Annotated in this window: 43 protein-coding genes and 13 pseudogenes (1 of these 56 running past the window's edge); 17 read left to right on the top strand and 39 right to left on the bottom strand. The window is 42.8% G+C overall.

Translation table 11 applies throughout. From position 1 onward, the window contains the following. The 3 genes and pseudogenes from trmB to TT11_RS16920 all read left to right on the top strand — a co-directional run. Positions 1-304, top strand: partial view of a tRNA (guanosine(46)-N7)-methyltransferase TrmB gene (gene trmB, locus TT11_RS02890; RefSeq protein WP_261869020.1) — the 3' end only. Its footprint begins 536 nt before the window's first position; the window shows 304 of its 840 coding nt (coding positions 537-840); its start codon lies beyond the left edge, outside the window; its stop codon occupies positions 302-304. 1,058 nt (positions 305-1,362) lie between these two features. After that, on the top strand, positions 1,363-2,415 hold the full coding sequence (gene recA, locus TT11_RS02885) for a recombinase RecA (RefSeq protein ID WP_101205782.1): 1,053 nt from the start codon (positions 1,363-1,365) through the stop codon (positions 2,413-2,415). 40 nt (positions 2,416-2,455) lie between these two features. Then, positions 2,456-3,549, top strand: a pseudogene (locus TT11_RS16920) (RecX family transcriptional regulator). Between the two features lie 179 nt (positions 3,550-3,728). Here the strand turns inward: TT11_RS16920 and TT11_RS02865 are convergent. The 6 genes from TT11_RS02865 to TT11_RS02840 all read right to left on the bottom strand — a co-directional run bounded on the left by TT11_RS02865 (position 3,729) and on the right by TT11_RS02840 (position 9,593). Then, the gene (locus TT11_RS02865) at positions 3,729-4,442 is read right to left on the bottom strand and encodes a YidB family protein (protein WP_261869017.1); all 714 of its coding nucleotides are present in this window, start codon (positions 4,440-4,442) and stop codon (positions 3,729-3,731) included. Positions 4,443-4,683: 241 nt separating this feature from the next. Next, on the bottom strand, positions 4,684-5,142 hold the full coding sequence (locus TT11_RS02860; protein ID WP_261869016.1) for a hypothetical protein: 459 nt from the start codon (positions 5,140-5,142) through the stop codon (positions 4,684-4,686). Positions 5,143-5,194: 52 nt separating this feature from the next. Then, positions 5,195-5,476 (bottom strand): succinate dehydrogenase assembly factor 2, encoded by a 282-nt coding sequence (locus tag TT11_RS02855; RefSeq protein WP_261869015.1) that lies wholly within the window; start codon positions 5,474-5,476, stop codon positions 5,195-5,197. Between the two features lie 126 nt (positions 5,477-5,602). Continuing rightward, positions 5,603-6,496, bottom strand: coding sequence for a dihydropteroate synthase (gene folP / locus TT11_RS02850; protein ID WP_261869014.1), 894 nt, complete (start codon positions 6,494-6,496; stop codon positions 5,603-5,605). A gap of 165 nt (positions 6,497-6,661) precedes the next feature. Continuing rightward, positions 6,662-8,557 carry an ATP-dependent zinc metalloprotease FtsH gene (gene ftsH, locus TT11_RS02845; RefSeq protein ID WP_057761422.1) on the bottom strand — a complete coding sequence of 632 codons (1,896 nt, stop codon included), beginning with the start codon at positions 8,555-8,557 and terminating at the stop codon, positions 6,662-6,664. Positions 8,558-8,960: 403 nt separating this feature from the next. Beyond that, positions 8,961-9,593 (bottom strand): RlmE family RNA methyltransferase, encoded by a 633-nt coding sequence (locus TT11_RS02840; protein WP_057761424.1) that lies wholly within the window; start codon positions 9,591-9,593, stop codon positions 8,961-8,963. Between the two features lie 335 nt (positions 9,594-9,928). Between TT11_RS02840 and TT11_RS02835 the strand changes: the two genes are divergently transcribed. The 3 genes from TT11_RS02835 to TT11_RS02825 all read left to right on the top strand — a co-directional run bounded on the left by TT11_RS02835 (position 9,929) and on the right by TT11_RS02825 (position 11,232). After that, positions 9,929-10,240 carry a YhbY family RNA-binding protein gene (locus TT11_RS02835; RefSeq protein ID WP_057761426.1) on the top strand — a complete coding sequence of 104 codons (312 nt, stop codon included), beginning with the start codon at positions 9,929-9,931 and terminating at the stop codon, positions 10,238-10,240. A gap of 219 nt (positions 10,241-10,459) precedes the next feature. After that, positions 10,460-10,639, top strand: coding sequence for a hypothetical protein (locus TT11_RS02830; RefSeq protein ID WP_261869013.1), 180 nt, complete (start codon positions 10,460-10,462; stop codon positions 10,637-10,639). A gap of 278 nt (positions 10,640-10,917) precedes the next feature. Further along, complete coding sequence (locus tag TT11_RS02825) at positions 10,918-11,232, top strand: hypothetical protein (RefSeq protein ID WP_261869012.1); 315 nt, start codon at positions 10,918-10,920, stop codon at positions 11,230-11,232. A 138-nt stretch (positions 11,233-11,370) separates the two neighbouring features. On the opposite strand, the gene TT11_RS02820 is transcribed toward TT11_RS02825, so the two are convergent. Next, positions 11,371-12,099 carry a CHAP domain-containing protein gene (locus TT11_RS02820; RefSeq protein WP_261869011.1) on the bottom strand — a complete coding sequence of 243 codons (729 nt, stop codon included), beginning with the start codon at positions 12,097-12,099 and terminating at the stop codon, positions 11,371-11,373. 249 nt (positions 12,100-12,348) lie between these two features. Between TT11_RS02820 and TT11_RS02815 the strand changes: the two genes are divergently transcribed. Then, the gene (locus tag TT11_RS02815) at positions 12,349-12,864 is read left to right on the top strand and encodes a hypothetical protein (protein WP_261869010.1); all 516 of its coding nucleotides are present in this window, start codon (positions 12,349-12,351) and stop codon (positions 12,862-12,864) included. A 296-nt stretch (positions 12,865-13,160) separates the two neighbouring features. Here TT11_RS02815 and lpxC read toward each other — a convergent pair whose 3' ends face one another. The 14 genes and pseudogenes from lpxC to TT11_RS02745 form a co-directional block, all read right to left on the bottom strand. Further along, a complete protein-coding gene (gene lpxC / locus TT11_RS02810) occupies positions 13,161-14,078 on the bottom strand; it encodes a UDP-3-O-acyl-N-acetylglucosamine deacetylase (protein WP_261869009.1) in 918 nt (305 codons plus the stop codon). A gap of 325 nt (positions 14,079-14,403) precedes the next feature. Beyond that, a pseudogene (gene ftsZ, locus TT11_RS02805) lies at positions 14,404-15,610 on the bottom strand (cell division protein FtsZ). A gap of 281 nt (positions 15,611-15,891) precedes the next feature. Continuing rightward, complete coding sequence (ftsA, locus tag TT11_RS02800; RefSeq protein ID WP_261869008.1) at positions 15,892-17,172, bottom strand: cell division protein FtsA; 1,281 nt, start codon at positions 17,170-17,172, stop codon at positions 15,892-15,894. 164 nt (positions 17,173-17,336) lie between these two features. Beyond that, complete coding sequence (locus tag TT11_RS02795) at positions 17,337-18,125, bottom strand: cell division protein FtsQ/DivIB (protein WP_261869007.1); 789 nt, start codon at positions 18,123-18,125, stop codon at positions 17,337-17,339. Between the two features lie 377 nt (positions 18,126-18,502). Further along, positions 18,503-19,495 (bottom strand): D-alanine--D-alanine ligase, encoded by a 993-nt coding sequence (locus tag TT11_RS02790; RefSeq protein ID WP_238069884.1) that lies wholly within the window; start codon positions 19,493-19,495, stop codon positions 18,503-18,505. Positions 19,496-19,518: 23 nt separating this feature from the next. Further along, positions 19,519-20,957 (bottom strand): annotated as a pseudogene (gene murC / locus TT11_RS02785) (UDP-N-acetylmuramate--L-alanine ligase). Positions 20,958-21,022: 65 nt separating this feature from the next. Then, positions 21,023-22,106: pseudogene (gene murG, locus TT11_RS02775) on the bottom strand (undecaprenyldiphospho-muramoylpentapeptide beta-N-acetylglucosaminyltransferase). Positions 22,107-22,402: 296 nt separating this feature from the next. Beyond that, positions 22,403-23,375 (bottom strand): annotated as a pseudogene (gene gshB, locus TT11_RS02770) (glutathione synthase). A gap of 65 nt (positions 23,376-23,440) precedes the next feature. Further along, positions 23,441-24,158 (bottom strand): annotated as a pseudogene (gene pyrE, locus TT11_RS02765) (orotate phosphoribosyltransferase). Between the two features lie 63 nt (positions 24,159-24,221). After that, entirely contained in the window at positions 24,222-25,259 is a 1,038-nt protein-coding gene (locus TT11_RS02760) for a hypothetical protein (RefSeq protein WP_261869004.1), read from the bottom strand. A gap of 80 nt (positions 25,260-25,339) precedes the next feature. Continuing rightward, the gene (locus TT11_RS02755) at positions 25,340-26,035 is read right to left on the bottom strand and encodes an NAD-dependent epimerase/dehydratase family protein (RefSeq protein WP_370587761.1); all 696 of its coding nucleotides are present in this window, start codon (positions 26,033-26,035) and stop codon (positions 25,340-25,342) included. After that, complete coding sequence (locus TT11_RS16915) at positions 26,025-26,180, bottom strand: hypothetical protein (RefSeq protein WP_370587760.1); 156 nt, start codon at positions 26,178-26,180, stop codon at positions 26,025-26,027. The genes TT11_RS02755 and TT11_RS16915 overlap by 11 nt, the downstream gene beginning before the upstream one ends. 125 nt (positions 26,181-26,305) lie before the next feature. Further along, a complete protein-coding gene (locus TT11_RS02750; protein WP_261869003.1) occupies positions 26,306-26,716 on the bottom strand; it encodes a hypothetical protein in 411 nt (136 codons plus the stop codon). After that, the gene (locus TT11_RS02745) at positions 26,706-28,469 is read right to left on the bottom strand and encodes a DUF4105 domain-containing protein (RefSeq protein ID WP_261869002.1); all 1,764 of its coding nucleotides are present in this window, start codon (positions 28,467-28,469) and stop codon (positions 26,706-26,708) included. The genes TT11_RS02750 and TT11_RS02745 overlap by 11 nt, the downstream gene beginning before the upstream one ends. A 151-nt stretch (positions 28,470-28,620) precedes the next feature. Between TT11_RS02745 and ampD the strand changes: the two are divergent. The 3 genes and pseudogenes from ampD (at position 28,621) to TT11_RS02730 (ending at position 31,664) form a co-directional block, all read left to right on the top strand. Next, positions 28,621-29,248, top strand: a pseudogene (gene ampD, locus TT11_RS02740) (1,6-anhydro-N-acetylmuramyl-L-alanine amidase AmpD). Positions 29,249-29,360: 112 nt separating this feature from the next. Continuing rightward, complete coding sequence (gene murJ, locus TT11_RS02735; RefSeq protein ID WP_261869001.1) at positions 29,361-30,911, top strand: murein biosynthesis integral membrane protein MurJ; 1,551 nt, start codon at positions 29,361-29,363, stop codon at positions 30,909-30,911. 129 nt (positions 30,912-31,040) lie between these two features. Next, positions 31,041-31,664: a hypothetical protein gene (locus tag TT11_RS02730; protein WP_261869000.1), complete on the top strand. Its 624-nt coding sequence runs from the start codon at positions 31,041-31,043 to the stop codon at positions 31,662-31,664. 11 nt (positions 31,665-31,675) lie between these two features. Here the strand turns inward: TT11_RS02730 and TT11_RS02725 are convergent, their stop codons facing one another. Next, positions 31,676-32,296: a GNAT family N-acetyltransferase gene (locus TT11_RS02725; protein ID WP_261868999.1), complete on the bottom strand. Its 621-nt coding sequence runs from the start codon at positions 32,294-32,296 to the stop codon at positions 31,676-31,678. A gap of 217 nt (positions 32,297-32,513) precedes the next feature. Here TT11_RS02725 and ribF point away from each other — a divergent pair, with 217 nt between their 5' ends. After that, a complete protein-coding gene (gene ribF, locus TT11_RS02720; protein WP_261868998.1) occupies positions 32,514-33,581 on the top strand; it encodes a riboflavin biosynthesis protein RibF in 1,068 nt (355 codons plus the stop codon). 79 nt (positions 33,582-33,660) lie between these two features. On the opposite strand, the gene TT11_RS02715 is transcribed toward ribF, so the two are convergent. The 4 genes from TT11_RS02715 to TT11_RS02700 all read right to left on the bottom strand — a co-directional run bounded on the left by TT11_RS02715 (position 33,661) and on the right by TT11_RS02700 (position 38,851). Next, on the bottom strand, positions 33,661-33,900 hold the full coding sequence (locus TT11_RS02715) for a DUF2789 domain-containing protein (protein WP_165597274.1): 240 nt from the start codon (positions 33,898-33,900) through the stop codon (positions 33,661-33,663). 293 nt (positions 33,901-34,193) lie between these two features. Beyond that, positions 34,194-35,177, bottom strand: a complete 984-nt coding sequence (locus tag TT11_RS02710) for a malate dehydrogenase (protein ID WP_101205831.1) — start codon at positions 35,175-35,177, stop codon at positions 34,194-34,196. A gap of 374 nt (positions 35,178-35,551) precedes the next feature. Further along, positions 35,552-36,232 (bottom strand): hypothetical protein, encoded by a 681-nt coding sequence (locus TT11_RS02705; RefSeq protein ID WP_261868997.1) that lies wholly within the window; start codon positions 36,230-36,232, stop codon positions 35,552-35,554. A gap of 486 nt (positions 36,233-36,718) precedes the next feature. After that, the gene (locus TT11_RS02700; RefSeq protein WP_261868996.1) at positions 36,719-38,851 is read right to left on the bottom strand and encodes a lytic transglycosylase domain-containing protein; all 2,133 of its coding nucleotides are present in this window, start codon (positions 38,849-38,851) and stop codon (positions 36,719-36,721) included. Between the two features lie 387 nt (positions 38,852-39,238). Between TT11_RS02700 and miaB the strand changes: the two genes are divergently transcribed. Continuing rightward, positions 39,239-40,693: a tRNA (N6-isopentenyl adenosine(37)-C2)-methylthiotransferase MiaB gene (miaB, locus tag TT11_RS02695; RefSeq protein WP_370587766.1), complete on the top strand. Its 1,455-nt coding sequence runs from the start codon at positions 39,239-39,241 to the stop codon at positions 40,691-40,693. Between the two features lie 134 nt (positions 40,694-40,827). Here the strand turns inward: miaB and TT11_RS02690 are convergent, their stop codons facing one another. The 4 genes and pseudogenes from TT11_RS02690 to TT11_RS02670 form a co-directional block, all read right to left on the bottom strand. Continuing rightward, positions 40,828-42,660 carry a DUF3413 domain-containing protein gene (locus tag TT11_RS02690; RefSeq protein WP_201579183.1) on the bottom strand — a complete coding sequence of 611 codons (1,833 nt, stop codon included), beginning with the start codon at positions 42,658-42,660 and terminating at the stop codon, positions 40,828-40,830. A gap of 347 nt (positions 42,661-43,007) precedes the next feature. Continuing rightward, positions 43,008-43,731: pseudogene (locus tag TT11_RS02680) on the bottom strand (LysE family translocator). Between the two features lie 175 nt (positions 43,732-43,906). Then, positions 43,907-45,186 (bottom strand): annotated as a pseudogene (gene argE, locus TT11_RS02675) (acetylornithine deacetylase). A 48-nt stretch (positions 45,187-45,234) separates the two neighbouring features. Continuing rightward, a pseudogene (locus TT11_RS02670) lies at positions 45,235-45,887 on the bottom strand (UPF0149 family protein). A gap of 379 nt (positions 45,888-46,266) precedes the next feature. Here TT11_RS02670 and TT11_RS02665 point away from each other — a divergent pair. Further along, positions 46,267-46,542 carry a hypothetical protein gene (locus tag TT11_RS02665; protein WP_261862945.1) on the top strand — a complete coding sequence of 92 codons (276 nt, stop codon included), beginning with the start codon at positions 46,267-46,269 and terminating at the stop codon, positions 46,540-46,542. 232 nt (positions 46,543-46,774) lie between these two features. After that, positions 46,775-47,107, top strand: a complete 333-nt coding sequence (locus TT11_RS02660) for a cell division protein ZapA (protein ID WP_261868993.1) — start codon at positions 46,775-46,777, stop codon at positions 47,105-47,107. A gap of 76 nt (positions 47,108-47,183) precedes the next feature. Here TT11_RS02660 and TT11_RS02655 read toward each other — a convergent pair whose 3' ends face one another. The 4 genes and pseudogenes from TT11_RS02655 to TT11_RS02640 all read right to left on the bottom strand — a co-directional run bounded on the left by TT11_RS02655 (position 47,184) and on the right by TT11_RS02640 (position 51,577). Then, entirely contained in the window at positions 47,184-47,378 is a 195-nt protein-coding gene (locus TT11_RS02655; RefSeq protein ID WP_370587759.1) for a hypothetical protein, read from the bottom strand. 420 nt (positions 47,379-47,798) lie between these two features. After that, positions 47,799-49,890: pseudogene (gene glyS, locus TT11_RS02650) on the bottom strand (glycine--tRNA ligase subunit beta). 9 nt (positions 49,891-49,899) lie between these two features. Further along, on the bottom strand, positions 49,900-50,886 hold the full coding sequence (gene glyQ / locus TT11_RS02645; RefSeq protein ID WP_261869101.1) for a glycine--tRNA ligase subunit alpha: 987 nt from the start codon (positions 50,884-50,886) through the stop codon (positions 49,900-49,902). A gap of 478 nt (positions 50,887-51,364) precedes the next feature. Continuing rightward, positions 51,365-51,577 (bottom strand): PspC domain-containing protein, encoded by a 213-nt coding sequence (locus tag TT11_RS02640; protein ID WP_057761485.1) that lies wholly within the window; start codon positions 51,575-51,577, stop codon positions 51,365-51,367. Positions 51,578-52,324: 747 nt separating this feature from the next. Between TT11_RS02640 and nadR the strand changes: the two genes are divergently transcribed. The 3 genes and pseudogenes from nadR (at position 52,325) to TT11_RS02620 (ending at position 54,899) form a co-directional block, all read left to right on the top strand. Continuing rightward, positions 52,325-53,389, top strand: coding sequence for a multifunctional transcriptional regulator/nicotinamide-nucleotide adenylyltransferase/ribosylnicotinamide kinase NadR (nadR, locus tag TT11_RS02635; protein WP_261868992.1), 1,065 nt, complete (start codon positions 52,325-52,327; stop codon positions 53,387-53,389). A gap of 127 nt (positions 53,390-53,516) precedes the next feature. Next, positions 53,517-54,250: pseudogene (gene pnuC / locus TT11_RS16910) on the top strand (nicotinamide riboside transporter PnuC). Between the two features lie 213 nt (positions 54,251-54,463). Next, positions 54,464-54,899: pseudogene (locus TT11_RS02620) on the top strand (DUF962 domain-containing protein). A gap of 174 nt (positions 54,900-55,073) precedes the next feature. On the opposite strand, the gene TT11_RS02615 reads toward TT11_RS02620, so the two are convergent. The 5 genes from TT11_RS02615 to TT11_RS02595 all read right to left on the bottom strand — a co-directional run bounded on the left by TT11_RS02615 (position 55,074) and on the right by TT11_RS02595 (position 57,630). Further along, positions 55,074-55,685, bottom strand: coding sequence for a nitroreductase family protein (locus tag TT11_RS02615; protein WP_261868989.1), 612 nt, complete (start codon positions 55,683-55,685; stop codon positions 55,074-55,076). A 208-nt stretch (positions 55,686-55,893) separates the two neighbouring features. Continuing rightward, positions 55,894-56,274 carry a pirin-like C-terminal cupin domain-containing protein gene (locus TT11_RS02610; RefSeq protein ID WP_261868988.1) on the bottom strand — a complete coding sequence of 127 codons (381 nt, stop codon included), beginning with the start codon at positions 56,272-56,274 and terminating at the stop codon, positions 55,894-55,896. Continuing rightward, a complete protein-coding gene (locus tag TT11_RS02605; protein ID WP_261868987.1) occupies positions 56,219-56,518 on the bottom strand; it encodes a hypothetical protein in 300 nt (99 codons plus the stop codon). The genes TT11_RS02610 and TT11_RS02605 overlap by 56 nt, the downstream gene beginning before the upstream one ends. Continuing rightward, positions 56,505-56,849, bottom strand: a complete 345-nt coding sequence (locus tag TT11_RS02600) for a pirin family protein (protein ID WP_261868986.1) — start codon at positions 56,847-56,849, stop codon at positions 56,505-56,507. The genes TT11_RS02605 and TT11_RS02600 overlap by 14 nt, the downstream gene beginning before the upstream one ends. A 67-nt stretch (positions 56,850-56,916) precedes the next feature. After that, the gene (locus TT11_RS02595) at positions 56,917-57,630 is read right to left on the bottom strand and encodes a pirin family protein (protein ID WP_261868985.1); all 714 of its coding nucleotides are present in this window, start codon (positions 57,628-57,630) and stop codon (positions 56,917-56,919) included. Positions 57,631-57,671 lie beyond the last annotated feature (41 nt).

Raw genomic sequence — 57,671 nt, 5'->3', positions numbered from 1 at the left:
TCAGCTATACTTCCCTGATCCATGGCAAAAGAAGCGTCACTATAAGCGTCGTTTTGTCAGTCCTGAACGTATGACCATCGTTACGCACAGCTTAAAACAAGGTGGCTGGTTCCATACAGCAACTGACTGGGAGCATTATGCATTTTGGATGGTTGAAGTATTGGATGGTTTCGCTGGATTGACCAACAAAGCAGGTACAGGTAATTTCACTGAGCGTCCTGACTTTCGTCCAATGACTAAGTTTGAGCGTCGTGGCCTCGATCGTGGGCATGGCGTCTGGGATTTGATCTATATCAAAGACTGATTAATACAGCTCTACTTTTAAGTGTTTTGACAAAGCGGCTATCTGATGTAGCCGCTTTTTTATGACCTTTTATAGGCTGTAGAAAATATCTCTAAAAATACTAGACATTCTATGCATAACTATGTCTGCTGACATCTTAGGTGTATATCTTGAGTCATACTCCTGACTTTTAATACCTATAGTATGATTATGCATAAAAAAAGATATATTTATAATTTGTGAAACATAGCGCTCATAGCGTTGTTTGTAGACAAAATTGCTCCTATAAAGTGATTAAAAACGAGATATAGAACCCGTTCCCAACACTAATAATCTACGTAAACTTATGTATTATAAGGCTTTACAGAGTTCTCCCCATAAGCTGTGGATAACCCTGTGTATAAGTCACCACTTGACAAGTTTATAGCTAAGCAACTTAAAGGATAAGGTAAAATCGTTCATTTTTTTGTACAATTTATAAATCATTTAAAATCAAATACTTATATTAAATTCACACACATAAAAAATTATTTTAAATAATTTTTAAAATAATTTAATTCTTCATAATGTTTCACAATTAGCGAAAATAAGCCTTTTATTTGTTGTGGACAACTCCTAAATCTATTGACAAGCATAGTCATTATCAGGTTCAAAACAACAACGACCTATCGCATTATTTCCGTAGATTTTAGCTTCATACCATACGACAGATAGTGTCGTCTAGCATCCCTCAACGCTCATTATCGTGCTTTGCTTTTGCTATAATTACCTTATCAAATCAACAGCGTTAAGAAGTTGAGTCGAGTAATTAGCACGCCAAGTCTGACTTAAAAACAACGATAACGACAGTATACTACGGACTTATTTTTACTTCTCTCACTATTTAATTTTACTGTATAGTAGAACGATACATTCGATACTACTATCTATACCAGTTACGTGACAACCTATTTTTCGATAAAACAGCCAGACAATAATTGCCGACTTCATAACAGTCAGTATGCGTTTGTCAAAAGTTTTAACAGTACCCATATTTTATTTATAGCATCAACTTAACTACCGAAAACAAGGAATCCAATATGGACGACAATAAAGCCAAAGCCCTCAAAGCGGCATTAGGTCAAATCGAAAAGCAATTTGGTAAAAACACCATCATGCATCTAGGCGATGACTCGGCCATTATGGATGTCGATGTGGTCTCTACAGGCTCTCTAGGATTAGACATTGCGCTTGGTATTGGTGGTCTACCAAAAGGCCGTATCGTTGAAATTTACGGCCCAGAAAGCTCAGGTAAAACGACGATGACCCTGCAAGCTATTGCAGAATGTCAAAAGCAAGGCGGTACCTGTGCATTTATCGATGCCGAGCATGCGCTTGACCCTGTCTATGCACGCAAGCTTGGGGTAAATACTGATGACTTATTGCTCTCGCAGCCTGACAATGGCGAGCAAGCACTTGAAATCACCGATATGTTGGTACGCTCAGGCGCGATCGACATGATCGTAATTGACTCAGTGGCTGCTTTGACGCCACGAGCTGAGATTGAAGGCGAAATGGGTGACTCGCACATGGGTCTGCAAGCACGTCTGATGAGCCAAGCCCTACGTAAAATCACTGGTAACGCCAAACGCTCTAACTGTATGGTGGTGTTTATTAACCAAATCCGTATGAAAATTGGTGTTATGTTCGGTAGCCCTGAGACCACAACTGGTGGTAACGCGCTGAAATTCTACGCTTCTGTACGTATGGATATCCGCCGCATTGGTGCGGTCAAAAATGGTGATGAAATCATTGGTAACCAGACCCGTGTCAAAGTCATCAAAAATAAAATGGCACCACCTTTCCGCCAAGCTGAGTTCGAAATTACTTACGGTGAAGGTACGAACCATTTAGCCGAAGTCATCGACTTAGGTGTAGAGATTGGAGCGGTTGGTAAAGCAGGATCGTGGTACAGCTATGGCGACGAAAAAATCGGTCAAGGTAAAGCCAACTCTGTGCTTTTCTTAAAAGAGAACCCTGCCATTGCCCAAGAAATCGAAGATAAGATCCGTGACGAAAAGCTTGGTACGAAGAAAAATAGCAAAGCCGACGAAACTGAAGAAGCAGAACAGGCTTCTGAACCTGTACAATAATGGTTTAACGATTAACCATTGTCAGTCACTATGATTTATTATGAAAATTAAAACCTTAGCTGAAATCCTAGCTGAGTCGGGTGCCGACTCAGCTAGTTCTGTTGATAGTAAACCAAAAAAACTGTCCAAAGATTCTCATACGAAAGAGTCTAAAAAACCAGAGAAATCTAGTAAACGGGCTATCCGTTCAAGTAAAGATGATTCAGTCGCGAATGCTACTACTATTGATACAGCGTTCTTTGAAGACTCCTCTCCTAAACCAAAAAAAGAACTCTAAATCTAAAAAAACGTAAAAAGCGTTTTCATCCAGCAGCTAATTTTACCGCTGAGCCTAATGATACCCCTACATATGAACCCCCTGAAGCGCAAACCATCAAAGAGATGCTAGCAGAAGTTAAACTCGACATTTATAATGACGAAATTGACAATAGCTTAGCAACAGATAAGGGTCGTAGCACTGAGCCGCCATCCAAAAACTCAGAACATGAAGCTGAGCTTTTTGCTATCAATGGTAGTGAAGCAGACAGCCAAAACGATAACATACCAGCCGCGCTCAAAGCTACTTACGAACCCCTGAACAAAAACAAGCAGAGATCGATGCGATTAAAGCAGAAAGTCGATTACGTTGGCTCGCATTTTATTATTTATCACGCCGCGAATACGGTAAGGCTGAGCTAAAGCAAAAGCTGATCGACAAAGAACAAGACCCAGAAAAAAATTGACGCACTACTTGATGAGTTTGAAGAAAAAGGTTATCAAAGTGATTACCGCACTACCCTAATGTTGATACGTGAGAACATTCGCAAAGGCCGCGGACGTGGTCGGATCAAACAAGAATTCTATCGTAAGAAGATTGCTATGCCAGGTAACATCGATGAGCTAATCGATATGGCAAATACTGAGTCTGATGAATTTAGTGAGTTTGTAGATGATGATGTAGACAACCTAGTAGACGGTGTAGATTGGCTAAAACTGGCGGTGATAGCACGTACTAAAAAATACGGTAATGACATACCAGGTGAACAAAAGGAAAAAGCCAAGCAGTTACGATTTTTGCAGTATAGAGGGTTTAATACCGATATCTGCTTTGCCGCACTTAACCATACCACAGAGACGCTAGACGAGCGATTTTAAGGGCTTACTATCGCTATCACTGTCCCTGCCAAACGGTATTTACCGACAGTCATGCTCTTGTGATAGACGTAAAAAAGAGCACGTTATATAACGTGCCCTTTGATCAATACTATCCATTATTTTAATCTACATGACTTTTAAGAATTCAGTTAGAAATTTTCAAACTCAAAGCTGTCAAATTATTTAAAATTACCAAGACGGCTAGATAGCTGGCTAATGATTTGATCTATCTCTTCATTGGCTTCAGACTCATTATCTAGATTACCATTAGGCGTTAGCTGATTCATTACCTCAGGTAATAGCTCAGCGAGCCCTTGTCTTACCTCAGTTTCATTAGCACCAGTATGAGCGGCTACTTGCTGAATTTCGTTTTCGTCAAATAAACGGTTAATTTCGTTTGGATCTAAATTATCGTTTGCTTCGTTATTACTCATCCAAGAGCTTGCTTGACCTTCATAGCCCATACCAGTAATTTTTGACAACGCCCCACTCAAACCACCGTTACGTTTGATCCAGCTAAGTACCATAGGCATCAATGCAGCAACGAGCATACCTTTACCACCAAACCCACTATTAGTACGCTGACCCCCTAATACACTACCTAAAATATCACCTAGTCCGCCAGCACCTGAGCTCATACCGCCGCGCTGACTACCGCCCGTGAGACCACCAATGATGTCATCTAAGCCAAAACCATTATCTGCTTGACGGCTATTTTGTTGAGGGCTATAACCACCTGCCTGACTGCCACCGCCCAGTACACTACCTAAAATATCACCTAATCCGCCCGTCTGCCGTGTTTCAGTACGTTGGTTAACTGGATTGCGCTGAGCGTCGTCTGGACTCATTGCACTACGTGCCACTTGGCTCACTAAATTCCCTAATAAGCTCATTATCTATTCCTCTTTTTATCGTATTGTTTAGTACAAAAATACTGCTAAAAATTGTGAAACCTCATATCTGCCTATATGTTCTTTAATAACGGGACAGCAAAATTACGAGTTTTATTTTCTATTTTTAATATAACAGATTTTAATATAACAAACCTATTTGTCCTTTGAGATAGCTATTTTGTTATGACGTGTAGAGATTTTTCATCGTAAAAGGAGAAGTCTAAGACCAGTAGATAACCAGTTATCTAGTATTACCCTTACTGGTATTGGCTAAAATATTTAACTGTCGCCATTGCTCGTGATTTACTTGGTCGCGAAATACAGTAGTCGAAAACGTTCTTTGATGAGGCTCAACGATATCGAACTCGACACTCATCGCCCACTGATAGCGATGTATATCGATTAACTCTGCTTGCCATAACTCATCGCCGCGTCCCGTTCGTATCAGTAATTGCCATTCTTTATCGACACGCTGACTGAGCGATGGCTGACTAATATGTAACAGTATCGGTCTCGATATAATCAGATAACCTGCGACCGCTGCTGAGACTATTAAGATCAGTAGATACTGCCATAAGGCCAAAGACGCAAACCATGCCAATATCATCATAACGCCAGTCAAGCCTACATATAGCAGCGCGCGTAAATAACTGGCAGGCTTAATAGTTGTATCAATACGTAGCGAGGTTGCTGGCGTCATATAAGCGTACCATGGGAAACGTTAGATATTGTGCCGACCCATTCCTTAAGACCTAAACCAAGTCTTTGGTATGGCGCCATGTTTTTATCTTATTGACCAACGCCCAGATATCGTCCTCTTCTGGACGATTTTGATTGGTAAAATAGTCTAGCAAGTCTGGGTCTTCATGAGTGAGCATTTCTGCAAATGTTGCTTGCTCAGTAGCATCTGCTATCAGATATAGCTCCTTGACGTAAGGATCAATATAAAAATCCAATTCTTTTAATCCGCGGCGAGCTTGATAAATGATACGGCGCTGTTCATTGGTTGGTTCTGGCTGAGTGGTACTAGTCATAAATTTACTCTTATTAAATTGGATAGTCTTGTGGGTTTAGATAGTTTAAAAATAGATGTTAAGCATAGCGTATAGAATATTTATAGTCTTGAAACCTCACTATGCATTCGGACATGTAGAATAAAATTAACAACGATATGCTGACAGTTGACTCCATAAGGCCACTGCTTGCTGCATCATCGCCACATTATGCGTACGAATGATACTTGCGCCTTGTTGTAAGGCAAATAGCCCAGCTGCCGTTCCTGCCGAATCACGCTCTACCGCTTGCGTCGTACTCACAGCTTCAGCTCCACTTTTGGTCAATACTTCTGCCAAGAAACGCTTGCGAGAAATGCCAAACATCATCGGCAGCCCTAATGCTTGCAAGCTACTCAGCTGACTTAATAGCGCGCAATGATGTTCATAGTTTTTGGCAAAACCAAAACCTGGATCGATAATGATATTGCTTTGTTTGACGCCGATGCTAACTACTTCGTTAATACGGTCGAGCAGCTCTGTACGCACTTCATCGATCACATTGTCATACTGTGCCAGATTATTCATTGTCGTTGGCTCACCGCGCATATGCATTAGCATAACAGGTATATCAAGCTTAGCTGCTAGCTCTGCCGCACCAGTACGTTTCAGTGCTCGTACATCGTTCCAAATGTCAGCACCTTCATCAAAAGCTGCCTGCATGACTTCAGGGCTGCTAGTATCAATCGATAACCAAATAGCATCACTACAATACTTACGAATGGCTCGAACCACCGGCACAACTCGTTGTATCTCGTCTTTGGTCGCTACAGTTTGCGCATTTGGACGAGTAGATTCACCACCGATATCAATAATAGTAGCGCCTTCATTTATCATCTGCTGACAATGAGCGACAGCTTTATCTACTGCGTTAAACTGTCCACCGTCTGAAAATGAATCTGGCGTTACGTTCAAGATACCCATGATATGCGGCTGCGACAAATCTAAGGTTTTATCACGGCTAGACACTTGATAGTTGGATAAAGGTTGGAATAATGACATGAATAATCCATCGCAAATAAAATTTATAATGCAGCTTTAATTATTATTATCTATGCTTATGATACCAGTAAATCTTATAGGGTTCTAAACCCTTCATAAAATGATGACAATAAAAAAAGCCCTCTATCATAAAGGGCTTTTTATAAGACATGAATACGCTAGCACTTACATCGCTGGTAATGGTGGCGGTGTAGCACCCGTTGTTTTGACATCGTTTTTCGACAAGTTTACTTCGTTATGCTGATAAACTCTTGGTGGACGTGGTTCTTCACCTGCTAGAATATCTTGCAGTTGGTCACGATCAATAGTTTCCCAGTTCATAAGCGCATCAACCATCGCATGCATTTTGTCTTGATTGGCTTCAATCAATTCACGAGCAATATCATACTGCTCTTCTAGCATACGACGCACTTCTTCATCGACCTTCTGCTGCGTGGCTTCTGAGATAGTACGTCCACCACCGCCGAAATATCCTTGCGAGTTGTCGTCATCTTCATACACCATGATACCAAGTGCATCAGACATACCGTACTTCGTGACCATCGCACGTGCCATTTTAGTAGCACGTTCAAAGTCGTTCGAAGCGCCCGTCGACATTTGATTGATAAACACTTCTTCGGCGATACGACCACCAAACAAAATAGCAATGTCGCTCAACATTTTCGACTTGTACATACTGGTCTGATCATGCTCAGGCAACTGCCAAGTGACACCAAGGGCAAAGCCACGCGGCATAATAGTGACTTTATGCACAGGATCTGTACCAGGTAATAGTTCAGCTACCAACGCATGACCTGCTTCATGATACGCAGTCGCACGGCGCTCTTCTTCGCGTATCACCATGGACTTGCGTTCTGGACCCATATATAACTTGTCTTTCGCATCTTCAAAGTCATTCATATCGACGCTGGTCTTGTTACGACGTGCTGCAAATAATGCGGCTTCGTTTACAAGGTTAGCAAGCTGTGCACCACTGAATCCAGGTGTACCACGAGCAAGAGAACTTGCGTCTACACTAATCGTGTTTGGCAATTTCTTCAAATGAACTTTTAAGATTTGCTCACGGCCTTTGATATCTGGCAAGCCTACTTGTACTTGACGGTCAAAACGACCTGGACGTAATAATGCTTTATCAAGCACGTCAGCACGGTTGGTTGCGGCAATAACAATAACGCCTTCATTACCTTCAAAACCATCCATCTCAACCAGTAATTGGTTAAGCGTTTGCTCGCGCTCATCATTACCGCCGCCCATACCGGAACCACGATGACGACCGACTGCATCAATCTCATCAATAAAGATGATACAAGGAGCGCTTTTCTTCGCCTGTTCAAACATATCACGGACACGTGATGCACCAACACCGACGAACATTTCAACAAAATCAGAACCTGAAATTGAGAAAAACGGCACTTTAGCTTCACCAGCAATGGCTCTCGCTAGCAAGGTTTTACCTGTGCCTGGAGGACCTACCATCAAGATACCACGAGGAATCGTTGCACCCAGTTTGGTAAATTTGTCTGGATCACGTAAGAACTCAACCACTTCAACAACTTCTTCTTTGGCTTCTTCACAACCAGCCACATCTTCGAAGTTAACGTTGATTTGATCTTCAGTCAACATCTTCGCTTTTGATTTACCAAAACTCATTGGGCCGCCGCCTTTACCGCCCGCGCCGCCTTGCATGTTACGCATAAAGAATAAGAACAGACCAATAATCAATAGAATTGGGAAGCTGGCTATTAGTAGTTGCATTAGTACGCTTTGGCGCTTTGGTGCAGTTCCTTGAACTTCGACTTGGTTCTCACGTAGCATTGGCATGAGCTGGTCATCTGACACAGCTGGTCTAATGGTCTCAAAAGATGAACCATTTTTCTTTTCGCCGGTGATCTGTTCGCCGTCGATCTCGACACTGGCTACTTGGTTTTCTGACACTGCGGTCACAAACTCAGAGTAGTTAAGGTTATCCGGCTCAGAGGATTGATCAAAGCCGCTAAACACCAGCACCAAAACGCCGATTACCACCAGCCACAATAAGGTATTTTTTACCATGTCGCTCACTAGTTATTCCCATCCCTTACTTATTGGTGTGTTTATTAAACACGTGACGTCTATAAACGTATTGCTCATTTTTAACGAATATCCCGATAATAAAAAAAACTGCTAAATTAAACTTATATGATTTATAGGTAGCATAAAAATTGTTTTTATAAATAATCAGTATGAGATAAACATAGATATACGATCATTGAACTTTTAAAACGCTTATTATCAGACGACTTTGCCTAAAACGTATGCTAAAAACAAAGGTAATATACCATGATATGTGGTGCTAACCCGCATAATTCAAGCAGGTTTCACGATTATTCATTTAACAATTGACGCAGCTTTTATATCGCGATAATAACACTTTATGGTGGTTTACCTTCACGCTTACAAGAGCAGCAACCTATTGATGTTAAAACTATTTAATCGCTATCCAAAACATCTCTTTTGAGCGTGGTCGTGACGCACCTGGCTTTATACTACGAATCTTACTAAAATCCTGCTGCATCTGCTTGCGTAATTCTTGTGTACCCTCGCCTTGAAACACTTTCATAATAAGTGCGCCACCTTCTGGTAAGGTTGCAAGCGCGAAGTCCACTGCCAGCTCGCATAAATACATCATACGTGGCTGATCGATAGCACTGTTTCCAGCGGTATTGGGTGCCATATCAGACAATACCACGTCGACTTGTCTATCACCCACTTCTGCCATAATGGCGTCAAACACTTCAGCTTCACGAAAATCACCCTGAATAAAGGTCACATCAGGCAAGGTATCCATCGCCAAAATATCAGAGGCAATCAAGATACCATCGTCACCTACCAATCGACCAGCGACTTGTGACCAGCTACCAGGCGCACTGCCCAAATCTACGACCGTCATGCCTTTTTTGATCAGGTTGGTTTTTTCATTAATCTCTAATAATTTATAAGCGGCACGGGCACGGTAGCCATCTTTTTGAGCTTTTTGTACATAATGATCGTCAATATGCTCTTTCATCCAAGCACTGCTGCTCTTTGATAGTTTTTTGTTTTCGATACGCGTGGCCAAAATACCTGCTCCTATTGCTTTACTAAATCTAGCTGCTTTAATTGCTCTATCACTTACAAACTGATATTAATCCGTTGCGGATTATTCTAAATACGGTGTTCATCAGATTTTTTTATTCATGGTTGGTTGCAAACTGACCAAATTCTATTGGTTAAATAACTGTTTTATAAGGCAGTAGCGTTTATAATGTACCAAACATTCAGTTTAACATTTTCGTCACGTAAAATCGTGCAAAATCCTGCTGATCTCATGCAAGATGGTCACAGATTATCTATAATGATCAATAACTGTTTTTAACAGTACCATTTTTATTTTTACCAACACTTAGGAATTCTATGCAACTCGATAACGCTACCATCAAACGTCTAAAAGGCATCGGTCACGAGCTAAAGCCTATCGTTATGATCGGCAACAAGGGTATTACTCCAACCATTACTGAAGAAATCGATCGCGCGCTAACAGATCATGAGCTTATCAAAGTGAAATTGCCTGCTGGCACGAAAGAAGAGCGTGACATCGTTGGCGCTGAACTTGCTAAAGCGGCTAATGCGTCTTTGGTTCATTCTATTGGTCGTATGGCATTATTACTACGCAAAAACCCAAATGCCAATCCAAAACTGTCTAACCTAGCACGTCACGCGCAGTAATATGTCATGATAGACTGGCATTAAGTGACTGGGTTTTATGTTCACTTATATCATAGCTAAACGATAATGAAATACAAAGGCCGCGACGCTTCTTGCTCGCGGCTTTTATGTTTTCCGATAGTCTCGGTTATACTTACCATATAGCATTAGTGTCCTTAATCAGTATGATTTCTCTTGTCACTATCACCTCTTTATTATTACCATCGAGATGTACTTATAATGAACCAATCTTTTAACCTCTCTATAGCCACCGAGACGATAGCGAAAGACGCTCAGCAATTAGGCGTGTCTATAGAAGATCTTGAGAATATCTCTATCGAAGTAAGTACAGAGATCATCCAACAGCCAGCTTTGCAACTAATGCTGACCTATCAAGTGACTCTGCCTACCAAATTCTAGCAAACCAACTCAATTGGCGAACATGGCAACAAACTCAAGTAAATTTCACTGATTACCTATGGGAAGAGACGTGCCTTGAATGTTTTATTGCTGGCAGCAAGATTGCAGGCTGTAAGAATGATGACGAAGATATCGTAGCAATTCACCATCCAGAACCTCACAAGATACCACTTCAGCAAACAACTGCTTATATAGAGATTAATGCGAGTCCTGATGGTCGTTATGCATTTTATCAATTTGAGAGCTATCGTAACCCTGCGGCACTACCGCCAGTACCGTTGTATGAAACTGATGGAACCACACGCGCATCTGTTGGTTGGAACAACCATAAGGATTTGACAGCCTTATCAGTAGCAAGCCTATTATCTAGCACTTCAACGGTAGTGCAGACACCTGCTCATTATGAGCGCAGCTTTAGCCTACCTATAACGCAGCTACCGAATCAACAATACGCTATTGCAAACATGAGGATCGAACAAATACATCCTTGTGTCATCTTATGGTTTGGCAAAACTGACTTATACTTTGCCTCGGGCCATGCCTCTCCGCCTGATTTTCACAATCGTGATTATTGGCCAAAATTTGAGCTTTGATTTGGTTATATGAGCTGTACTCACTTAGGCATCCCAGTTTAAAGCACAAAAAAACCCAGTAATGTCATAAAGAGCATTACTGAGTTTGGAGAAAACTTTAGTCTCATTTAACTGATACTTACTTCATTTAACCGATGTTTATTTGTCAGCCATCGCAAGGTAGATACCACGATCTGATGCATCATCAACATACTGCGAATCACGCCATGTCGTATAGCTGTATGTACCGCTATAAGGGCTAATGCTGTTTTGACGGAAGTCAGATACCCAGTCATTGCCATCAAAAATCTGAATATGACCATGTGGACGGCTTGACGTGCGGTTATAGACAACGACATCACCAACTTGTGGTGCCATGTCGTTACTGATCTTGGTAAAGCCGGCTTGGGCTAGTGTGCCACGAGAAGCATACTGATATGCTGAAGGGTTAGGCGTAAATTCATAACCTGCTGACTGTAATGCTTTTCGTACATAACGGGCACAATAACCAGAGCTTCTAGACAAAGCCACTCGTGATGCGCGTGCCGCAGCAATAGCAGGTGCAGAATTACTATCAGGGATACGACTTGCTTGCTGCTGACGCTGCTCGTATGATAAGCGGCTAGTAAGTGAGGCTAGCTGATATTCTTTTTGCTTCGCATGAGCACTTAGATTGTCAATGGCTTGACTGATTTCATCATTGCTATATACATGTGCACCACTGTTAGTGCTATAGATGTTGCGACTAGAACCGTAGTTCGCAGAAGTAGAGATATTTGTGATGGTATGACTCAAGGTATTATTTGGTTGAAAGGTTGTCTCGGCAGCACCACTCGTCTGTGCGATACCCATTCCCAATACTGACAAAATTAATAAAGCTTGTTTCATAAATTTACTACCTATTGTTAATACAAGTCTGCTCGTCATCCGTAACGAAGCATCAATTAATTTAGAGGATATAATCATCGAATAGACGTGATAAAATCCCTATTACAACGGTTCATTCTTTTCAAATAGTGACTAGTGCCAGTAGTACCTCCCACCTAGTCAACTATCTTATAAGCCATCTGCTATATATTGCTTTTGGCATGTCTATTATGAGTATCGAGTTTGTCACCTATTAGATGAGTACTTACGATGTCAAAAAAACAGCCTAATCGGCTTGCCCAGCTTATAGATCATCAAGCATTTGCTGGTAGCGCGCTACCTCAAACCCTTTCTAACAACATGCGACTATATATAGAAGCAACCAACGAGATAAAAGAGCTATTGGTAGACTGTCTACCTGAAGAAATACTCAACACCTGTTGGGTTGTAGGCTTAACACCTGAGCAGTTGATATTAAGTGTTAGCTCAATGACAGCAGCAAATCATATTCGCTATTTACATAGCTCGTATTTGCAAATACTAACAGAGCAGTCAATTACATTTAAACAACTCAAGCAAATTCGCGTCGTTGTGGCTAAAAGCTCTGCCGATAATTATTCATCTAAACAATCATTAACATCATCACTGCACTTGCCAAATTCTCGTAAAGCCAATGAAAATCAGGCGCTTAGCCAGAACACAAAACGGACTATATCACAGGCCGCAGAGCATGTCACCACTGATGAGAATCTCAAAAAAGCCCTTTTGCGTTTGATTAATCATTAAAAATACCGACCGTTAAATGTAAAGTTATGTAAATAAGAGCAGATGATGGCATTGATAAAGATGGATTTTTGTAATGCATTGGACAAAAAAATCTTCATCGGTTACATCCAGATTATGGATATAACCGATGAAGGACTTAAAAATCATCTACAGCTTTTGTATTATATGCCTTAACGGAAAATTCATATATTCATATAGACAATATATTCAAAATATAGAATATTATATAAATGTAATTATGAGCCATCTATGTAATATTGCGTAAATGTTTCGATACTTCCTGTATATTCCTGTATTTATCCTTCAATAACCAAATCGTTAAGTGGTAAATACTCGATAGGACAGGTTACATTGTCATCAAAAGTTACAATTTCAAAGTTATCTTCGTCAGATAGTATTTCACGTACTAATAAATTATTTAGAGCATGACCAGACTTATAGGCGTTAAAACGACCTAAAATTGGGTAGCCAATCAGATGCAAATCTCCCAAAGCATCTAAAATTTTATGACGGACAAACTCATCGTTAAAACGTAAGCCTTCGGCATTAAGTATGTTGGCATCATCAATAACGATAGCATTTTCCATACTGCCGCCAAGTGCTAAGTTATTTTGACGTAACGCTTCTATATCACGTAAAAATCCAAAAGTACGCGCAGTGCTTAATTGTTCGATAAAGTTCTGTGTAGAGAACTGCAACTGTGCATGCTGAAAGTTCTTATCAAACGCAGGATGATCAAAATCAATTTCGAAATTTAATTCATACCCTTCATAAGGACGTAGCTCTGCCCATTTATCTTCTAGTTTTACTCGTACTGGACGTATAATTTTAATAAATTTCTTGGCCGCTTCTTGCTCACGAAATCCTGCATCTAGTAAGAGCGCGACAAAAGGCGCAGCGCTACCATCCATAATCGGTATCTCTGAAGCAGAGACACGAACTAACAGATTGTCTACTCCTAGACCAGCGATGGCACTAAGCAGATGCTCAACCGTGCCCACTCGCGTACCGCCAAATACTAAGTTCGATGACATCATCGTGTCTTGTACTAAAAACGCACTCGCTGGAATTGGTTGACTACCTTCTATATCAGAGCGCTCGAAAACAATACCAGTGTCAATCGGCTGTGGATGAAACTCCAAGTCAACAGGCTGACCACTATGTAGACCAGTACCCGTAACGGCTATTGCTGTTTTTATGGTTCTTTGGTTCATGGTTGTCTTCTCACATATTTTGTTACAATTGACATAGTGTACCATTACCGACCCCTTATTCGCTATATATAAAAAGTGCTAATTTTCTTATCTCCTTGATTGATAACACTTATCGTCAATATTCTATTGCTGATTTTTACTTCTTATGCTCTATTCAATGCTATAAAACAACGAGATTGATATAAGTTTAGACAGTCATATACATATAGATTACATAGAAAATTGTCATAATTTTCCTTATCGAAAATGCTTCACCTTTCCTTAAACACAAAAAAAGCCAGCGTTAAAACGCTGGCTTTTTCTTACTTACAGTAAATTAGAAATACTATTTATTCTGTTGACGCTTTAAATAGTCTTGGATACTGTTTGTTTTAGTCTTAGGCTGCTCTTGAGGTGCGCTTGCGCTAGGACGTGCAACGGTATCTTGATACTGCTGAGCTTGTGACTGCTTCTGACTGTTTAAAGCGCTGGTATGCACGTTAGGATCGACAGGTTGCGTGCTATTAACAGAAGGTACTGGCTGCTCTACTACTTCTGGCTCTTGACCTGCATTTTCGTCTAACGTTAAGCCAGTTGCGATGACGGTCACATGTAAGTCGTCACCCATTTTTTCATCAATCACAGAACCGTAGAAAATATGAGCGTCATCAATATCAGTAATTTCTTCGACTATTGCACTGATTTTACTCATTTCATCTAGTGACAATGACTCTGAAGAAATAACGTTAACGAGTAGGCCTTTTGCATTTTCTAAACGCAAATCATCAAGTAGTGGTGATCTGATGGCTTTTTCAGTCGCTTGACGCGCACGATCATCACCGCTGGCACGACCAATACCCATCATCGCATGACCTTTCGCAGTCATTGCCGTACGGATATCGTTAAAGTCAATGTTGATCATACCTTCGCTAGCGATGGTTTCCGCAATACCTTGAACGGCATGCAGCAATACATCATCCGCTTTTTTTGAAAGCATCTTGCATAGAGATGTTGCCGTATACACTCATCAATTTATCATTTGGAATCGTGATAATTGAGTCAACAAAATTAGTCAGCTGCTCAATACCTGCTTTAGCAGCTTTGATACGCTTACCACCTTCGAATTTGAATGGCGTGGTCACAACAGCAACTGTCAGCACTTCCATTTCTTTCGCAATACGAGCAACAACTGGCGCTGCGCCTGTACCAGTACCGCCGCCCATACCAGCAGTGATGAATACCATATCTGAGTGCTCAAGCAATGCACGAATCGCTTCTTCTTCGCTCTCTGCTGCTTCACGACCCACTTCTGGATTTGCGCCTGCCCCTAGACCACGGTTCGTTTTTGCACCCAGTTGCAGTTTATGCGGTGCAGTAAGACGATCTAGCGCTTGTTTATCTGTATTGGCACAAACGAACGTTACACCTCTGATGCCTTGCTGTACCATATGTTCAACTGCATTACCGCCGCCGCCACCAACACCGAATACAGTGAAGCTTGCTTGGCCATTGTTTTGAAGCTGATTATCATCTGGCATGGTGTATTTTGACATAAAAAAAGATTCTCCAGTTGCAGATAGCGTGTAAGTCGATACATAGTAACGCACTCATGTGGCGCGCTATCGACATACTATATATAAATGTATTTAAATAAAACAGGGTATGGCTAAAATCGATCAGTATAGACAATAATATGTCATTATTACTTAATACTTTATTTTTAAAACTAATTTATTCGCAATATTACTTTATTTTCTTGCTTAACTAACTTAGAGACATTCCATAATGTATGGATGCTCTAGATATGAGGTTAAACGAATCTATAGTATTTTCTTTAAAACATTTGCAAACCGTTGACCCGCACTCCGAAATACGCCTGATACTCGATTGTTTTGAATCGCTTCAGGTTCACTTTTTTTTCGCTACGGCGGAATTGCTCGCTCTGACTATATAACAATGTGCCAAAAGCCGTCTGATAAGCACGGTCATTCACTTGACTATTTAATAGCTTAAACGACTCATCATTATCAAAATGATTATAAGCACTGATAGCAGGATGAGTATTGGTCAGTACGACAGGCATTTTTAGTAGCTTTTTGGCAAAGGGTATCATACCTTTAATCGTACTACCGCCGCCAGTCAACACAATCCCTTTATCGATATAGCCTATCAAACCTGCTTCGTGTAATTGACGCGCTACTTCAGTAAATATCTGAACGTAACGAGCTTCAATAATACGTGCCAAGTTATAGATACCAATATTGATTTCGTCGCCCGATCCTTGAGGTTTGAATAAGAAGAAGGCGCTTGGATCGACACTATTAACATCAGCTGTACCATGAGACTTTTTCAGCTTTTCAGCTTCAATCATGGAAATACCAAAATCAGCTGAAATATCCATTGTCACTTCATGACTGCCCGTTGCTATACAATGTGTAAAAATCAACTTATTCTCTTTATACACACAAATGCTGGTCGTACTAGCACCGATATCTACTAAGCAAACGCCTTGCTGGCGTTCCTCAGTCATCAAACTATACTCAGCACTGGTCACTGCATCGAAAACAATATGATCAATGCCAACGTCACAACTTTGCAATAGTTTTTGGATATTCTGACGGCTGGCAACAGGCATCATCATCATGTGGTACATCACGGTGATATTGTGTGCCATCATCTCGATGACATCATCCACCATAAAATCTTGCTCATCGACATAGATACCTTGCTGACAGCAATGCATCAAATAATAGTCAGATGATAAATCACGCGATTTTGCATTGGCCAATGCTTGTACCATATCTTGGGCACGTACAACTTCATCTTCTACTTTGACCTCTCCAGCACTGTTTTTGCTAGATAGCTCAGGTGTCGCAAGCGTTAACCAAACACTATGCACACGACAATTAGCGGTGTCTTCTGCTTCTTGAATGGCTTGCTTAATAGCACCTTGCAGACGTTCACGGTGCTTTATTTGACCTTGATAAAAATCGCTGTTTTTAACTTGTCCTACACCCAAAATACGAATGTCTTTTGCAGAGACAACATTGCCTATGACGACATATACTGCCGTGGCACTTAGATGGACAACAACCAGATTTTCATTATTTTTCATGGTACCAGACAAATTATCGCTAAATAGAAGAGCAAGTGATGCTCTTCTATTAAATCATTAAAAAAAGCGTTACTAATACGCTATGATGTTGTACATATTTTCTTCAAACTAAATAAACCGTATTAGCTCACATCGGTTATGCATAGATGTAGTACTTACTTAGGCTATTCTGCTTCAGCACTCTGTGTCACGTTCCAAGCGATGGTAAAGCCATTTTTGTATCGTAAATCTACAGACTGCATTTCATCTCGACGCGTACTTAACTGATTGCCAAGCAGTTGGCTTAAATTCAGTAGTTTTTGCGCCGTATTTTCATTGTCTACAATCACACGTAGCCCATTGTCAAAGCGGATTAGCCAAGTCATTCTCGGTGACAGAATGATATCTTCGACCTGCATACCAAGCGGTGCATACCAATCATTGACCTGCTGCATCTGTTGCATAATAACTGGCGCTTGAGACATCTCGCCTTGTAGGGTAGCAAAACGCTCTTGTGTTAAATCTCTACTATCAGCAGGAACAAACACAGCGCCTTTTGCATCGACCAAACGTTCTGTACCAAAATTAGCAACTGCTTGCTTGGGTAATGCGTTGACGACGATGCCACGTTGCCAATCACGAGAGATACTCACTTGGTCTACCCAAGCTAAGCCCATCGTGATGTCGCGCAATGCTTGCAAATCAGAAGTAAAGAAGCTACTTACTTGTTGTTGTTCCATCACATCTTGTAATGAGCGATATTGAGCAGCAGACAAACCTTGATTACTGACATAAATATTTGCTGGCGGCGCATCACGTAGCGCTTTGCCGCCCATCATTAATATTAGCACTAGCAAGCCTAAGACCAGTACCATAAATAGATACTTTACCGTTGCTGGTATTTGGATCTTAGATTTTGGGCGACCGGCTTTATCACTCATCAAGTCAGTTACCTCGTTGACAGTTTGAGCCATAACGACCTTTGTCCCTATATTTGCATAAAACTGATCATGCTATTTATTGATATAAATCTGCGTATTTTTGGCAGAAGCTTATTAAGTCGATATGTTATCAAATTTTATTAAAAATATAGCTTATATACAGCGATTACGTTGATTTAAACGTAACATTTTTCTTAAATTATGAATAAGTTATCAGTTGTATTCACAAAACAACATAAATATCACCGAAATAGACCTATTCTTACAATATTAACGTATTTTATGGTTAAACAATAGCCAAACACCAACTAGTAGCAGCGAATTTACACAAGTTTACATGAAGCTGTGGTATAGCAGCTCTAGTGACACAAAGAGTCGTCACTATCTGCTTAATTTAGTTGATTTAACAGTTATAGCGTTTGCGCCAAAATGTGCCAGCATAGTGCATCAAAATCTAATCCACGAGCTTTGGCCGCCATCGGAACCAAACTATGACTGGTCATACCTGGCACGGTATTGATTTCCAGCAACCAAAAATTGCCTGCTTCGTCTTGCATAGCATCAATACGCCCCCAGCCTTTTGCATCTACTGCACGAAATGCCGCAAGGCTTAAATCTTGCAAGTGCTTTTCATCAGCAGCGCTCAATCCACAGGGAATGTAGTAACTGGTATCGTTGCGATTGTACTTGGCTTCAAAATCATAGAAATTAGTGATATCAGCTGGTTCGAGACGAATCACTGGATAGGCTTCATCATCGATAATCACAATCGTAAATTCGCGACCTGTAATCCAGCGCTCAGCCATCACCGCGTCACCACACTCCACTGCCGTTGCATAAGCGGCAGGCAGTTCGTCAAGGTGGTTGACCTTGGTCATGCCAATGCTCGAACCTTCATGAACTGGTTTAATGATAAGTGGCAGACCTAACATATTAACCACTTGCTGCCAGTCAGTATCAGCTGTCAATAATGAAAATGGTGCAGTTGATAAGCCGCAGCCTTGCCACAATTGCTTGGTACGTACTTTGTCCATACCTAGTGCAGAAGCTAGAATGCCTGAACCTGTTTGCGGTATATCAAACCACTGTAATACGCCTTGCAACAAGCCATCTTCGCCGCCACGACCATGCAACACATTAAACACGCGGTCATATTTGCGCAGCTCAGTGATGTCTTGGTGCTTTGGATCAAAATGAGTGGCATCAACGCCTTGGTTTTGGAGCGCTTGCAATACTGCCGCACCACTGTCCAAAGACACGCTGCGCTCATTGCTACTGCCACCATAAATAACGGCTACTTTGCCAAACTGACTGGCGTCTTTTGCATGAGTCGTCGTGTTTAAAGATGTATCATTGATAGCTGCATTTTGAGTGCTATTATTGTCTTTATTATCAGTTGTCATGAGGATCGTCCCTAAATTTTAGCTTACTTAATATAAAGGTTATTGGCAGCCAAATCGATAGCAATCTGCCCGACATTACCAGCGCCTTGGGTAATCAGCATGTCGTTGGCTTTTAACAAACGCTGCATAACAGGAGCTAGATTGTCTTTATCAATAATAGTCGGTTCAACTTCACCGCGCAAACGGATACTACGCGCTAGTGATTTGGTATCAGCGCCCGTAATCGGACTCTCCCCTGCTGAATAAACATCTAATAATAATAGCTCATCAACGCTCGATAGCACTTCTACAAAATCGTCGTAGCAATCACGAGTACGGCTATAACGATGCGGCTGAAATAGCATCACTAAACGACGATCAGGGAAGCTTTGACGAGCCGCTTTGATGGTCGCATCGACTTCTTTTGGATGATGACCATAATCATCAATCAATAAGACATTACCATCATCGATATCGACAGAAGCATGCTGCTCAAAACGACGACCCACGCCTTCAAATTTTTGCAGGGCGCGCTCAATCGCTGCATCATCAACGCCTTCGTCAGTCGCCATCGTGATGGCAGCAAGCGCGTTATAAACGTTATGTGTACCAGGAATATTTAACGTTAGGCGTAATGGTTCACGGTCACGGCGCAATACGGTAAAGTGAGTTTTAGTTCCTTCCGTTACCAAGTCTACAGCTTGTACATCATTGAACGGCTCAAGACCAAAGGTCAATACTGGACGACCGATATCATCGATCATTGCATACAGTTCAGGGTCATCACCGCAGACCACTGCCAAACCGTAAAACGGCATGTTTTGTAGAAACTGGATATAAGCGGCTTTTAATTTATCAAAGCTGTTTTCGTAGGTTTCCATATGGTCTTGGTCGATGTTGGTCACAATCGCGGCCATCGGATGCAATGACAAGAACGATGCATCAGACTCATCAGCCTCTGCTACCAAGAAACGGCTGCTACCCAATGCCGCATTTTTGCCTGACGCATTTAACTTACCGCCGATGACATAGGTAGGATCTAGCTGTCCTTCTGCCATCATTGTGGTTAGCAAACTCGTCGTTGTCGTTTTACCATGCGCGCCAGCAACTGCGATACCATGACGATAGCGCATTAATTCACCAAGCATATCAGCGCGGCGTACTACTGGCAGGCGAGCTTCAAGTGCTGCTTTTACCTCAGGGTTGCTACGATCAATCGCTGATGAGACAACGATAACGTCAGCATTGGCAATATTTTTGGAGTCATGGCCAATAGATATTTCAATGCCAATCTGCTGGAGACGCTTAGTCACCAAGCTTTCTGCGATGTCAGAACACTGACTTGATAGCCTTGATTGTTCATCACCTCAGCGATACCACACATGCCTGAGCCACCAATACCGATAAAATGCAAATGCTGAATACGGCGCATTTCTGGTATTTCAATCAAACGCTTAGGTAGAGCTTTCGCAGAGGTAGGCATAAGGATATCTCTTTATTAAAGGTCAATAAAACTTGGTAAATTCAAATAAGGGTATAGATGACAGACTATAGCGCTTGCCAAATGATATCAGCAACTTGCTTGCTCGCACTACGGTTGGCCAATGCGTGGCCTTTTTTTGCCATCGCTAGGCACTTCTCTCGATTGAGTACGCCAAGCTCGTCACTTAGACTCTTGGCAGTTAGCTCTGACTGCGCAATAGAATTGCCGCATCATGCGAGGTCAGCGTGCGTGCATTGGCCGTCTGATGGTCATCCACTGCATGCGGTAACGGTACAAAAATAGCGGCGATGCCGACGTTTTGAATTTCCGTCACGGTCAGTGCACCTGCGCGGCAAACGATGATGTCTGCCCAGTTATAAGCTGCAGCCATATCATCAATAAAAGGCTGTACAGTAACTGATGGTTGTTTAGGTCTTGTGCGCTATAAGCTGCTTGCGTGGCTGCTTCATTGTTGCGTCCACACTGGTGTAAGACTTCAAACGGCTGATCTAATAATGCTAACGCTTTTGGTACTGTATCATTTAATATCTGAGCGCCAAGTGAACCGCCGACTACCAATAGTTTAAGCGGTGAACTGTCATTTACATCGTAGCGTACCGTTGGCTCTGCGACACCAGTAATGGCGTTACGCACAGGATTGCCCACTGTCTCAAGTTTGGCATCTTGCTGACTATTAGCAAAGGTATTCTCGAACGCTTGTAATGTCTTAGTCGATAGCTTAGATAGGTAGCGGTTACTCATGCCAGCGATGGCATTTTGCTCATGGATGATCAACGGCGTATTAGTCATACGCGCAGCGATACCGCCAGGTGCAGTGACATAACCACCGAACCCAACGACCACGTCAATCTGATTACTGCGAATCACTTTTACGGCTGCCATCGTCGCGGATAGCAAAGTCATTGGTAGCTTCAGTAGTCGACCAACGCCTTTGCCACGAAGTCCTTGCATATTAATAGCATGAAAAGGATAACCTGTTGGCTCAACCAACCCATTTTCCATACCGTTTGGCGTTCCTAACCAATGAATCACCGCACCGCGCTGGGTCAACTCGTCGCTCACTGCAAGCGCTGGAAAAACATGCCCGCCCGTACCAGCTGCCATCATCAATATATGCGGTGTTTTCATGAACGCCTGCCTATCTTTACTTTATTTATATGAAGGGTTTATCTCACTGCGGCGGTAACAATTATGAAAAATAATGACCTAGCCAAAGCCCGCATAGTATAGAGGAAATCATTGTCTTATATACAGTACTTTATGCAGCAAAAATAACAAAAATCCAAGCCATGATCGGTCATAGCTTGGCGTCGTGTAATGCTAATAAACGGTAAGGAAAATCAATGACTAACAATACCTCAAAATACGGGTTTTACGTAGTCAAAATATCCCTGAACTCAAAACATTCCTGAGTATAGCTAAAGCTACGCAGTAAATTTATTCTCAATCGCCATGATAAAGTCGGTCGCGATATCTGTACCGCATTGGTCATCAATCTCACGTACGCATGTTGGGCTAGTAACGTTAATCTCAGTGATGCGCCCACCGATCAAGTCTAGACCAACGAACATTAGGCCTTTTTCTTTGACAATTGGTGCCACTATTTCTGCTACTTGGCGTTCGATATCAGTCAATGGCATAGCAACGCCACTACCACCAGCTGCTAGATTACCACGGGTCTCGCCTTTGGTTGGAATACGAGCCAAACTATAATCTACCACGACACCATCGACGATCAACACGCGTTTATCGCCCTCTTTGATTTCTGGCAAATAACGCTGCGCCATGATAGGCAAAGTTTCAAGCTCAGTCAGTATCTCTAACGTCACTCCGATGTTTGGGCTATCAGCAGTCAAACGGAAGATGCCAGTGCCGCCCATACCATCTAGTGGCTTGACGATGACGTCCTGTTGTTCAGCGATGAACTTACGAATGTGTGCTTGTTTGCTAGTCACAATCGTTGGGCTCATATAATCGCTAAACCATGTCGCAAACAACTTCTCATTGCAGTCGCGAATCGCTTGTGGATCATTGACCACGAGCACGCCTGCTGCTTTGGCATGGTCAAGCATATAAGTGGCATAAATAAAGCGCATATCAAACGGTGGATCTTTGCGCATCAAAATCACGTCATAGTTGCCGACTGGCCCTGTGCTTTTATCACCCAATGTATAGAAATCTGCAGGATCACGCTTTACTGTCAGTGGCTGCGTATCAACCATCAACTGACCACGGTCCAACCACAGGTCATGAATCTGACAATAACCGAGCTGATGGCCACGGTCTTGAGCGGACCACATCATAGCGAGACTGGTGTCTTTTTTTATAATTAACCCGCTCGATCGGATCCATAATAACGAGTATTTTTAGCGACTTTTCTTGTTTTTGTTGGCTCATAATAAGACTCACTTACGTTATATTGTTGATATGAAACACACCTATTAAACAACATCGGTGCCCAACTATACGCCGTACTGCTCACGGTAGTGTTGCATTTTGGATAATTGGGTCGCGTCTTTATGTTGGCCGTTTTGTGCACCATGGTCATCGGCCAAATAACTGATCAAATCATCGATATCGACCAATGCACGTACAGGTACTTCTAGTGTCGCGGCAAGCTCTTGAATAGCAGAGTGCTCGGCTTGACCTTTCTCTTTACGATCAAGTGCGACGATAATACCAGCAACGCTTGCGCCTGCTTGCTCTAAAATCTCGACCACTTCGCGCATGGCTGTACCTGCTGTGATGACGTCATCAAGTACCCAAACAGCCTTACCAGTTACGTCAGCACCTACTAAATTGCCGCCTTCACCGTGAGTTTTGGCTTCTTTACGGTTATAGCCCCACTTGGCGTTAATACCATGATGTAGCCATAACGCTTGCGCTGTCGCTGCGACAAAAGGAATACCTTTGTAAGCCGCACCAAAGATGACCAGCTCTTGCTCATTATCGCTATTATTTGCTGTATTCATTTGTTCAGCTAAGGCATCTGCATAACCACGTGCTAGCAGTGACAACATCTCACCAGTCGCAAGCAAACCTGCATTAAAAAAAGTAAGGACTGATACGACCAGACTTTAGGACAAACTCACCGAATTTGAGCACTTGGTTGTCTAGAGCCAGTTGAATAAATTGATGAGATGAAAATTTAGGGTCTTGAGGGCGTGTTACATGAGACATTATGACATTCCTATCAGCAAAAAGAGGGGACAAAAAAATTTGCATTATTGTACGCATTATTGATCAGCTTGACCAACCATTGATCTCATAATCCTGCATATTGGCATAGCGAGTCAACAAACCACTACGTGACGAGATATTAAAATAGCTCTGTCCGTCTGCTCGGACCTGTATCTCCCAGCCCAAATGATAAGCGGCAACAATAATGTGACCAGCAAATAGTCGAATCTGACGATATGCGTGGCGTTGCGACGGCTCACAAACGATCTGACTGAGCAAGTAGCTACGCACATGCTGACATATGTCTGCGGCGCTATAGCTATGATTGATACTCTTACGGGTACTACACTGCTTTAGCGCATGGACGGCCACGCTACATGCCATGATATCCGTGGCCAAACTGCCCTCGCCTGTCTCAAACTGCTGCGGCTGTAGTATCACTTGCCAATCATCGGCATACAGACTGTTGAGTAGCTCATCAGGATTATAGCGTTTGGTCAATGCGCGCATAGATAATAATGCAGAATTTTGAGCCTTGCTGTCATTGTTTGAATCGTTGTTTGAATCGTTATCTGATTCAGTCACTGTAGAGTTATCAATAGGCAAAAACCCGTAACGGTTCAGTTTTGGATAAGCGCGAATCGCCTGTTGAATATCCGACATGTCTAATAATGTCATATCTGATAATGTCGATATTAACGGCTGCTCACTATGATTCTGATAAAAGCTATCCGGCAATTCGATAAGCTGTGCCGCATTCAGCAATGATAAATGCTCAGCCAGCGCTTCTGAAGCAATCAGCGACCATTTCGATAAGCTGTCTGCATTGGGCTGATAGAACCGAGTCGAATTACCATAAAGCCTGCGCAATTGACCATTTAGGCGACGAGCGGGCTCAGGAATATCACTTAATGGTCTGGCAGGGTCAAGAGGAGATTGTTTGGGATCAAAGTTAGGATGTACGATCGCAGGTTGCTGCGAATCAGCTAGCATAGACGATTGACCAGCCTTTTTTTGGACGTGACCTTCTGCCAGCTGCCCGCCTTCTGTTGCCAGATTAGCATGAGACAAACGGTCATCAGAAGTAGAAGGCTGGGACATGAAATCTCCATAAACTATAAAATAAATAAGAACGATTATACCAAGGACTATTTTACTCTTTAGGGCTCAGCTCTAAAGGCTTACTCTTGATAATTCAAAATATCTCGGTAGCCTGTCTGCCAATCAGCATAATCAAGCCAAGCTAACGGAATGTTGCTGTGCAAGCGTTTTCCTGTCACTGACATTTTTGTATTATCAATAGTAGGAGGTGTCTCACCAACCTGCTCACTAAGCCAAACCCCTAGCTCAAACGTAGTAACAGGTCGATAGTCCGTCGCTAGATAGACAGTCTTTGGTGCTTTTATCGTCAACACTTTAGTGATGATATTGACCAAGTCGCGATCCATAATGCGATTGCTCCAATGCTCAGCTGGCACTGGATCTTTATTTGACTCACGAGCCTTGCGTAGTCGCATTAAGCGCTCGCGACCGTAGATACCACTGGGGCGAATAATAATGGCTTTATCACCAAAGCCTTGTTGCAGCGCTTGTTCTGCTTGCAATATGAATTTCGAGGCTTCACGCGCAGGCGTAACAGGTGCAGTATGCTCATCAATCCATTCGCCATTATCCTGACCATAGACACCAGTAGAAGAAATAAATACCACACGTTCAAGTTTAATAAGCTGTGGAGCAAGCGTTGCTAAATGCTGACTAATCGCTAGATAACTGTCGTGATAACCGCTGGTCGAATACTCATCAGGGGTGACGATAATCGCAATATGAGTAAATGCTTGTAGCTGCTCAGCCGTCAAAGTCAACGCATTAGCCTGCAAAAAAATCTGCACTATCTACCAAATCATAGTATTCGCGCTCACTACGAGCTAGCCCAGTCACACAATAGCCATCTTGGGCGAGTTTATTGGTCACTGGTAGGCCAATATCACCTTGCCCGATAATTAGTAAATTTTGCGTACTCATAAAGCATGTTTCCCTTTATACAACTTCCTTTATGCAACGATTACAGCACTTAGAAGCCATTTTGTTTAAATTAATGCCTAAATCAACGGCTAAATCAGTGTCTAAACCAATATCTAAATCAGTGACTAAAAGTATCGTCTGTACGATAGCTGTATATCATCATTGGCATCGATACGTTCTTGCCATTCGTAATTAGCATTAATACGTAGTGCTTGTTTCTTATCAATGTCATATTGCAGTCCTAAGCTTGAGACTGGTTGCCAATAATGGCCACGGACGTTGGATTCATCGCTGCTGCCATGATACCAATATGGCAATTGCAATTCAGCTTGCGCGCGTAACTGATTGTTAATCTGATAACGGCAGCCTGCATTGATACCTGCGCCTAGACGAAAGCCTTTATTGATACCTCGCCCCGCTTGCGCCGTACCTGCCAAAAATATATAGCACAGTTGCGGCGGCATCTCACCAGTACCTGCGGCTGGTGTACCAAATGCCCATGACCAGCCTTTTTCGTAACCCACGCTACCGACCAAATGATCCGTACCTGCCTCTTGCGATCCATCGTTTACTCGCGTCGCCTCGATACTGGCGCCCCAAGTATTGCCTTTTTTTGGCAGCATTAACAGGGTTAAAAGAGCGGCCACGAATCAAAGTGACGTTTTGCAATACCACACTGTCTGGCTGGTTGGGCTTATTATCATCTGTGTCATACAATCGTAATGTCGCAGTCAGCCCTTCTAAATTAAAAAGCTGTGGATACCCTGAAGCGTGGTCAAGCGTATCATGAAACCCCGCTCGAAACCCAATATCCATATAGTCATTGTCGCCACGCTGCCCTATACCTATCGTACCCAACTGTAGCGGATGCCTGTCTATCGGATTATTATCCGATACGTCGATTTGACGCTTGAGCAGTGTTTGCCCATCAGCTGACATGCTCGATACAGGGTTGAGCTGCGCAGACTTGATCTCATTCACGGTTTGTTTGGCACTATTGTGATAGCCCAACTGTGCGCGCTGTTGTTTTTTCTCATTGAGCTGAGATTGACGTACGGTATTATCAGCAGGCGTATAAGTGGTACTTGCCAGCAACTGCTCATCATTTAATAGCTGAATCACATCAGAAGGCACGACTGCGTAAGACAATTGGCTCAGTAAGTTTTGCTGTGGACGGACCACATCAATAAGACGCAGAATCTCAGAAGCACAATTGTCCGTGGTAAAGTAATAAGACATCTTTAATGCTTTGGTTTCCCAAACGTGGCGCATAATCTGCTGCACTTCCGCGGGCGTCAGACTCAACTGATATGTCCACGTATCACGTTCATCATCTTGCAGGTATTTCGCTAGCATCTCTGGATATGGGTCAATTTCGATAGCGCTGTTGTAGCTACCAATCATTGACTTGGTAGCATAGACTGGAAAACTGTCGTTTGGATCACCGTCTACCGTATAGTTCAGCGCATAAGCCTTATCAATTTGGTTTGGATTGGCGATACTCGCTTTTGAGTCAATGCGTAGTAATGTATGAGCAAATGCAGAGAGCGGATTGTCCAAGTACTCCTGCGCAAACATAATAGACAGCTGCTCAGGCGCCAATGTCGACATCCACTCATCTAGCTCAGGACACTCAGACGAGAGACTTGCAGCATCGATCGCTAGCACCTCTGTCAACCATGCCACTCGTGCTGGAAAACGACATAAGACAGAATTATTATTGGTATCAGTTTTGGCTTGGTCGTTATCAGTTGCTGATGATGACGCCAACTCTTGTGCAAGTGCTGCGAGCATCGCATCCAACTCTGCACCTGAATCTCGTTGACCATTTTTACTTAAGAAAAAGCTCGAATCATCAACCAAACTCTCTGTTTTCTTTTTACCCAATACACTGTTTTTATCATCGTAAAAATACAACAAGCGTCGCCATGTTGTATGCTGTGCCAACTTGTCTGCTTTTACTTGCTGCCGCCATGTTGATAGTAGCTGCTCTGTCTTTAAGCTTGATTCAGATAAAGTACTATTTTGAATATTAGGTTCAGCACTATTAATATTATCCGGCTCGGATAATGCATCTGAATTAGAATAAGTAGGTGCTGTGCTAGTAGGTGCTATGCTAGATGCGTCAGGTGACAATGCATCTGATTCAAGGACAGACAGCGGCGTTGGTAGAAATGCCTGTGTTTGAGCTGAGAGTAGCAGCCCTGCTATAGCTAATGGTAGACGTGCTCGCAGGCCAATCGTCATTAGCGTACAATCGATAGGTATGGACGTCAGTTTTATAGACATGAGGTAAAATCTCGCACGTTATTATTCATACGCTATCAGCGTTATTAAAGTTTCTGAGTCAAAAAATCAAACACATCGCCTGCTATCGTTTAGCTACTTAGATAGATTGTCTATCACACCATTATCAATACTAGTATAAAAAGAGAGTATTATGCCCGTATTATCACCAAACTCAGCATCTGCGTCGCCAATGACCATCAAAGATGGACTACTATCAGCAGCCACTTGGTTGGCTTCACCCAATTACAATGTAAGGCCAAAAGATTTAAGTATTGACGCCATCGTCGTACACAATATCAGCTACCACCGAATGAATTTGGTGCCTGCGACACTAATGGTACACATTACGTGAAAGCATTATTTACCAATCAATTAGACTGGGATGCTCATCCTTACTTTCAAACAATTAAAGGTGCAGAAGTATCAGCGCATTTATTTATCGAACATGATGGCGCTATCACTCAGTTTGTTAATTTCAACGAACGGGCGTGGCATGCTGGGCGGTCTAGCTACTTGGGTCGACCTGAATGTAATGATTATAGCATTGGCATCGAGCTCGAAGGGTCGGATTTTGTGTCCTTCACCTCTGCTCAATATGAGCAGCTAGCCGAAGTAATTGCCGCCATCTATAAGGCTATCCCAAAACACGTCGCCACTTGACGGGCCATAGCGATATCGCGCCTGGGCGTAAGACTGACCCTGGTAATTTTTTTGAATGGGCAAGGTTGCGCCAGTTAGTGGCTAATGCAACGAAAAACGATGCACCATCACATAAGTGATTTCCACACTCAATCCATTTATCTCAATGGTGAAAGTGATATAATTCGTCAGTTTTTCATCCATATCACATCGGCACATAACTCAATATACAACTTGGCAAGATAGGTTCTCATGGCAAAAAGTCGGTTATTTCGTTCAACCATGGTGGTCAGCAGTATGACCATGTTATCGCGTATTTTAGGTTTGGTACGTGATGTTGTATTGCTAGGGGTTTTTGGTGCAGGTGGTTTGATGGATGCCTTTTTGGTCGCCTTCAAAATCCCAAACTTCTTACGACGATTGTTTGCAGAAGGCGCGTTTAGCCAAGCTTTCGTGCCAGTACTGTCCGAATACAAAGAAAAGTACAGCTTGCAACAAGTACAGATTTTAGTCAGTCGAACCTCGGGTGCATTATTGCTAGTATTATCGATGCTGACAGTGGTGGTCATCTTAATCGCACCCTGGGTGGTGACATTGTTTGCCCCTGGGTTTGCCGATCAGCCTGATAAGTTTGCCATCACTGCTGAATTATTGCGTCTTACCTTTCCGTATTTGCTATTCATCTCTATGACAGCTTTTGCGAGTGGCATTTTGCAAAGCTACGGTCGGTTTGCTGCACCGGCGTTTGCGCCCGTGTTATTGAACCTGTGTATGATTGGTGGCGCACTGATTTTTGCGCCGATGTTTGATACGCCTATTATGGCGCTCGGCTATGCCGTTGCTATCGCAGGTTTGCTACAGTTCTTAATTCAACTGCCGCAGCTCTGGCAACAAAAGCTGCTTGTCGCACCAAAGATTGACTTCCAGCACGAAGGCGTTCGTCGAATTTTAAAATTGATGTTACCTGCTATCTTTGGTGTTTCTGTTACTCAGATTAATTTACTGTTAAATACCATTTTTGCCTCATTAATGATTGGCGGTTCAGTCTCTTGGCTCTATGCAGCTGAACGTATGAGCGAGCTTCCATTGGGTCTGATTGGCGTGGCGATTGGTACCGTCATATTGCCAAGTCTGTCGAAAAGCGAAGCTCAAAAAGACGACGTCAGTTTCAAAAAAACCATCGACTGGGCAGCACGTCTTATTATCTTGGTCGGTGTGCCTGCCTCGGCTGCCCTATTTGTACTGGCAGATGTATTGATGCAAGCGCTGTTTTTACGTGGTGAGTTTACCTTACGTGATGCCCAAATGAGTTCACTGGCCCTACGTAGTATGGCAGGTGGTATCTTAGGATTTATGCTTATTAAGATATTTGCCCCTGCGTTTTTTGCGCGTCAAGACACCAGAACCCCTGTTAAAATCGGCATCATCTCTGTCATCGCCAATATGATCTTTAGTGTTATTTTTATCGGGATATTCTATTTCTTAGAGATACCGCTACATGGTGGTCTGGCATTGGCTACGACTGGCGCGGCTTTTGTAAACGCAGGCCTGCTATATTACTTCTTACATAAGCGTGATATTTTCCGTTTCGGTCCGCATTGGAAAAAGCTATTTACGCAGTTTGTTATCTCGACTGGCTCTATGATTGGCGTGCTTTATTTTATGCTGCCTTACTTCCCTACCGATCAGGCTCAGTGGCAACGTATTGTCGCGCTGATTATTATGTGTGCCGTCGGAGCGCTGGTTTACGGTGTGGTATTGCTAGCGACTGGTTTCCGTCCGCGTCAGCTAAAGCATGGTTAGGACAAATTATAAGCAAACTCATGGCAGGCTTACGAAACCAAAACAAGCCTGTTATGAGAAATGACAATGCTCGCTGCTGATAATTGTCATAATAGATCATTAATGAATACATGACATTTGAGGTTTAATATGACAACGAAACAGCCAATCTTTCAGCGCTTACCAATTTTGCTAGCAACTGGTGTACTAAGCACTGGATTACTTATTAGCGGTTGTAGCAATAATGAGTCGGCTGAAACTGCTATCGATAATGAAGATGTGGCAGCGACCGTGGATACCTCAGAAGACGTCACATTAGACAATGATACGACTGACCAAGCAATGACTGATGACAGTGCTAGCGAAACAGGCGAAATGACAGATAGCGCTGAAGATAAGACAGCGATTGAGAGTGACAATATTAATCCAGTCACCGATGCGACCAAACAGAAAAGCCTAGTGACCAATCCAACTCAAGCCGGTACGCCAGAGGATACTGTCAAGCAAGCCCTAAACAGCTTATATTATGGTGACGTGAAGGATGCTGCGTCATATTACCAAGTTGATATGGCAAACTTTGAAGAAGAGCTTGCCAATACCCAGTCTGCGTTTCAGCAAACGGTGGATGGCGTTACGATTACTGATACCAAATATAATGATGATAAAACTCGTGCCACCATCACTGGCGAGCTGATGCTAAAAGGACAGAGCGAACCTGCACCACTGACCTACCAGCTACAGAAGATAGAAGGTCAATGGAAGATTTTAGGTTAGAGCATTTCAAGTTAAATTGTTTCAGACGCTTTATCTGAGACATGGTCTGACGTGACTGCTTTACCAAGCATCACAACATCAGCGACAAACCCTTCCATATCGCAAACTTCGGGCATATAGCCCCATTGTTCAAAGCCAAGCTTACGAAATAACCCTAAGCTTGGATGGTTATGAGCAAAGACAAGGGCGATGATATTTCGAATACCTAGGCTTGGTGCTTGCGTCAACATCCAACGGGTCAGCAAACTGCCTAACCCTTTGCCCTGATAATCTTGATTTAGATAGATGCTAATCTCGGTACTGATGTGATAGGCCGTACGCGCGTACAAATCACTAAAACTGCCCCATGCGACTATCGGTGCTTTTTTTTGATCTATATTATTTGATGATAGTGCTTTAACCACATATATTGGTCTGGTTGCACTATCCAAATGCTCCTCAAACCAAGCGGCACGCTCCTCTAGCGTAACCAATGCAAGATTGGCTGTTGCTTGTTTGCCCGGTATGCTTTGATTATAAATGACTAAAACTGCTGCTAAATCTTCTTTATTTGCACGCTGCACAACGAACTGATCGGTAAGCTGATATGTCGATAGGTCAGTTGGTATAGTATTTAAGGCAGCAGCAGACATAAGATTTCCATCGTTGTCGGGATTGTTGTTAGGATTACTATTAGCATCATTGGCAATAAAGAATAGCTACCCTACGTGCCATACTTGCATTACAGGTAGACTATAGGATGTTAGTGTGGCTATTTTACTTTATAATGGCTGGTTTTAGACACATCAATTTTAAGCATAGATGTGTTTTTTTCGTTTTTTTATTTGGTCTCATCATAGCTGAAAACTTATGAAAACCTATTTTCTTGAGCAACTGATTTCGTCGCCACACACTTCATCTACGGACACTGTCCCAGTAGAGTTGGCATCTTGCGTGCTCACTATCGGCAATTTCGACGGTGTGCACCTTGGTCATCAGGCCATGCTAGCCCAAGTTCGTGAGATTGCGCATACCCAAAATTTGGGTGCGGCGGTCATGATATTTGAGCCGCAGCCACGCGAGTTTTTTGCACCTGCCAAAGCGCCTGCGCGTCTGACTAATCTGGCAGAAAAACAAGCACTGCTGGCAGAGTATGGCGTTGAAACATTGATCGTAGCAGGGTTTGATACAGAATTTCGCTCGCTATCAGCACAAGCATTTGCCGATATATTAGCCAAGCGTTTGAACGTAAAAGCGTTGGTGCTGGGCGATGACTTTCGCTTCGGCCATGATCGTACTGGCGACAGTCAGTTTTTGCGTGATTATGGTTTGGATGTGACCAACCTGCATACGGTCACTGATAATAATACTGATAGCGACAGTATTGATACGATCGATAACGACGCTGCCCGTATCAGCTCTACTCGTGTTCGTGATTTACTATTGGCAGGTGACCTTCAGGCGGCCAACAGATTACTTGGTCGTGACTATGCAATCACAGGAGGGGTTGTGCGCGGCGACCAGATAGGTCGAACAATAGACTTCCCTACCGCAAATATCGATTTACAGCGTATAAAGCCTGCCCTGCATGGTATTTTTGCAGTTGACGTGGTGAGCTTAGATGACAATGGTAATGTGATCGCTAATGGCTTGACTACGCTTGCCTCCGATGGTCATACAGGTGTTGCCGGATTGCGTCCGCATAGTTTGTTTGGCACGGCTAATATTGGCAAAAGACCTTCTGTTGATAAAGGTGATGACTGGCGACTAGAAGTCCACTTTCCGCAGTTGCAAGCTGATTTGTACGGACTGAATTTACACGTACGTTTCCTACACTTTTTGCACGGTGAGCGTCGCTATGATGGAATAGAAGCATTAAAAGCGGGTATTCATCAAGACGTTGCAGATCTACTTGAGTGGCGCGAAAAGCAAATTTGATTTTTAGTGTTACTCTAGACATAAAAAAACCCCGCGATATTCAGACTATTGCGGGGTTTTTTTATCTCTTGATAAACTTTTATGCATCAGGATGTAAACGGACATTTAGCTCATCGATGGTTTCTACCCATGCGGCATCTTTTTGCCATTCTTCTTGCAGGAACATACGCTGATTATCCGTCCAAATGCTAGCCTCTGTCAGTTTTTCTTCGCTAGCTAGTTGGTTTGCTGCGATAAAATCATCAATTGCTTCATCAGAGCTATCTAGACCTAACTGAGCAAATAACTCATTCATACTATATTCTGGTTCACCCAACATAACTTTCTCCTTAAATGATACGAATATGGTCGTACTTATTGTTTAATGTGCTTATTATTCAAATTGACACATTCATTGTAGCAAGCTTTATTTTAATAGCTGTTAATCAACGTTTATCTAACGTTATCAATTGTATTAACGGTAAATCGCTCTTATCAGTTTAAAATATGAATTAAGTTGATCTCATCTGCCTATTTCTCATAGACACGAAAAAGCCCTCATATTTCAGAGGGCTTTCTTGTACTACTTATCTCTACTACTTAAATCATAGCTTACTGGATAGCAGCTTAGATTTACGGTAGTAAATGTGCTACTGCATCACGCTCTTCACTAAGCTCTTGCTCAGTGGCAGCCATTTTCTCTTTCGAGAAATCTGATGATACATCAACGCCGTCTACGATAGACCAGTCGCCGTTAGTGCATGTGCATGGGAATGAGTAGATCAAACCTTCAGCAATACCGTATTCGCCGTTTGAGTAAACGCCCATAGATACCCAATCATTCTCATCAGTACCTAGTGCCCACGTACGCATATGTGCGATAGCAGCGTTGGCAGCAGAAGCGGCAGATGATGCACCGCGAGCTTTAATGATTGCAGCACCACGCTGTTGTACTTCTGGGATATAAGTTGCTTCGTACCATTCGCGATCAACTAAATCTAGCGCAGGCTTGCCGTTTACCGTACAAGCAGTTAGATCTGGATACTGAGTTGACGAATGGTTGCCCCAGATGATCATTTTTTTCACGTCATTTACAGTGCTGTCAGTCTTACCAGCTAACTGCGCCATAGCACGGTTGTGGTCTAGACGAGTCATTGCAGTGAAGTTGCGTGGATCAAGATCTGGCGCATTGCGCTGAGCGATAAGTGCGTTGGTGTTGGCAGGGTTACCGACTACCAATACTTTTACATCACGGCTAGCGACTTCGTTCAATGCTTTACCTTGTGCTGAGAAAATCGCAGCGTTGGCTTCTAGCAAATCTTTACGCTCCATACCTGGGCCACGAGGACGTGCACCAACCAGTAAAGCATAATCGATATCTTTGAATGCGACATTAGCATCGTCAGTTTGGACAATACCAGCCAACAATGGGAATGCACAGTCTTCTAGTTCCATGACCACACCCTTTAGGGCGTCAAGAGCTGGCGTAATTTCAAGTAATTGCAAAATAACTGGCTGATCTTTACCTAGCATCTCGCCAGATGCAATACGAAATAGCATCGCGTAGCTGATATTACCAGCGGCACCAGTGACGGCAACACGTAAAGGCTGTTTCATTGACATTGAATACTCCCTAATTAATTATTAGATAATTCTAATGAACGATTATCATTTTAGATATCGACTTGTTTGCCGCATAGCAGCATGTATAAACCGAGAGCTAGTGTAGCACTTCATCGCAGTGACCGTCTAGATACAGTCATAGACGTCAGGGATTATATTGTTACATTTTATACGAGAGGATTTCTGCAGAGGCTAAGCGCTTACGGATAAAGCGCTAGAGGGCTTTATCACATGATAACTAAAGCATATTTTCACTACGTTATGGGTAGATATAATGGTCAAAATAGGCAATTTGCACCATTAAATTCGATTAAGTGAAATGAAAAATGGTATCAAAAAAGAGGTTTAAGCAGATAACTAAGTGAAGATTATCGCCCACCTGAAATGATAAATTTACTGCCACAGCTGTCTACAACGTCATGACAAGTCCCAAAATCACTACCCTCATAACACACGTGTATATCAGTGAGTATCGATTGGCGACGGCTGCCTTCTTGACAGATAAGATCCACACTGTTTGATGACATACCACTATTGAGGCGGGTCATTTGACTGATAAATCGTGATTTGGAAACGGTATAACTATTACCCGTATTTAGCTCATTCGGTAATTTCAATCCACCTGCATAATTGGTAATCTGGCGGAAGTAACTGCTGGCGCTAAGCGGACTACAGGCTCCATAGCGTTGCCACGTTTGGCTACGTACCGTTGTGTCAGGCATGATGCGGTTGACGACTTTTAATTGTAGCGGTGTAAGACGTGGCTCACTACCGCGACCGCAGCGCTCACCATATCCCATATCCAGACCAGATACAGTCAACGAATACCCTTCTAAACACTGACGCATACGTGCCCGCGTCGGCTGCATATTACATAATGCTGGGGTCATCTCAATCATCAATACGCGCTGACCCGTCTTAACCGTGTTAGCCGCCTGTACTGGCAGCAGTATAACGCCTTGTATTAGCAGTAAAGCGCCGAAGCTCATCGTTGCTTTGATACTACCTACGCTATATTTGCTAGCCAAATCTGCACGCAATTGCACCATAGAATTAGCGACCTTATTGCTCAGGTCTGTATCCGTCTTTGTATTTGCCTTCGATAAAGAGCATATCCGATTAGATAACGAATATTTAGTTTTTGGCGACGTAGACAGACTAAAATATTTTTGATCATAGGACTGAAGGCAGTTAGTTAGCAATGATAAGACATAGGCTATAACTTAAATCATTAGACGCGATACATAAAACACGCATTGACCTAAGAACAAGACTGAAAAATAGGGTTTCTCATTAAGGCAATGGTAACAAAACGTTTTTTTAATCTATAGCAAAAACGTAAACGTTGACTATATCGTCAGGAAGATCGATAAATGTTGATAAAGTACTGAAGGATAACGGTTGTGAAATTTATCTTAGCCAGATAAGTGCTGCCTGAGCAAATCAGAGTTGACCAATTGACAAAGCAAATTAGCAAATAAAAATAAACCACTAACAATAAATCATTAGTGGTTTATCAAATACCAGTTCAGTGATTAAAATCCAGCTGGCACCGTACCCATACGCTGACTAATCGGCTGACCACGACCCAACAGACTGCTATAGATAGTGGCGTTTTCCATCACGTGTTTAACATAGTTACGTGTCTCAGGAAATGCAATCGACTCTACATATTGATCTGCGGCGAGCGAACCATAAACTGGCTGCCAGCGTTTGGCATTATTAGGACCAGCGTTATAGCCTGCGGTTGCCAATACTGGCTGATAATTAAGCTTGCCCAAAATATCACCCATATACCACGTACCATAGCGGATATTGGTATCACCGCTATTGGCACGGCTCGCACTATACGTCTCGCCTAGGTTGCGAGCGATATATTTTGCGGTATCAGGCATAACCTGCATCAGTCCACTCGCGCCTACGTTTGAGCGCGCAGAAGATACGAAACGGCTTTCTTGACGCATGATACCGTACGCCCATGCTGGATCAATACCTGCTGACTCACTATAACGTACGACTGCGCTTTGATGCGGCATCGGATGCGAAAGTGCAAGACTATCCACCCTATCAGTATTATCAACCGCATAAATCGCTCGATCGAGCCAGCCCATATCATAGGCTTGACGAGCAGCGGCAATAATCAAATTGTCATCACGATTATCACGAGCTTGCTTTACTGCCCAGTTCCACTCGCGGTTGGCATAAGCACGACTAGCCTCAGAGTTGTACAACGCAAACGCACGAGCGAAGTTAGCGTCTTGCATGACGCGCGCGCGGTCAGCAGTACTGACATTAGGCAAATTACTACCGCCTAAACGGCTAGCATCGAAACGCTGCCCTATTTTGTCTTTCGCCATCAGGCCATAGTAGTCATTACTCTTTGCTAAGTTTTGATACATTTTTTTGGACGTATTACGCTTGCTACTATCGCTTGACTGCTCATACGCACGAGCTAGCCAATACTGCCACTGGGCTTCTTTTTGCGTTTCGCCATCCATTTTTGAGATAGCTTCTACCACATCATCCCAACGACCGAAGCGAATCGCTGCCATAGCATAGTCTTCTGCTTCTTCAAAATTAAAATCATTGTCCAAACTGTTGCGGAACCAATCCACTGCTTCAGCGTTAAAGCCGTCGTCAGTGTTGTGATTCATACGCTGTACGCCAAGCGTACGATAAGCATAGCGTCGTGTTTCGTCATTTAATAATCTAACGGAGCGCTGATTGTCCTGCTTGATATCAAAGTCTAACTGTAGCGCCGCCTCACGATAAGACTTGTCAGCCATACGGCCGATTGCATACATATATAGGTATTGATTGGTTTGGCTAGCAGGCTCACGACCAAAACGGCTAAAGAAAGAAGACGGATTTAGCTGAATTTCACTGAGCGCCGAATAAGCAATTGGCGTACCAAGGCGTGATGATAATGCCATAATATCGCCTGTCTTGCCTTTACGTAGCATACGCTTGAGACGAGCCGCACGATCTTGATTACTAATTAGCGCGTTATTGTTCATCTCCATCGCTAGCTGATCGCACAATGCTGGTTGCTTTTTGGTGGTCAGCCACACATCAGACTTCGCTGCCATGGCACGCATAGTGTCACCGCCATTATTAAACCCAAGCGCAACCGCACAGCGCTCACTGGCATCCGCATTGGTAATCAAATTGGCTACCTGTCTAACCGAGGCATAATCATTCGATCCTGCTTTGGTCTCCGCAAAATCAGCCACTAATTTCTCAGCCATGACCGTATCTGGATACTGACGCACAAACTGCGAGACCGCCGCTGAACTCTGTGAATTAAGATCTAGACTCATACGCCAATAAGTCGGATACATCGCAAACAAGCCGCCACTCATGACTTGCTCATAGTTATAGAGTGCGCTCACATCACCGCGATCTGCGGCGATAGCGGCTGCCATAAATGAGTCAATACTACTGTCTTGCTGATAATCTTGTTGATAGTTACTTTCTTGTTGGTAGCTTTCCTCATCGCCCCACGTCAACTCGGCACAAGCGACCTGTGACACACCAAGTGCACTTACCGCTGTTGCCACGCTCAACGCGCTCAACCGTAGCGTACCTACTGTGATTCGCTTTGACGCGTGTTTTTGACTGATAGACTCTTCATCCTTGATGCTATGCGCAACACGCAACTTTGTCATACTGACTCTCTTTATGATATCTCTACAAATATGTGAATAACGGTTCGCTAAGTACCGCCAAGGGTATAGCAATCATCATACTATACTCATTGTGCTTTCAACTATCTCCTTTACCTTTTGTTAATAAATAGGACAGCACGGTGTAACATAGAAGTGATAATGAGCCGCAGTTTCTATGAATAGTAATATGAACGACAGTAAATAATTGATACTGCTATGAATTATTTATCATATTGAGGAGCTATCGCTCGTGCTAATTTTTCACATTGGCACAGGGTTGTGATAAAATACGCCACCTGTTAATCGGCTACTCCGCTATATTTTTGGTCAATCATGGACTTATCCTTATGAGTGTTACTGTATTCAATCCCCGCATCGATGACGATGCTGTTGCTGAGACGACTGTCACCGCACGTGCTGTCACTGCACTCAAAGAAGCAAGTTCAGCCCAAGCGCCTGTCGAAAAAGCAGCGACAAAAAAAGGTTTTTGTCACCACCCAAGGCTGTCAGATGAATGTCTATGACTCTGGCAAAATGCTAGATGTGCTAGGCGACTCACATGGTATGGAAGTGACTCATGATATTGATGAGGCCGACGTACTACTGATGAACACCTGCTCTATCCGTGAAAAAGCGCAAGAGAAAGTATTTTCAGAATTGGGCCGCTGGCGCAAACTAAAAGAAAAACGCCCTGACCTTGTCATTGGCGTTGGTGGCTGCGTCGCTTCACAAGAAGGCGATAACATTCAAAAACGCGCGCCTTATGTCGACATGGTATTTGGCCCACAAACTTTGCATCGCCTACCAGAGCTATATGACCAATCAAACGAACAACGTGAAATCGCGCCTAAAAATCGTATTGGTACGATTGATGTGTCGTTCCCTAGCATTGAGAAGTTTGACTTTTTGCCAGAGCCAAGAGTAGAAGGCTACAAAGCCTTTGTCTCTATTATGGAAGGTTGCTCAAAGTATTGCTCATTCTGCGTGGTGCCTTATACCCGCGGCGAAGAGTTATCCCGTCCACTTGATGACGTATTGGCAGAGATTGACAGCCTTGCCGCTCAAGGTATCCGTGAAATCAACCTGTTGGGTCAAAACGTCAACGGCTATCGTGGCGAAAAAGACGATGGCAGCATTTGCCGTTTCGCTGAGCTATTGCATTATGTCTCGCATGTCGACGGTGTCGAGCGTATTCGCTATACGACCAGCCATCCGCTAGAGTTCACTGATGACATCATTGATGCCTATGCACAATTGCCAGAGTTGGTTTCACACTTACATTTACCGGTTCAGAGTGGCTCAAACGCTATCTTGGCAGCGATGAAGCGTAACCATACAATTGATGTTTATATCAATCAGATTAATAAGCTAAAAGCCATTCGCCCAGATATTCACTTGTCGAGCGACTTTATCATTGGCTTCCCTGGTGAAACTGATCAAGACTTCCAAGATACCTTAAACTTGGCAAAAGAGTTGAACTTCGATCACTCTTACAGCTTTATCTACTCTAAACGTCCAGGCACGCCAGCCGCTGAGTTGCCAGATGATGTGAGCTTCACCACCAAGAAAGCTCGCTTGGCTGAATTTCAGAAAGTCATCATTGACTCGACACTTGCCAAAACGCATGAGATGGTCGGTACCACGACTCGCGTCTTGGTTGAACAAGTTGCCAACCGTCATCCTGATTGCTTAATCGGTACAGCAGATAACACTCGTACCGTTATGTTCCCTCATGATGTTGAGAAAATGGATGAGCTGTTGGGTAAACTTGTGAGCGTACGTATTACTGATTTCGTTAGCCCGCACATGGTGAAAGGTGAGCTTGAGGATGTGCTGGCATAGATTGATTACATTTCAGTCGTAGGGTGCTTTCAAAGCACCACATACTCAATAATTTAAATTAAAAAAAGCCATTTACTATTAAATAGTAAACGGCTTTTTTTAATTTAGATACCCTAAAAGTTTACTGTTATAGCCTATTTACTAAAGCGACTGATTTGCTCCAGTGCTTGCTGTAATAGCTCATAATCTGGCTGATCTTTTAATGGTTTGTACTTTTTATCGACATATGAGAACTGCCCCACAGAGCCAACTTCCATAATATCTTTATGGGTCACTACCGCATATTTACTATAGCTAGAAACCAGTAACCAATCACGATCAATAGGCTTACCTAATAAATTTACTCCCATAGAATAATCTTGTACTGGATTTTTGACCCCAAGATAATTTTGCATTAGTGTTGGCACAACATCTTGATGACTGGTAAAGCGATTATTCCAACCGTTGGTATTTTTAGGCACACCTTTACCGATGATAGCAAAGGGAACGTGTACTTGAGGGTTGGAAAAATTGCCATTATGTCCCCAATAGTTTTGTTTGTTGTCGTTCAGCTCCTCACCATGATCGCCGGTAATCACCACAATGGTATTTTCCATCTCTCCTGACGCACTCAGTGCATTCAATACTTGCTTAGCCAAGCTATCAATGAAGTGCACGCTGGTCTTATAACGATTCATCAATGGCATGGGGTCGGTATTATTGTTTAGCTTTAAATAATTGACTTCAGATAACATCGGCTCATAGCGATGATCATAATCTTCAGGGAATGCATATCCGTGCGGCGCATCATAAAATAAGAATGAGAAGGAAGGCTTTGAGTCATCCTTTTGTTCAAACCAGTCTAACCATTCTTCAGTGATATTTTGATCACGTGCAACCGCAGTGTCTCCTGTGGACTCTTTTCGTAAATCAGGAACTTTCAAAAACACCGTTTGGTCAAACTCAGGACTGGTCAGGCGTGCAGAGGCAAAAATACCCAACTGATAATCTAACTCTTGCATGCGATCAATAAAAACAGGGCTAGTCTTATTGTCTATCGCACTGTGCCAATACGTCGATGGAATGCCATAAAAAAAGCCAAAAACCCCTGCTCGTGTTGCATTCCCCGTTGATAGATGCTCTTGATATATCGTGCCATTTTGAGCAAAGTTCCAAAGATTTGGGGTGTTTTCTGCATTAAAAGTCTCCTCTCGCCAAGAGTCTATGACCAAAAATACAATATTTGGTGGGTTTTCGACCGTTTCGGTTTGCAAAGGCTGCAATGGAAAATGAAAATCCCCTTGTTTTTGCATGGTCATTAACTTTTGCTTTTCTAAGGCCTCCTCATCAATCCAGCCATATTTACTCATTAGACTGTTAGAAGTTGTCGGATGAAATAATGGCAGATAGCGCTTAAGCTGCGTGACGGATTGATAAGCGTGCGCGGCCGCCCAGATATGAATCAGATGACTGAACAATAAAGCGATTACTGCGGTCACGCTAAAAACACGCCCTGTTCTTGCTGGCAGCTTAATTTTCTTGGTTTCAAGACTAGCTAAAACTCCCACCTCTATCGCAAATACCAATGCCACAGCACCGATGACCATAAGCCAAGTCGCTATGGAAAAGCTCACAATCTGTCCTGAAAGAACCAAATCTAGCATGGCAATATTGATATGAAAGCGATAATTGGCAAAGACGATCGTATCAATGAATAGAAAAATCAATATTAACGATGCTAATGTCGCAATAATTGTTCGGCGTATCAAGCGATTGGGTAAAAAGAAAAAGGGCAGCAACACCAGGCTGACAAGAGTCGTTAGCGCCACCATATGTGAGAATGTCGACAACACTAAAAATGCTAGCCCTAGCTTATCACTCGGTACTTCAGGTAAAAACTTTAAATACCGTAGAGCGATAAAAACAGTGAAAACAGAGTTAATTAGGACAAAATATCCAAAAGTCGTTAATTTTTCTTTAAAAGTCATATTAAGTCGCAATAAAATTGAAGTGACGAAGGCCTTTTGAACCCTCTAAAATGACTGGCACAATCATTAGTGGTATGGGCATCAGTGGTAACGGATCGGTTAATTTTTAAAGGTATAGTGAGTTCAATATAAAAATAGTACAGCGGGACTGGCTTATATTTGTTGTAGCCTCTGTCTACGTAGGCACAGCACGCCAGACAAACATATACCAGTCTTGCGTTAAAATATAATGTATCTGTTTTATTTAGAATTGACTATACTTGGTAAGATTTCAGAAAAATAGCAGATTATAAAGCTTTTAGATGAATTGAACAATTGTTTAAATTAACTTTGAGATAAACATGCTTTTATAATAACCCCCCGATAACCTCAACCAACAAAGCCGCGGCAATTAAGATAAATATCACCCCGCAACCACGATTGAGCCATGCTAAGCGATTACCCACATCGAGCCAGCTTGCTAGCTTCTTGCCACCTAGCGTATATACGATTTGCCAAATCGTTTCGCTCAAAAATAAGCCGATGGTCAGTAGGACATATTGCGGCCATAGTGGCGCACTGAAGTTAATAAACTTAGGAAAAAAATGCCGCGAAGAACAGGATGGCCTTAGGATTAGACAAAGATACCCAGACACCTGTACGAAATAAGGTCGTATTGCTCGGTGCAATTTTAGTAGCAGCACTAGAGAGCGAACGCGGCTGCGATGTAGTCGATCCACCAGTGGCAGCATAGTCTGCTGCTACCTCGGCTCTCAATTCTTTAGCATCACTCATCAAGCTGCCGTCACCAGCATCGCGCCAAGAGCTGATACCCAAATAGATTAAGTATGCCGCCCCCACGGCTTTGATAATGGTCAGTAGCCACGGTGACTGGCGACTGATCACGTCCAAGCCAAGCAGTGTCGATAGCAGTAATACAAACAAGCCAAGGCTCAGACCTGCCAGTGTCCATAAGGTTCGTTTGACGCCATAGTTCATGCCATACTGAAATGCCAGCAGCATATTAGGACCAGGGGTCGCTGAAATAAAAAACGTACTTGCGAAAAACACTGCAAACAGATGCCAAGACATCAACCCACCCCTACTTTGTCATGTGTAAATGGTTCTAATACGAAAGGTTATACGACTTAAATACGCGACTAAAAAATAAACACCGCCATTAAGACGGTGTCATTTATACCTATATATCAAAAATTCTCGCAGAAATCATTAAAGACACGACATGCCTTCTTCTGAATAATTACGATTACATGGACGGCTGAGTCGTACAGCTATCTAATAGCTTCTTCAAAAACGCATCGCAGCGTTCAATTTCGCTAAGCTCCACATATTCATCCGCTTTATGCGCCTGTTCAATACTACCAGGGCCACAGATAATCGTTGGGATACCTGCATTGGTAAACTGACCGCCTTCAGTCGCGTAAGCCACTTTATGACGCTCATCATCTCCTGTCAACGCAGCGATTAACAATTGCAACTCAGCACTATCGTCATCTGTCATTGCTGGGACGCTTTCTTCTTGCATCAGCTCAATGCCAGTCTCTGCGCGCGCGCTTGCATTTGGGCGTTTAGCTCAGCGACTTTGGCTTGAATGGGCGCTAGTATATCGTCTTGCGTCATGTGCGGCAGGTTGCGATAGTCAAAAGTAAACTCGCATAGGTTGGGCACGATATTGGTCGCTGTACCACCATGTATGGTACCTACTGACAATGTCGAATAAGGCACTGTAAATAATGCATCGTTATCATCACGAGCGCTTAGATCTTCAGCAAGCGTATCTACATAGCCAACCAATCTGCTAGCGTAGCTAATAGCATTGACACCTTGTGCAATCAGTGAGGAATGAGCTGACTTGCCATGTACACGGCAACGATAAACTGCGATGCCCTTGTGTGCAACTACCATAGCCATGTTAGTTGGCTCACCGACGATACAATAATCAGGCGTGATACCACGTGCTTTTAGGTCTGCCAAAATTAATGGCGCACCCAAACAACCAACCTCTTCATCGAACGACAATGCCAAATGCAATGGACGACGTAGCTGACCACTGTTCGATAACTGCACGGCTTGCGGCAATACCGTAAGCGCACAAGCGATAAAGCCCTTCATATCACACGCACCGCGACCATATAGCTTATCACCACGTATCGTCGGGGTAAACGGCTCTGAAGACCACGCTTGTCCATCGACAGGTACAACGTCAGTATGGCCTGATAAGACCAGACCATTATTGATAATATCAGTGTTTTCACCAGCTGGTACGGTCACAAACAAGTTAGCTTTAGTCTCAGCTTCATTAAAGGTCAAATCTACCGTCAAACCTAACTGCTCACAGTACGACTTTACATCATTAATCAAAGCCAAATTAGAGTGACGACTGACCGTATCAAAGGCAATGAGACGTGTTAGCCAATCGAGACTCTGAGTAGGATGCTCAGCATTTTTCAGCTGGACATCGCTGCTACTATCAACATTATCGCTATTATTGACATTGTCGCTATTACTACTGTTATTTTGGATCATAAAATATCCTTACTACAATTTTCAGAACTATGATGTGTCAGAGCTGCCTTATGATGGATTGTTATGATTCATCACATCAACCACTGGCGGCATTGGTTTGGTAACTTACCTTCTGCCTGTAGCTCTTTAGTTGTTTTGGCATCGATAGACAAACCAGCGATGAGCGCGATATCTTTGACAGCCTTACGCTTACGCGTGGCAAAACTTACGGGTACCATACGAGCAAATTCATAGATATAAAGATAAGACCCTTCCCCACCTTCAAAATCTTCATCATCTTCGAGACGAATTGCGCCAATCTTAGCCAAATCAGATAGCATCTCGTTTTCTTCACTGGTCAAACCACAATCAGTAATACCAAAACCGGTCATAAAACCGTTTGCCCACTGTTTCAACGCCATCACGCGCTCGTATAAATCATGTTCATCATCTGGGATGAGCGGCATATACGCGTAGGCATCATCTTTGTCTTTTAGCTGAAACACGATGTCTTCCGCTTCTTCTGTCAGCAAGGTCAATGCAGGCTCTGGTAATGGAGCAAAGCTAAGCTCTTCAAACACCTTAGCCCAAGTTGCTTCGTCAGGTGCATTACAGGCCGTCATAAGCCCTGTCATCATGCCATGCACTTCGCTGATAGACACGTCAGTCCAATCATCAAACGCAGTCAGCCAAGTATTCCAGCCAGAGATATTATCATTCATAATAGATGTCCTAGTAATTGATTACTGCTCATAAAATAAAAATAGTCGCGATAAAATGTCATGGACAAATTATCGATAAATAAAAGTGAAAAGACAAAGCCTGATGCTTGTAATTACTTTGTTGATATAGATATTATGCGGTCACCTATGGCATTATTAAATGCAGCGAACAAAATTCATTCACGCTTACTTGTTAAGGATAAAAACTGACTATGTATGATCAACTTAGAATATTAGAAAAAAATGGTACTCGACATCAAAAAACAGTATCAGCTTGTCAGTGCTGAACTTAGCAGCTTAAAACAACACCCTGTTACTGATTCAAAAGAATTTGCCGCCCTAAAAACTAAACTAGATAACAGTCATAACGAACGTGACGGTGCCAAAAAAACAACTGAACGATCTCGACAAGCGCTATCAAAGTCTTGCAGAAGCGCACCATATGATCGGTGAAGAACAAGACAAACTGCAAAAACAGATCAGCCAATTACAACAACAAAACAGCGAGCTGCAACAACACAATAACGAGCTAAAGCAGCAGTATAGCGATATCAAACAACAAAACAGTGAACTACAAAAGAAGAACCAATTGGCAGCCGAGCGTACGCAAGTCGTATTACAACGCCTAACTCGTATCGATCAAGCAGAAGGCTAACGCATTCTTGTAGCAGATAGCAAAGACGTACTGTTTATTCAACTGCCAAATGCTATTTGTAAAATCTGATATCACTCATTTCACTGACCAGACATTGTAGGATTTATCATGACCGATGACCAAAGCAAATCGATAGAAAAACAATCAAAAAAATACTCAAGCACCAAGTGCACCAGTAACAAGTGCGCCAGCGCAAAAAACAGCACCAGCAGCATCAAATATATCAAGCGCCATGGCACAATCTAATACCAAAACACCTAAAGCGCCAGAACCACAAATCAAGAAAGTCGATATTGCGATTGCTGGGGTTACTTATCCAATCTTTTGTCCAGTACATGAGCAAGAAGAGCTACTGTCAGCGGTTTCGTATATCAACAACTATGCGCTCGATCTAAAAAGAGACGCGCCAAGCCTCAGTCAAGAAAGCATACTGGTACTGTGCTGCTTAAACTTGTATGAAAAAATCCATGCCAATCAAAGAAGTGATGAAGATCGCTTGCAGAAAGACAAACAGTCTGAGGCATTGCTCAATAAAATTATGAAGGATGCTCATTCTATTCTGTAGATGCATCGTATTGTATTAAACATATAAGCGCCTAGTTAATAAAGTTAGGCGCTTTTTTTTATGGTCAATCATTTATTTATGCATAAGGCGTGTGGGTCTTGCCTGCATGAAAGTCTGCCTGATGTTCATAATTGCAAAAGAACAACTCTTGGTTCGCTTCGCCATCGATAGCTGTACTTGATTTGGTTTCAAGTACGCCGCGATATTCAGCCAAGCTGTTGCCACAGAAATTACACTGACGTGGTGTGGTCACATCCCCTTCTTTTGGCATCATGCTTTTAGGCGCACGTGTACATAAACTTATAAAAAGCCCACATTGAAGCCCAAATAATAAGGATGACGAGAATAACAGCAAACACGGCAGTGCTCCTTCGATTACGGGTAAACGCAAGAAATAACGAAATCTACTAAATAAGGTTATTTAATACGTTTTGATAGCATAAATTTTACCGTCAATAATAGCGATAATACAATGCCTTTACCGTTTAATTGCTGATTGCGTTAACAGACTGGTTATATCCACTAGATAAACCTACCAACAAATTAGTCAACTGTATAACAAAAAACCTGGCCATGATAAGCCAGGTTTTTTTATCAAAAGTAATAGTCAAGTTAAAGCAACAATCAGGTTAAAGCAACAATCAGGTTAAAGCAACAATCAGGTTAAAGTAACAATTAGCTTTTAGCAGAGTTACAGCTGTAGCTCACTGATATCAGCTACCGTCAAGAACAAGGCACGAACCTGCTTTAGCAATGCCAAGCGATTTTTTTTAAGCGCAGCATCTTCACTGTTGACCATTACTTGATCAAAGAACTGTGTCAGCGGCTCATCTAAGCTAGCCAGCGTTTGCAATACTTGCGTATAGTCCGCTTGCTCAAGCAATGGTTGTACCACTGTCTGTGCTTGCTGCACATTCGCATATAAATTTTGCTCAGCAGATTCAGACAGTAGCGCTTCATCGACTGTATCAGCAACGCTCACTTCTGACTTGGCCAATATATTAGCAACACGTTTGTTTGAATCAGCCAACATCGACGCTTGTGACAGCTCGCTAAATGCTTGCACTGCACGGATACGCTGATCAAAATCAAGCGGCATATGTGGGTTAATCGCTTGCACTGCTTGAATCGTATCGACACTAACGCCCTGCTCCGTATACATCGCACGGTAGCGCGAGTTTAAGAATGCCATGACTTGGGTAAAAGTATCACCCATTTTGGCGATCTTGCTACCTTCAGCATCGCTATAGCCTTTAATCGCTTGCTCAACGAGCGCTACCAGGTTAATCGGCAACTGCTTTTCGATCAAAATACGTAGAATACCAATAGCAGAACGACGTAAGCTAAACGGATCCTTTGAACCCGTCGGTGCTTGATCAATCGCAAAAATACCAACCAATGTATCCAAACGATCAGCTAACGCTAAGCAAATGCCAATCGGTGTCTGTGGTAGTACATCGCCACTGAACTTAGGCAGATACTGCTCTTCTAACTAGCGGCGACCGCTTCAGGTTCATCATTTAGACGCGCATAATACGTGCCTGCGATACCTTGCAATTCAGGGTATTCGCCGACAAGCGAGCTGGCCAAATCTGCTTTAGACAAAATACCCGCACGTACGGTTTCATCAACATTGATATCGTGACCTTGCTGCTGCATCAATGTAGCGATAAACGCAGCAAGCTTGGCAATACGCTCAGATTTCTCCCAAATCGTACCCAGTTTGTCTTGGAATACGCGATTTTTAGGCTTTCTGTGAGTGCAAACAATGGCTGCTTTTGATCTTGTAAGAAGAAAAACTCTGCATCAGCCAAACGTGGACGCACAACTTTTTCATTACCTTCGATAATCTGGTTAGGATCTTTTGATTCAATATTGGTAATAAAAATGAAATACGGCTGCAGCTTGCCATTCTTATCCGTCAAGCAAAAATACTTTTGATCCGCTTGCATGGTCGAGATAAGCGCTTCTTGTGGCACTTGTAAGAAGCGCGCCTCAAAGTTTGCTCGTAGTGCAATTGGAAAATCGACCAATGCGGTTACTTCGTCTAGCAAATCTTGCGGTACGATGGCATCAGAATTAACTTCATCTGCCAATGTTTTAACTTGATTTTTGATCAGCATTTGACGCTTATCAAAATCTGCCACCACTTTTAAACCACTTAGTAATTCTTCATAATCATTAGCATGAGCAATATTGTGATAATCAGGGCTGTGGAAGCGATGACCACGTGTTTGCGTACCAGTCTGATGACCTTGGATAGTGGTATCGATGACAGTATCATCCTGCATCAATACTGCCCACTGTACTGGACGTACAAACTCGTTGCGGCTAGCACCTGAGCGCATGCGCTTAGCAATCGGCAGATTATCTAGCGCAGTTTGGAAAATAGCAGGCAGTAGCTCAGTGGTCGCTTGACCACGGATAGTCTGCTCAAAACCGACATAGTCACCTTTATCGGTATTAATCGTCGTAAGCTCGCTAGCTTCAATACCCAAACCTTTGGCAAAACCCATGGCTGCACGTGTTGGATTGCCCTCTGCATCGAATGCCGCTTTAATCGCTGGTCCGCGTTTTTGCTCAGTACGATCAGGCTGCTTATCGCTAATACCTTGAATCTGAATTGCCAAACGTCGCGGAGCAGCAAAAGCTTTGATACTATCAAAGGTGATATCTGCTGCAGTTAATTGCTCAGTAACACTGGCTTGTAGTGCATCACGTAATGGTTTTAGGCTTTTTGGAGGTAGCTCTTCACACCCCAGTTCAAATAGAATAGTACTCATGGGATGCTCCTATTTATCGTTAGTAGATTGGTTAGTGTCAGTAGTTTTTCTTGTTATGTCGTCTGCTGCCACGTCTTCTTTTGGTAAATACTTATCGAGCGCGGCTTGGCGATGCTCTTCATCAGCCAACGGGAAGCCCAGTTTGGCACGAGCTTCGACATAACCAAAAGCAACCTTACGAGCAAGTGTACGCACACGTAGGATAAAACGCTGACGCTCAGTCACTGAAATAGCGCCGCGTGCATCAAGCAAGTTAAAGGCATGAGATGCTTTTAATACCATCTCATAAGCTGGCAACGGCAATCCTGCCTCAACCAACTTGTCGGCCTGTTGCTCATAAAAGTCAAACATCTCACCCATCATTGGCACATCAGCGTGCTCAAAGTTGTAGGTGGACTGTTCGACTTCGTTTTGATGAAAGACATCGCCATACGTGACACGGCCAAACTCACCGTCTGCCCAGACCAAATCATAAACGCTATCGACACCCTGTACATACATGGCTAAGCGCTCAAGTCCGTAAGTGATTTCGCCAGTGACTGGGAAGCACTCGATACCGCCGACTTGCTGGAAGTAGGTGAACTGCGTGACTTCCATACCGTTTAACCAGATTTCCCAGCCCAATCCCCACGCACCAAGTGTTGGCGATTCCCAGTTGTCTTCTACAAAACGCACATCATGCACCAATGGATCAATACCAATGGCGCGTAGCGAGTCCAGATATAGCTCTTGGATATTAGGTGGATTCGGCTTTAGCACGACTTGGAACTGATAGTAGTGTTGCAAGCGGTTTGGGTTGTCACCATAGCGCCCATCAGTCGGGCGACGTGACGGCTGTACATACGCTGCATTCCAACGCTCAGGACCTAACGAGCGCAAAAACGTCGCGGTATGAAAAGTACCTGCACCGACTTCCATGTCGTAGGGCTGCAATACAACGCAGCCTTTATCGGCCCAATAATTTTGCAAAGTTAAGATTAAATCTTGAAAAGTCATCGGTTGAGAGTCTTTATCTTGTGTCATCGGGGTTATCGCTTGGGATGTCATAGTTTCGGTTTTCATAGTAAAGCCACTGTGAAATGAGTATTATTAAATAAATCTCTGATAGCGCTCGCGCGACCTATTCGGCAACGACTCTATCTGCCTGCTCACCTTACTAAAAATTGACTATTTTATCCATATTTACATCAACTAAATTTGCATAGTAGGCACAAAACCTCAGTTGTATAGCGTATTTTCAGGCAAATCATCATAGAAGTCGTACTAATACAATAAATAAAAAAAATACCCAAATGCGCTAGCATTCGGGCAGGAGGAAAATTGTATCTTGGGCATCCTGATTGATCAGGCTTTTTATTTTTTGGAGGTCTACTATTTTTAGCAACTACGTCTAACTTAAACTCGACTCTTTAACTGGTTCAAAAAAACCTAATTTTAAAAAAACCTAATTTTAAAAACAACTATCAGGCTCTTGTTATTGATAAGACTGACTATTGGCTTTTGGCATAATTATCCATAAGATGATATAAATTAAAATGCCTGGTACTGCTGCGCTCAACGATGAGATGATTACGAATAATACTCTCACCCACGTTGGCGACCAACCAGCATACTCTGCGATGCCACCCATCACACCTGCTATCATGCGATTGTTTGGTGAGCGATGTAATTTTGCTAACTTAGCCAAATCAGATACCTCTCTATTTTCTATTCTTGTTTATTTTTTTATTCTATTTTTCTGATTGTCTTACGTATTTAGCTAAAACATTAGCTTGCTTTGCTAACTTACGAATCAGTATATCAATAATTCAGGATTTATCTGTTGAAGGTATAGCAGTACTTTGTGAGTTTATGCTACTCAAGCTTACCCTAATCTGTCATAGCACCATGCAAGCCCCTGATTTTAAATAGTTATTTCAAAATGTTTCAAAATCATCTTTGTTGCTATAACCTTGCAATCTCGCTTCACGTATCTTGTTATTTTTAATTTAATCAAAGAGATAAGCTTGCTTTACAACGCTGAAATCGAGTCAAACTTTTAATAGTCTTAATAATATTTTAGCTAACCAAGTTTACTCGATTAAAAGAACCCTCAATTAAAAAAACGTGCGATTCCGTGTACGTGCGATATACCTTATTTTTACAATAACCCACCTGCAAATCATTTAAAACCTTTATACCATGCTGATAAGCAACTCAGATTTCAGATATTCTATGATGAAAGTTAGAACACTGCTCAACTGTTATTTAAAAACACCTTTACGAAGAGCATTAGAAATATGAAACGTGGTTAGTGTTACGGGTCTTAATAGATTTCTGATTTGGATCTTGATAGATGTCTAGTTTGGCTCATTCAACTTAGACAGCATCGACCGTATTTTTTGGAATAGAGATGGAACACTGACATTAGAATAAAAAAATAATAAGGATAACTATGTACGACACTGGATTGATGATTGGACATTTCGAGCCGCTGCATTTAGGGCAGATGCGCAGCATATTGGATGCAGCAGGACAAGCCAAAACCTTGCATATCGTTATTATGGCGCATCCATCGCCGCATCCAGATTTTACCATCACCTTACAAGACAAAGCGCGCTGGCTACAGATGGCCTGTGCCGACTTGCCATTTATTCATATTCATACTACTCATGAGATAGAGCTACCGCTGCACGAACATCTGTATAGTGCCAGTGATGATGTCAGTATCGATATCGCTGCTAGCAATGCCAAATTACAACGCTTAATGGACGCACTATCACTATCAGCAGAGACTGTATTGTTTACGGCGGACAACCATCCGCTCACTCGCAATAACATACAAGAGCAGCTGCTTTTGCCAGTCGTTACTACGCCGCTACAGTCTGAGTCTGAGTTTGATTCTTATGCGATTGCGCGTGATCCAGTTGCCCATTGGTCAGCACTTCATCCGCAAGCACGCGCCGACTATACCAAGACTGTCGCTATCGTCGGCGGTGAAAGCTCAGGTAAGACAACGCTAGTCCATAAGCTTGCCAACTATTATGGTGCCAGCTTTGCCCTAGAGATGGGACGTCTGTATGTCGGTACAGATTTGGGTGGTAGCGAGGTCGGATTACAGTACAGTGATTATGGTCCTATTTGTCTTGATCATGCTGAGGCAATCCGAGAAGCTAAAGCCAATGCAACTGCCCCTATCACCATCGTTGATACTGACTTTGTCACTACGCAAGCGTTTTGTGAAGAATACGAGGGTCGCACACATCCTTTTGTAGCTGCTTGCATTGATGAGTTTCGTTTAGACCACACCATTATGCTAGATAACAATACGCCATGGATTGATGATGGTATGCGATCTTTGGGTACGCCTGAAGCGCGTGGACGCTTTGAGCAGCGTTTGATAGATATTTTTGCGCGTCACGATATTGCACCGCATATGATTGATCAGCCCGACTATGACGCTCGCTATCAGCAAGCATTGTTATTGATTGATCAATATATCTATGGCAAAAAATCATAAACTGTACTGAGCATATTTATAATAATTTATTCAATTAGCACATGTTATTTAACTAGCACACTTTATTTAACTAATACATGACAGTTAGCACTATATTGATATCAGTATTTACTTTAGGGGAAAAGCGATGCGTATTCAGCTATTGGACAACATCACCGGAAAATGGGCGATGCAATGGATTATTATTTGGTTTATTTGCGGTGTTATTGCCTTATCCGCAGGTTTTTTGGCTTACGACAGACCATACCACGCTTGATTGGTTTTATTTAGCGGTCTCGTTCATTGGTTTGGTTTGCGTGGTCTCGCTATCATTTCGCAAAAACGTCATGGGCAATGGCTTTGGTATGGGGGCAACGGCAGGCGAAGTCATCGTACAGGCAACGTCTGGCGCAGTAGGCTTAATGCTTGCTCCACTATTTAACTTTTTTTACCCATGTTTACGGTATTTTTTATTGGTCAAAGCACACCGACCCTGATGGCGACATGATACCCAAGTCAGCGAGTAAAGCTGTTTGGTTAATCACCGCTGCATTTATCGTCATTGGCCTTGCCCTTTTTCCTACGATAAATGATTTATTAGCGAGCTACGGCTATGCGGTCGTAGAAGATGATAGTAGTCTGTTTTTGGGATTTATCTCTTTCTTTTGGATTAATGTGATTGCCTTTGTGCTTTCTATTACCGCTCAGGCAGCGATGATTCTGCGTTATTCGTTTAACTGGTGGTTATGGATCATCGTCAACTTTGTCTGGCTCATCGTGAACCTCATGTCTGGCAACTATATCTTTGCTATTCAGACTATGGTGTATCAAGTAAACGCCTTTATCGGTCTCTATGAGTGGCATCGCAGCGAACGAGGTTAATAGCAACATCTGTAGAAAAAAAGCGTTTGAGATATTGAGATAAGTCTTACCAATATCGCATTGGCAATACGAGCGAAATTGACTGTGCCGTCTATCAGATAAAATGGCAGACACGCGCAATTAGTGCTACAACTGGTACTAATTGCGCATGTTAATATTTAAATTGATAGCGCATGTCAGCGTCTTATTTCATTTACTAACAAGGAGGTTAGTATGTCTCGTCAACCCAAAATATCCAAACGCACGCTTGAGCAGTGGCTCAGTGAGTATGCGGTCAGTCACCAAAACCTGATTAATAAGAAAATCCATTGGCTATGTGTGCCGACGATTTTTGTGAGTTTGTTGGGGATGGGAATGTCGCTGTCTGTATGGTTTACTCTCGTACTGAGCGCATTAGTCTTATTATTTTATATACGCTTATCGACGCCGCTATTTTTGGCAATGGGGCTGTTTATTCTGATTTGTCTGTCGGTTATGGCGGTAATGTCATGGGGATTCAAAGCGTGGGCGGCAGTATTTGTTGTTGCTTGGATTGGTCAGTTTATTGGTCATAAAATCGAAGGCAAAAAAACCCTCGTTTTTTGAAGATTTACAGTTTTTATTAATCGGTCCAGCATGGGTCGCCAACAGTTTGATGCAACGTAAATAATCATTAAATTGTCGCATCAGTTCTGCAAATATCCAATGTAGCTTTGCTGTCTTTACCCTTTATTCATAAAAAAAACGCCACCCGATGCTTGGGTGGCGTTTTTTACGTGCTCTGTAGTTTATTTAGCAAACCTCCTAAGCAAGGCCATAGGTTGTCTATTCTCAAACAACAACATTAAGCACCAAACACTTTCATACGCTCATCAAGTGGCTTGAATTCTTTGTCGCCTGCTGGCTGCTCAATCTTACCAAATACCATTTGCGCTTTTAGTTCCCAATCTGCATCGATGTTCCAAGTGCTCGCGACTTTCTGGTCGATTACTGGGTTATAGTGCTGCAAGTTCGCACCGACATCAATGCTTGCTAGCGCCGTCCAGATGACGTATTGATGCATTGCGTTGGTCTGAGTTGCCCAAATTGGGAAATTATCAGCATATAAAGGCGCCGCTTCTTGCATGCCTCTCACCACTGCTTTATCTTCAAAGAACAATACCGTACCAGCACCCGCTCTAAACCCAGCAATTTTGTCTTTGGTAGATTTAAACGCTTCTTCATCACCGACGATTGCACGTAGTACATCTTCAGTCATATCCCATAGTTTGTGATGATCATCGCCGAATAACACAACGACACGCGTTGATTGCGAGTTAAATGATGATGGTGTATGCAAGACAGCATGCTCAACTGCTTTTACGACTTCATCGTTAGATACTGGCAACTGGTCGCTGAGTGCATAGATAGAACGGCGCTTTTCTGCTAATTGTTGTAAGTCTTTTAGTTCTGACATCGTACTTCTCCATATTGTTGTAGGAATGATTTGCTCTGGGTTGATAGACCTTGTCGATCTTGTGATCAACAAGTCGTTATAAAACAGTTTATTTATGTGGGCTATTATCGGAACAATTTACCTGAAACCCCATGTATTTTTTGTAAAAAAAACTTAACGATGATGATTACCTTTGAAAAATAGGTTAATAAATTTTGTGTATTAGTGGTTAACCTTTGAAGCCTTTGGGTACTTCTGGCGCCACCAGACGCTGCATATCAGAATCCACTTCACCAAAACGCTCATGACCATTGTTCCAATCAATGACCGATTGCTTGAGCTCCTCTTTGTTGTCAGCGACAAAATTCCACCACAGTAATACTTGGTTGCTTAGAGGCTCCCCACCAATGAACATCAAACGTGTGCCCTTGTTTGCTACCAGCTTTATAGAGGTCTTGTCGATCATGTCATCATGATCAAAGCGCAATAACTGGTCTTTCTTGTATACTTGACCTTCAGACTCTAGCGTACCGACAATCACTAAAATACCGTACTCAAAGCTCGCCTCCAAATTTAGCGTGATATCTCCATCTTCTAAAAAAATGTACATCGATACCAACTATCTTTGAGTACTGCAACGTTGGCGCTTGATGGTGCTCACCAGATGCTGATTTGTAACTGCCCGTGGTCAGAATCAGCTCGACGTTGCCCTCAGTCCATGCTGGCAGCTCTGGGTAATGATGAAAACTGCGTTCAATCTGCTGGTCAGTGGGTAAAGCAATCCACAGCTGTATCATATTGATACTACGTGCAGTGACGCTTGAGTGAGCAACATCTGAGTCAGCACTGTCCAAAAAAAACGCTTTGCTCTGTATGGCTAATACCTTGATTCAATCCTGTACCAGCTGTCATGAGGTTGACTTGGTTTTTGGCAATGACTTGCTCGCTACCTAAGCTGTCTTTGTGTAAAATCTCACCATCAATCATCCAGCTAAACGTCTGTAGATTGGTATGCGGATGGCGCCCAACTTGGACACCTAAATCATCTTGAGCAAACTCAGCTGGCCCTGCATGATCCAAAAAGCACCATGCGCCAATCGGTTGTTTGCCTTTATTGGGTAATAACCGTGCGATAGGAACACCACCAACCTCCGTTGATCGTGGCTCTAGAGTTCTAATCGTCATGTGGCACCTCTTGATCTGTATGCGGTTAGTCGAGCGAACGAACGATGCTACGGCGCTCATCCGTGATCTACATAGAAAGCGGCACTTCCATCAGCAATACTTTTGCCGCCTCTTTCACTTCCATAGTGAAGTGCTTAGTATCCCAAACCCCAAGGCCATCTCGAGTAGACAAAATGTTACCGTCTATCACGACTGTTCCTGCAATCACAAAAATATAAACACCATTATTAGGATTGTTTAGTTGGTAGGTCTGCGTCACGCCTTCATCAAACTCTCCCATACTGAACCAAGCATCTTGATGAATCCAAACCCCTGCATCATCTGCATTTGGTGATAGCACCTGATTGAATTCATTGGGCGTCATGATGGTCCCCATGTGCACTTGCTGATAGCGAGGAGCAACACTCATTTTATTTGGCATGACCCAGATTTGTAAAAATCTCACAGCTTCTTCACGACTGCCATTCATTTCACTATGAGTGATGCCTGTGCCCGCTGACATGACTTGGATCTCACCCGTCTCAATCATGCCCTCATTATCGATGCTATCGCCATGCGCAAGTTTGCCAGCTAGAGGAATGCTGATAATTTCCATATCACGGTGCGAGTGGTTGCCAAACCCTTGACCACCAATGACAAAATCATCATTGATGACACGTAACACCCCGAAGCCCATACGCTCAGGATTATAGTAATTGGCAAAGCTAAAGGTATGACGGCTTTTGAGCCAGCCATGGTTGGCATCGCCGCGTGAGTCTGCTGCATGATAGATCGTTTTCATTATTTATCCTTAACTGTCCATACGTTTATTATCTATATATT

The organism is Psychrobacter sp. JCM 18901, from assembly GCF_000586435.1.
GTDB lineage: Bacteria > Pseudomonadota > Gammaproteobacteria > Pseudomonadales > Moraxellaceae > Psychrobacter.
This window is presented reverse-complemented; position numbering and strand designations above follow the sequence as displayed.

Excerpts from the sequence above, each read along its gene's own strand:
- recA (WP_101205782.1), top strand. The coding sequence starts at position 1,363 with ATGGACGACAATAAAGCCAAAGCCCTCAAAGCGGCATTAGGTCAAATC.
- TT11_RS02865 (WP_261869017.1), bottom strand. The coding sequence starts at position 4,442 with ATGAGCTTATTAGGGAATTTAGTGAGCCAAGTGGCACGTAGTGCAATG.
- TT11_RS02860 (WP_261869016.1), bottom strand. The coding sequence starts at position 5,142 with ATGACGCCAGCAACCTCGCTACGTATTGATACAACTATTAAGCCTGCC.
- TT11_RS02855 (WP_261869015.1), bottom strand. The coding sequence starts at position 5,476 with ATGACTAGTACCACTCAGCCAGAACCAACCAATGAACAGCGCCGTATC.
- folP (WP_261869014.1), bottom strand. The coding sequence starts at position 6,496 with ATGTCATTATTCCAACCTTTATCCAACTATCAAGTGTCTAGCCGTGAT.
- TT11_RS02835 (WP_057761426.1), top strand. The coding sequence starts at position 9,929 with ATGCAACTCGATAACGCTACCATCAAACGTCTAAAAGGCATCGGTCAC.
- TT11_RS02830 (WP_261869013.1), top strand. The coding sequence starts at position 10,460 with ATGAACCAATCTTTTAACCTCTCTATAGCCACCGAGACGATAGCGAAA.
- TT11_RS02820 (WP_261869011.1), bottom strand. The coding sequence starts at position 12,099 with ATGAAACAAGCTTTATTAATTTTGTCAGTATTGGGAATGGGTATCGCA.
- TT11_RS02815 (WP_261869010.1), top strand. The coding sequence starts at position 12,349 with ATGTCAAAAAAACAGCCTAATCGGCTTGCCCAGCTTATAGATCATCAA.
- lpxC (WP_261869009.1), bottom strand. The coding sequence starts at position 14,078 with ATGAACCAAAGAACCATAAAAACAGCAATAGCCGTTACGGGTACTGGT.
- ftsA (WP_261869008.1), bottom strand. The coding sequence starts at position 17,172 with ATGAAAAATAATGAAAATCTGGTTGTTGTCCATCTAAGTGCCACGGCA.
- TT11_RS02795 (WP_261869007.1), bottom strand. The coding sequence starts at position 18,125 with ATGGCTCAAACTGTCAACGAGGTAACTGACTTGATGAGTGATAAAGCC.
- TT11_RS02790 (WP_238069884.1), bottom strand. The coding sequence starts at position 19,495 with ATGACAACTGATAATAAAGACAATAATAGCACTCAAAATGCAGCTATC.
- TT11_RS02760 (WP_261869004.1), bottom strand. The coding sequence starts at position 25,259 with ATGTCCCAGCCTTCTACTTCTGATGACCGTTTGTCTCATGCTAATCTG.
- TT11_RS16915 (WP_370587760.1), bottom strand. The coding sequence starts at position 26,180 with ATGAGTACGCAAAATTTACTAATTATCGGGCAAGGTGATATTGGCCTA.
- TT11_RS02745 (WP_261869002.1), bottom strand. The coding sequence starts at position 28,469 with ATGTCTATAAAACTGACGTCCATACCTATCGATTGTACGCTAATGACG.
- murJ (WP_261869001.1), top strand. The coding sequence starts at position 29,361 with ATGGCAAAAAGTCGGTTATTTCGTTCAACCATGGTGGTCAGCAGTATG.
- TT11_RS02730 (WP_261869000.1), top strand. The coding sequence starts at position 31,041 with ATGACAACGAAACAGCCAATCTTTCAGCGCTTACCAATTTTGCTAGCA.
- TT11_RS02725 (WP_261868999.1), bottom strand. The coding sequence starts at position 32,296 with ATGTCTGCTGCTGCCTTAAATACTATACCAACTGACCTATCGACATAT.
- ribF (WP_261868998.1), top strand. The coding sequence starts at position 32,514 with ATGAAAACCTATTTTCTTGAGCAACTGATTTCGTCGCCACACACTTCA.
- TT11_RS02715 (WP_165597274.1), bottom strand. The coding sequence starts at position 33,900 with ATGTTGGGTGAACCAGAATATAGTATGAATGAGTTATTTGCTCAGTTA.
- TT11_RS02710 (WP_101205831.1), bottom strand. The coding sequence starts at position 35,177 with ATGAAACAGCCTTTACGTGTTGCCGTCACTGGTGCCGCTGGTAATATC.
- TT11_RS02705 (WP_261868997.1), bottom strand. The coding sequence starts at position 36,232 with ATGGTGCAATTGCGTGCAGATTTGGCTAGCAAATATAGCGTAGGTAGT.
- TT11_RS02700 (WP_261868996.1), bottom strand. The coding sequence starts at position 38,851 with ATGACAAAGTTGCGTGTTGCGCATAGCATCAAGGATGAAGAGTCTATC.
- TT11_RS02690 (WP_201579183.1), bottom strand. The coding sequence starts at position 42,660 with ATGACTTTTAAAGAAAAATTAACGACTTTTGGATATTTTGTCCTAATT.
- TT11_RS02660 (WP_261868993.1), top strand. The coding sequence starts at position 46,775 with ATGGCACAATCTAATACCAAAACACCTAAAGCGCCAGAACCACAAATC.
- TT11_RS02655 (WP_370587759.1), bottom strand. The coding sequence starts at position 47,378 with ATGCCAAAAGAAGGGGATGTGACCACACCACGTCAGTGTAATTTCTGT.
- glyQ (WP_261869101.1), bottom strand. The coding sequence starts at position 50,886 with ATGACTTTTCAAGATTTAATCTTAACTTTGCAAAATTATTGGGCCGAT.
- nadR (WP_261868992.1), top strand. The coding sequence starts at position 52,325 with ATGTACGACACTGGATTGATGATTGGACATTTCGAGCCGCTGCATTTA.
- TT11_RS02615 (WP_261868989.1), bottom strand. The coding sequence starts at position 55,685 with ATGTCAGAACTAAAAGACTTACAACAATTAGCAGAAAAGCGCCGTTCT.
- TT11_RS02610 (WP_261868988.1), bottom strand. The coding sequence starts at position 56,274 with ATGTACATTTTTTTAGAAGATGGAGATATCACGCTAAATTTGGAGGCG.
- TT11_RS02600 (WP_261868986.1), bottom strand. The coding sequence starts at position 56,849 with ATGACGATTAGAACTCTAGAGCCACGATCAACGGAGGTTGGTGGTGTT.
- TT11_RS02595 (WP_261868985.1), bottom strand. The coding sequence starts at position 57,630 with ATGAAAACGATCTATCATGCAGCAGACTCACGCGGCGATGCCAACCAT.